Genomic DNA, 57,671 nt, shown 5'->3' on the forward strand with positions numbered 1-57,671 from the left:
AGTTTTGGAAGAAGATTCGCATAATATTCGTCCTCTGGATGTCTGATCACAACCACATCCGCGCCGATGGATTCAAGCGTTTTAATGGTGTCATACAACGATTCGCCTTTTTTGACACTTGACGTTTCTCCGTCGAATTGCAAGAGCTCCAGACCTAATTTCTTTTGCGCAACCTCGAAACTGAAACGAGTTCTTGTACTTGGTTCAAAAAACAGATTAGCAACGAACTTTGGTGAGTCAGGCGTCCACGTTTTCCCGTCTGCAAATGCTTGTGCCTCATTCAGCAGAACTTGAACCTCAGCTGTTGTTAAATCTGAGACAGAAACAAGATTTTTTCGTTCGTTGATATGAATGCTCATAACCATCTTAACTCCTCCTCTAATCATCCGATTAAAACAAAAATGCCTGGAAAGTGACACTTTCCAGGCAGGGTCAAACAGACGTGTGGCCTGCTTGTTTGTCCATACCTTGAAAGTCTCTCTGTACTTTTCTTAAAGATACGCTTGTCGTTTATTTAGTTTGTGAAGACTCTTCTTTCGTATCACCAAACATGTCTGATTGTCCGTAGCTAATCTCCTTATTTGGAAGAACCAAGTGAAGGAAAATCCCCACGATTGCTGCAACTGCCATTCCCGGAATTTGAACCGATTCATTTACTTGAATGAACGCACCGCCAATTCCGAGTACCAAAATGACAGAAGAGATTATCAGATTACGCTTTTCCCCGATGTTAATTTGGTTATCAATTAACATGCGCAGACCAGATGATGCGATAATTCCGAACAGGAGAATGGATACTCCCCCCATTACTGGGGACGGGATAGATGAGATTACAGCAGAGACCTTACCGATAAAGGAGAAGATAATCGCGAGCACTGCTGCACCTCCGATCACAAAGACACTAAACACTCGAGTAATCGTCATAACACCAATGTTTTCACCGTACGTCGTGTTTGGTGGTCCTCCAAGACCAGCAGCAATCACAGTTGCTACTCCGTCTCCAAGGATCGAACGGTGTAAGCCTGGCTTTTTAATAAAATTACGACCTGCTACCTTACTAATCACCATTTGTTGACCGATGTGTTCTGATAATGTAACAACAGCTACTGGAACCATGATAAAGGCGATACTCCATGAAAAGCTTGGCGTATAGGTAACAAACGGTACGATCATCTCAGGGACTGAGAACCAAGCAGCTTCTTTAATCCCTGTAGTATCAACTAGTCCTAGGAAGTAAGCGAAGCTATAACCACCTACCAGTCCGAACAAAATCGGCACAAGTCCGAAAAATCCTTTAAAGAACATTGTTGCAATGATTGTAATACCTAGTGTGACTAGTGCTGTCATTAAGTAGTTCATACTATATTCAGAAGCTGTGTTATACATTGCTTGATTAACCGCGCTTCCTGCTAAGCTTAAACCGATAACCATGATGACCGGTCCAACAACAATTGGAGGTAAGATCTTCATGAGCCAGTTTACACCGATTGATTTAATGATGAGTGCTACCACTCCGTACACAAGTCCAGCAAGGAAGGCTCCAACCATCGCTCCCTCCATGCCCCCGATCAGCGTTGCTGATTGAATCGGGATGATGAAGGCAAAAGATGAGCCTAGGTATGCTGGTATTTGACCTTTTGTAACGAGTAGGTACGCAAGTGTTCCAAGTCCACTTGTTAGTAATGCTGTTGCCGGACTTAAATCAACTAAAAACGGAACCAATACGGTTGCGCCAAACATGGCGAATAAATGCTGTAAACTGAATAATAACCACTTATCGGCTCTCGGTATTTCGCGAATGCCTACTTCTTTTCCTTGAATCAATGAAATCTCTCCTACTCCTATTTCTCTAACAAAAAACCCCCATGCGCCAGGCAAGGGGGCGTAAGAAATAGACGGGGGCCAATGGTGGCCACGCTATTCCTTAACCCTCTTGCCAGCCTCTCTGGACTGTTTTTAAAGAGGTTTAATGTATACTTGTTTCTGATCGTTGATCGATGACCACTTCATCGGATCCATCTGCTTCAGTGACTCTTGCAGAGATGATTTCCGTTTTAGAAGTTGGTACATTTTTTCCTACAAAATCTGGTCGAATCGGAAGCTCTCTATGGCCTCGATCTACTAAGACAGCAAGTTGAATTTGTTCTGGTCGTCCTAAGTCAATTAATGCATCTAATGCCGCTCTTACTGTGCGTCCGGTGAATAATACATCATCGACTAAAATCACTTTTAACCCAGAAATATCAACTGGAATGTCTGTTCCTTGAAGGATCGGTTCCTCGTCTTGATGTTCATGACTTAAATCATCACGGTACAAGGTGATATCTACTTCGCCAACCGGAATATCGTCACCTTCAATTTGTTCGATCTTCCGAGCCAGACGAGCAGCAAGATGTACACCGCGTGTTTTAATTCCCACGAGTACGCATTGCTCTACACCTTTATTGCGCTCAATAATCTCATGCGCAATACGAGTAATGGCGCGATTAATGGCTGCTTCATCAAGAATGATACGTGGCATACACTCATCTCCTTTATGATGATAAAAAAAGACCTCTTCCGGATACTGGGAGAGGTCTCGTTTTGCACAGAGGACATAGTTCACCCTTCGAACTGATCTTGTGCGTTCCGTTTTCCTTCCCAGTCTCACAGGACTGATCTTAAAGGATCATTTGATTACATATAGTATCGCAAACTTGTCGATGCATGTCAACGACTAACTTGTAATTTCTTAAGTAAAACGCTCATATCCTCTGGCATTGGTGCTTCAAACACCATTTCTTCACCTGTACGAGGATGAGTGAACCCAAGCACAGATGCATGTAGCGCCTGTCCTTTAATATCCAGCGTTTTCTTAGGGCCGTACTTTGGATCACCTGCAACAGGGTGTCCAATATACTTCATATGAACACGAATTTGATGCGTACGTCCTGTTTCAAGCTGACACGTGATATATGAGTACTTTTCAAAGGTTTCGATCACTGTAAAATGAGTGACTGCTTCACGACCGTTACTATCAGTCACTGCCATGCTTTGACGGTCTCTTTTGTCACGGCCAATTGGCGCATCCACTGTTCCATGCTCATGTGGAATAATCCCGTGGACGATGGTTTGATACAAACGTTTAGTTGTTTTTGCTTTTAATTGATCCACTAATGACTCGTGAGCCATGTCATTTTTAGCGACCATTAATAAACCAGACGTATCCTTATCAATTCGATGAACAATGCCAGGACGAATGACGCCATTAATTCCTGGAAGATCGGAACAATGATGAAGTAAGGCATTAACAAGTGTGCCATTTGGGTGTCCTGGTGCTGGATGTACTACCATCCCACGAGGTTTGTTAATAACAATGACATCCTCGTCCTCGTACACAACATCCAAAGGAATATCTTCAGCCACTGCTTCTAGCTCAACCGCCTCAGGAACTGTCACAGTTAATTGATCAGCCACTTCCACCTTGTAATTGCTTTTGACTGGCTCGTTATTTAATGTAACATGTCCATCTTTAATCCAAATTTGGATTTGGCTTCTTGAAACATCGTCCATTAAGTCTGTTAATAATTTATCGACTCTCGTTTGTGCTTGTTCTTCATTTACTGTAAATTCAAATTGATTCATGCTTGCTTCTCCTTTTTTGCTTTCATTTCATCACGGATAAATTTCAGCAATAGAAGAGCTACCCCAATACATAATGCCGAATCTGCCACATTAAAAATGGCAAAATCATATCCAAAAATATACGTGTCTGCGAAATCTACTACTTCGCCTCTAAAAACGCGATCAATAAAGTTACCGATGGCTCCACCGAGGATCAAGCCAAGTGGAATACCTAGGGACGGTTGACCCTTTGCTTCCTTTTGAATGTAATAAATAAGTCCAATGACTACAATCACTGTGATAATGTAGAAAAACCACATTTGACCTTGTAAAATTCCAAAAGCAGCTCCCATATTACGGTGAGATGTAATGTAAGCAACACCTGGAATTAATTCAATGGACTCTCCACGCTCCATGTTTACAACGACTAACCACTTTGTTAATTGATCGATGGCAATCATAATTAATGCAAGAATATATGGCACTTGTGTTCCCCCACTCATAACACTTCACAATCTTACTACGTTAAGATTGTAGCATAAAAAAATGGCGATGACACGCCCCATCGCCACAATTCCTTATTCTTGCTCATCTAATTGATCTGAATACTCCTCGTACGATTGATTATGCTGAACATTGACGCTCTCATCACCTTGATACCCGTAAATATCAGTGCTTGCAAATTGTTCATATTGTTCAACCGTCCCACGATTTTCATCTTCCTCTTCTGACACCGTATCCTCATATGTCATATCACGTTCATTAAATCGTTCGACTGATTGATACGAGTCTTCACTATCAAATTCCGTTTCCCGATCAGAGTCATCGTAGTTATACTGATCAAACCCACCTAACACTTCTTCTTCTACAGGCCGGTAGTCAGGCTTCATTGGATTTAGTTTTGTATCCGCAACTCTAGCTAATGGATTCGCCTCAAGTCTTTCATAAGGAATTTCTTTTCCAGTTACTTCACAAATTCCGTAGGTTCCTTTTTCAACTTTCTCAATCGCATGTAAGACCTCTTCATACTCTTCCCTTAGATGAGCATGTAGCGCCATATCCTTTTCTCTTTCATACAAATCAGTTCCTGCATCTGCTGGGTGGTTATCGTATTGCGAGAGCTCTCCCGTATTGTCTGAGAGTGCCTCCATCTTTTCACCATTAGTGCGCCCGTCAAGACGTTGCTTTAGATGTTGCTGTTGACTGATAAGCTGTGCTTTAATTGCCGAATAGTCCTTCATGCATATCCCTCCTATATCATTCGTCTTCTTAGAATGACCAGAAGGCGAGTGTTTCATGACAGGCAAACGGGAAAAATATATAGAGTAAATATGGATTTCACTCCTCTATGGAGATTCTATCCTTTTTATGTTGATTTCAGCTCCTCTTTGTTGATTCCATCCTCTCTTTGTTGATTCAATTTCCTTCACTCCAATCAAAAAAAGCCCCCATCTTTTATAGACAGGGGACCTCAAATTCTTATTTTGCATAATATTTACGAACAATTTCAGCGTTGTAAGGAGTTAGATCTGGGTATTCAGGATCTTTCCCTACATCTGGTGAAACAACCCAAGAGCGGGCACACACTTCTCCTTCTGCTTTTTCAACAAGAACCGCTAAGTTCTCGAATCTTGCTACTTCTTCAGGTGCAGCGGCTAAGTCACCAGCGATGGTTACCTTGGAGACGATGAATAACTTCTCTAGGTTTCCCGCAGATTCAAGACATTCGCGTGTTGCATCATTTGCATAAAGCGTGAGGGCGGATTGCAATGATTTTCCGATTACTTTTGCGTTACGTGCTTCCTCTAACGCTTTTAGAACATCATCGCGTAAAGCCATAAATGTTGTCCATTTTTCAACTAAAGCTTCACTTTCTGCAAAGCTTTCTGAATCAGGCATATCCGTTAACTGAACACTTTCCTCCGTTACACCAGGGATATGCTCCCACACTTCGTCTGCTGTATGCGCCAAGATTGGTGCAGATAGCTTCACAAGTGCTACAAGTACATCATACATAACGGTTTGGAATGCGCGACGTTCTGGATGATCTGCATGCTCGATGTACAAGGTATCTTTTGAGATGTCCATGTAGAACGAACTTAATTCCACTGTACAGAAATTGTGGATGAGGTTATAAACAGTTGAGAATTGGTAATTTTCATACGCATTTTTCACATCATCAATTAATGTGTTTAGCTTCACCACCATAAAGCGGTGAACTTCACTCATCTCGTTGTATGCCACACGATTTGAAGCTGGGTCAAAGTCATGTAGGTTTCCAAGTAGGAAACGGAACGTGTTACGGATTTTACGATACACTTCAGATACTTGTTTTAAAATTTTATCGGATACACGGTGATCTGCTTGATAATCAACAGATGATACCCAAAGACGTAGGATATCTGCTCCAAGCTGATTCATTACTTTGATTGGTGCAATGACGTTTCCGATTGACTTACTCATCTTACGCCCTTCGCCGTCCATTGTGAATCCATGGCTTAACACACCTTTGTAAGGTGCTTTACCTGTAACAGCAACAGCTGTAGATAAAGAAGAGTTAAACCAACCACGATATTGGTCAGAACCTTCCATGTACAAGTCTGCTGGACGATCAAGCTCACTTCTTGCATGTAATACAGCTTGATGAGAAGAACCTGAATCAAACCAAACATCCATGATATCTGTTTCTTTAGTAAACTCACCATTCGGACTATGCTCAGATGTAAATCCTTCAGGAAGTAGATCTTTGGCATCCCATTCAAACCAGATGTTTGAACCATGCTCTGAAAATAGTTTAGAGATGTGAGCAATCGTTTCATCCGTTAAGATCACTTCACCGTTCTCTGCATAAAGCACTGGAATTGGAACACCCCATACACGTTGTCTAGAGATACACCAATCTCCTCGATCACGCACCATATTGTGAAGACGATTCTCCCCCCACGCAGGCGTCCACGTTGTATCTTTGATTGCTTGAAGTAAATCATCACGGATCTGGTCAATTGAAGCAAACCATTGTGCTGTCGCACGGAAAATAACTGGTTTCTTTGTTCTCCAATCATGTGGATACGAATGCGTAAAGAAAGTTAGTTTTAGAAGAGCTCCAACACTTTCAAGCTTCTCAGTGATTGGTTTGTTGGCTGCATCATAGAACAACCCTTCAAACCCAGGTGCTTCGTCTGTCATAACTCCTTTATCATCCACTGGGCATAAAACGTCTAAACCGTATTTACGTGAAACGATAAAGTCATCTTCCCCGTGTCCTGGTGCTGTATGAACACATCCAGTTCCCGCATCAACGGTTACATGCTCTCCGCACATTACTAATGATTCACGATCATAGAATGGGTGCTGCGCAATTACGTATTCAAGCTCTGAACCTTTGATTGTTTTCACAACAGAATGATTTTCCCAGCCAAGTTCTTCAACAAGCGTATCAAGCAATCCACTTGCAACGATAAATTTGTCTTCTCCTGTTTGAACAACACTGTATTCAAGATCTGGGTGTACGCTAATTCCAAGGTTAGCCGGAAGCGTCCAAGGAGTCGTTGTCCAAATAACAAACTTTTCATCCCCAGCTAAAACATCTTTACCATCCTTTACAGAAAACGCAACGTAAATAGACGCAGAACGCTTATCATGATATTCAATTTCAGCTTCGGCAAGCGCAGACTCAGATGTCGGAGACCAGTACACAGGCTTTTTCCCTTTATAGATCAAGCCTTTTTTCGCCATTTCGCCGAACACTTTAATTTGCTCTGCTTCGTATTCACGATCAAGCGTAATATACGGGTTCCACCAGTCACCACGTACGCCTAGACGCATAAACTGCTCACGCTGCGTGTCTACTTGTTCTCTTGCATATTTCTCACAAAGAGCACGGAATTCAGCAGTCGTCATTTCCTTACGTTTAATCTTTTTATTTTTTGTAAGAGCTGTTTCGATTGGCAAACCGTGTGTGTCCCAACCAGGAACGTACGGTGCTTGAAATCCTGTCATTGATTTATATCGAACGATAAAGTCCTTGATGATTTTATTTAACGCGTGCCCAATATGAATGTCACCATTTGCGTATGGAGGTCCATCGTGTAAAACAAAAAGTGGTTTGCCTTCCCCTCTTTTTTGAACCTTCTCATAAATGTTCATATCATCCCAAATTTGCTGTTGCTTTGGTTCGCGATTTGGCAGGTTACCTCGCATCGGAAATTCCGTTTTTGGCATGAGTAATGTGTCTTTGTAATCCATTCATATCCTCCTTCTTCTTCTAAAAAACAGAAAAAACCTCTCATCCCAGTAAGGGACGAGAGGTTTTCCCGCGGTACCACCCTAATTTAGAGACATTCGCCTCTACTTTAGTATTCGTAACGCGAATAACACGTTGTAGCCTACTACCTATCGGGTTCGGTACAAAACGAACGGGTGATACATACATGAATTTCAACTCGGGCTCCCACCGTCCCCGATTCGCTTGTGTTGAATGGCTTCATGTAACGGTTCCATTCTTTGTTTTAACATCATATAGTTTTAGTATGCATTATTATAAGCGAAGCACTGTTCAAACGCAAGCTTCCTTGCTTATATTAGGCTTTTTCCTCAAACACATGCTCGTCCGCTGATTGCTCTTCATCAAATGAATCCCAATCATCGGTTTGTAGCATTTCAAGCTGAGCTTCAATTAACATTTTAAATCGCATTTTGTAGACAGAGGCTTGTTTCTTAAGCTCTTCCATCTCCATCATCACTTTACGAGACTTTGTTAACGCATCGTTTACAATACGGTTGGCATTCTTCTCAGCTTCCTTCACAATTAATTGTGATTCCTTCTGAGCATTACGTCGAAGTTCTTCTGCTGCCTCTTGAGCAACAAGAATCGATTTGTTTAGTGTCTCTTCAATATTATTGAAGTGATCAAGCTTCTCTTCTAAATTTGCCACCTGTTCAAAAAGATCTTTCTTTTCTCTTAGAACAGCCTCGTAATCCTTAATGACCTGATCAAGAAACTCATTGACTTCATCTTCATCGTAGCCACGAAAGGCACGAGTAAATTCTTTGTTATGAATGTCTAATGGGGTTAAAGGCATATCATTGCCACCTCCGTCAATTTGCGTTTTGTTTGGCAGATCCATGCCTACCTGTTCCAAGTATACGATACCTCTTACATTCTACCTTATGTATGTTGGGCCTGTCAGCCTTTTTTCGCCCAACGAACTCGAATTTTTTCTTTTTTTGTCGTACCTTCGATTTCAACAAGCTTACTGCGACCTAAACCACGCACAGATAAATGATCCCCCTGCGCTAACAGGAAGGAGGTTTGCTCTGTTTTTTTCCAGTTCACTTTCACGAGTCCCTTATCAATCGCCTCCGATGCTTTTGATCTCGCAATTCGGTAGATTTGTGAGAGCATGGCATCAAGACGAAGTGAACTAACTGTTCCGCTGGATTCAATCCACTTATCCTCTGGCACATGAAAAGTGGAGATAGGCTCTTCTTGAAATTCAACGGATGCTCTGCCAATTTGGGTGACATTCATGCGAATGAAATCAGCAGACTCACGGGCGACAATCAGTTGGATCTGACCATCTTCTACAGTCATATCTCCAAACTTTTCACGCTTCAGGCCGGAATTCATAAGTGCTCCAAGCAGATCTCGATGAGTTAACTGAATAAACTTTGCTGGGTATGTGGTAGTAAGTAGAGTGACTGGCCAATCAGCTTGTTCCATATGTAAGTAAACTGGATGAATGTACGCTCTGGCTCGTTCTAAGCCTTCAGCACCTCCCCAAATTCTAACCTGAACATCGTCCTGCCCCCCGATTAAGGAGCGCACGATGTCCTGCTGGCGTGGATCAAGAAAATCAGTCATTTTGTCCTGATGACGAATTTCAGCGTTTTCCTTCCATGTTAGAACCTGGTCAATAAAAGGTCGTTCCTCCGGTCTAAAATGATCGTAAAGACTCATAGAAGCAAGCTAGTCAGCAAATAAATTAATCCGTTCCCAGCGAAACGAATAACAAGTAAGGCGACAAGCGGTGATAAATCAATCATTCCAATTTGTGGTACAAACTGCCTGAAAATATCAATGTACGGTTCAACAAGGCGACCAATGATTTGTCCAATGCTAGACTCTCTGGCATTTGGGAACCAAGACATTAAAACCCAAGCAAAAATTAATAGTATATAAAGGGTTATCGCTTTTTCAACAAAGTCAATTAATATGAGCATTCTGTGATGTATCCTCCATTCTGTCTATCGATCAAACTCTCGTAATTGCATTTCAGAGATATTCCCTGAAATCTCTACATTATCTGGTGTACATAAAAAGATATTCGGTCCAAGCTTATGAATATCGCCACCAATAGCATATACTGTTCCACTTAAAAAGTGTACCATATGCCTTGCCTGTCCCTCAGGTAAACGTTGCATATTAATAATGACAGCTTTACGATTTTTTAGATGGTCGGCAATTTGTTGTGCCTCATCATCTGTTCGTGGCTCCATTAGTACCATTTTTGAACTCTTTTGAGCACTTTGTAAACTAACAACATTTTGCTGCTTCTCAACAGCCTGAGGAGCTTTCTGTTGCTGCGTTTGACGAGATTGTTGAAATGGCGTCTGCTGGTTTTGACGAGTCTGCTCTCTATCTTCACCAGTATTGTCCTCAACAACCTGTTCGTATTCCTCCACATGCTCGTCCAAACTGAAATAGTCTCTAAACTTTGATTTAAAGCTCAAGCTAACCCCTCCTTACTTATTTGAAGTTGCTTCATTTCCAACTAGAGCCGTACCAATACGAACGAAGGTTGCTCCTTCTTCAATCGCTACAACATAATCGTTTGACATGCCCATCGATAACTCCGTACAAGGCGCATAAGGCAATTGAAGTGCTTTTACTTCATCTCTCAGTTTTCGTAACCCACTAAATACAGGTCTTGTCTCCTCTGGACGTTCTGTAAAAGGAGCCATCGTCATGAGTCCAACAATACAAACTGCTGGAAATGCTTCCAATTGTCTTATAAAGGAGAGAAGCTCATCAGGCTGAACACCTGCCTTCGATTCCTCCCCTGATACGTTTACTTGTACAAAACATTGAATTGTTTCTCCATCTACTGATTGCTTTTGAAATTCCTTAGCTAGAGACACCCGATCAAGGGAATGAAAATAATCAAATTCATGAATCACTTGCTTTACTTTACGAGATTGTAGCGACCCAATAAAGTGCCAAGTTGCTTGTTCTTTAATCGCTTCCTTCTTCGCTAATCCGGCTTCCGCTCGGTTTTCACCGATATGTTCCACCCCTGCTTCGATCGCTTTTCTTGTTGTCTCGTCACTTACATATTTTGTGACCGCAATCACATGGACGTGATCTGCCTGACGATTCGTGCGAGAGCAGGCTTCTTTTATATGCTGTCCGATCGTACCTAGGTTTTCTTTAATGTTCATGCTCTCACCTCTATTTACGCTGTCCAATCACACTCATCATTCGACCTGTTTGGCCGTTGTCTGCTCGGTGTGAAAACATTCGATCATCACTCGCTGTACATATAGAAGAAACATAGATTTGCTCCTCTGGAACACCGGAACGAAAGAGCAATTGTTTATTAAGCTTTTTTAAATCAAGCAGAAACCTGCCATTTGCTTGTGTGATATATGGCTGTTCATCATGTTGATCTAAACATTGATTCACAGCATCAATGACAACATCGTTCACTTCATACGCTTCGCCACTTATAGCTGGCCCAATCAAGACATGAATGTCACGTGCATCTATTCCTTCATCGTTTTTCCACCGATTAATCATCGCCGGGCCGATTTGTCCAACCGTTCCCTTCCAGCCTGCATGTGCAAGGCCAATCGTATGATGGTTCGGTGCAATAAAGTAAAGTGGGACACAATCTGCATACAAACTTGTTAATAAAAGATCAGTCTCCGTTGTATAGAGACCATCTGTAGCATCAATGGCTGTTTGTAAGGATTGAGTACCCGAGCCTTTATTCTCTTTCGTTACTTTCTTAATAACAGAATCATGAACTTGATCACCTACCACCCAAGACGTAAGCGGGTAAGCTAATTCATCAGCGAGCTTTTGTCGATTGGCTATCACATCTTCATCAGAATCCTTTACATGAAGTCCTAAATTAAATGAAGAATACGGCGCATGACTAAAACCGCCATCTCGTGTTGTAAATCCAGCCGTCAGTCCTGTGTACCGCTGCGTCAAACAGATCGCCTCGAGGAACGACTGTGACCTTTGCTTAAACGTAGTTTCTGTTTCCAATGTGAATTCATCCCTTCATCCTTCACATGAGTAGCTTTATGCGTCTAGTGTACCACATGTGACCTGGTCAATAAACGACTTTATTCCCTCTTATCGGTTCGTATAAACGGCTTTGGGGCGAATGATGACGAAGGAAGGTCAGGAGCAAATGGTTTTGGTGTTTTCACTAAGATCACATCAGAACCGATTTTAATAATATTAGTCCAAGGAATGATAACCTCTTCATCTTTTCCAAAAAAGCCCATCATCTTACCAGAACTACTTATAATCATGGCTTCTATTTGTCCAGTTTCTAGATTTAAGTCAAGATCAGTTAAATGGCCAAGCCGTTTCCCTGTTTCAAGATTCACAATATCCTTTGCCTGCAAGTCCGAAATTTTCATCATAATGAATCACTCCTTCATTCAAGTATATGAATGACACAGGGCGTTCATGAAAAAAAGGACCCAAGAGAGAAAATTAATTATCTCTTGGATCCACACGTTTAACTTTGTACATATTTGTTCATTTGATTAATGGCTGCTTTTTCTAATCTGGACACTTGCGCTTGGGAAATGCCTATTTCATCCGCCACTTCCATTTGCGTTTTCCCTTGGAAGAACCGCATATTTAAAATTAATTTTTCGCGATCGTTTAATCGAATCATTGCTTCTTTTAAGGCGATATCTTCTACCCATTTTACATCTTTATTTCGCTCATCACTGATTTGATCCATCACAAAGATTGGATCTCCTCCATCATTGTAAATCGGTTCAAATAATGAAACCGGATCTTGGATGGCATCTAGTGCGAACACTACATCTTCTTTCGGAACATCAAGTACCTTTGCAATTTCCTGTACGGTTGGCTCGTGCTCTCGCTTTTTTTCCGCCATCAAATGATCACGGACCTGTAAGGCTTTATAAGCGATGTCACGTAAGGAACGAGATACACGAATCGGATTGTTATCTCTAAGATAACGACGAATCTCGCCTATAATCATTGGAACCGCATAAGTTGAGAATTTTACATTTTGACCAAGATCGAAATTATCGATCGATTTCATTAGTCCGATACAGCCTACTTGAAATAGGTCATCAACGAACTCACCACGATTGTTAAAGCGCTGAATGACACTTAATACAAGTCTTAGATTTCCGTTTACTAGTTCCTCGCGAGCCGGCAAATAGCCATCTTGAAGCTGTCTAAACAACTCTCTCATTTCGTTATTCTTAAGTACCGGTAGTGTAGAAGTATCTACACCGCATATTTCAACTTTATGTCGTGTCAAATTCTTACCCTCCATTGCTTTTGGGAGATGATGTCTAGGTAAAGTATCTCCTTGGAAGGTAAAAATATGCACTTACTCACGAGGGCTGCAGTTGTTAGATCGTCTGACTCTTACTCGCCCTAGTTTAAATTTATTTGAATTTTTTTCTAAGCCAAATTAGACCATTTTGTTAAATTCTTTTTGCAATCTCTTAATGATGCGTTTTTCAAGTCTTGAGATGTATGACTGAGAAATTCCAAGCATATCTGCAACTTCCTTTTGCGTCTTTTCTTCAAACCCAGCAAGACCAAAGCGAAGCTCCATGATTTGTTTCTCTCGCGCATTTAGCGTATGAAGTGCTTTTTTTAATAGCTTTCGATCAACCTTTTCTTCGATGCCTTTTGTAATAATGTCTTCTTCAGTACCTAGCACATCCGAAAGTAATAACTCATTGCCATCCCAATCAATGTTTAATGGTTCATCAAACGAAACCTCTGAGCGTGTTTTATTGTTTCGTCGTAAGTACATGAGGATTTCATTTTCAATACAACGAGAAGCATAAGTGGCTAGCTTTATTTTCTTTTCTGGATTAAATGTATTCACTGCTTTAATGAGACCAATCGTTCCTATACTAATCAGATCCTCAATGTTAATTCCAGTATTCTCAAACTTTCGAGCAATATAAACAACTAAACGCAGATTACGCTCAATTAAGACGGCTCTTACAGCCTCGTCTCCACTCGGAAGCTTCATTAGCAAGTCTGCTTCCTCTTCTTTTGAGAGTGGCGGGGGTAACGCCTCACTTCCCCCTATGTAATAAATTTCATCAGCCTTCATACCCAACCGTTGCAACACACGATACCAAACTAGCGTAAGCTTGAGTTTTATCATAGTGACCTCCTTAGACTTTTTAAAATCGAGCACTAGGCTAATTGTTCATTCGGAGCACCTAACACTTGCTTCGGATGAAGAATGGCTTGATACGCACCTTCTGGAGAAAGGTCGATTGCTTGCACACCTATTAAGACCTGAGACGTTTTGAATACCTGATTTTGGTGAATAACGGTGACTTGGTCTGGTTTGATGGCTGGTAGATAAGGGTTCGCCTGACCCACTGCACGGAAAGGAACAATCCGTAATCGATCGAATAACCAATGCTTGTTTGTACCTGACGACTCATTTGTATCTAGTTGTATAATGGCTTTTACTACATCTTGTCCAAAAACCTCTTCTAGCTGTTTTGCCTCCATGATCATAACTGGTGCCCTTGTAATCGGATCACTTAACTGATTCCCACTATCGATTAACCCCTTTAGATGAAAGATGTGTTCACCTAAAACAACCTCAACCTCAGCTAATTGATGTAAATTGAATGATTTGGTTTCAATGGTTTCAAATCGATGTTTAGAAAAATACCAGACAAGCGGGAAACCAAACACAACCAGCATCCAGCTTATTGGACTTCCAACAGACGCATGGGGAAGCAGTCCTTCTGAAGTGATTGGTAGCTCTGATTGCCAGAAAAAATGAAGAGCAAACAATGCACCACCCGTCATAAAAGTGACAAAATAAAACATAAGCAGGCCTTGGATATAATACGTAAAACGTTTATATCCAAATGCGACAAATACAATGAGTGCAGAATACACGAGTTTTGTCACTGGGTGGTAAAACCACTCTCCAATTGGCGTAAACATCAGAAACACAATGAAGGACGCAACAAATGCACCGAGTGTGAACCTGATCTTTGAATGGCGTCGTTTCAGGACAAGTGCAGTTAATAGAAGTAGTAAATAGTCAATCAGATAGTTTAGTACCCAAATTACATCCAAATACAACGTCATGGGCTTCAAACTCCTTCTGAATGTCTCTCAGTATATCTTTTCAAACATTTAATGTCTGTCAGTTCGTGGCGAGAAAAGTGTGGTTATTTTAGGAGGTTTTAAAGGATTGTGTCACGCGGAAAATACGTAGGGAAATCATTTGAGTGAGTACTCGGAGAAAGGCGTTATTTGCTTTAGAAGCATAAAAAAACCGGATGAATCTAAGAATCGATTCATCCGGTTCATTCGTATTTTAAGAGGTGCCTTAGTTATTGCGGTTGCGACGGTTACGCAAGAACGTTGGAATATCCAATGTATCTGAGTGATCCGTTGCTGGCGCTTCCTGCTGAGGCTGTGAACGCTGTTGATATCTTTGTTCGTTCTGCTGTTTAGCAGGCTCCTCTTTTTGTAGAGATGGTTTTGATGGACGAGCTGATGACTGCTGTTGCTGTTTTGCATTTTCGTTATCATCAAAGCCCGTTGCAATGATCGTAATAACAATCTCATCTTTTAAGTTCTCATTAATAACAGAACCAAAGATCATGTTTACTTCAGCATCTGAAGCGGCAGAAACAATTTCAGCTGCTTCATGTACTTCATAAAGACTTAGATTGTTACCACCAGTAATGTTCATTAGAACACCCTGAGCTCCATCAACAGATGTTTCAAGTAATGGAGATGAGATCGCCTTTTTAGCGGCTTCTGTTGCACGGTTTTCACCTGTTGCAATACCGATACCCATTAGTGCAGAACCTTTATCACTCATAATCGTTTTCACATCAGCGAAGTCAAGGTTAATTAAACCTGGAGTCGCAATCAAGTCAGAGATACCTTGTACACCTTGACGTAATACGTTATCCGCTTCACGGAATGCTTCAAGCATAGGTGTATTTTTATCGACCATCTCAAGTAAACGATCATTAGGAATAACGATCAATGTATCTACTTTTTCTTTTAATGCAGCAATCCCATTTGCAGCTTGATTGGAACGTTTACGTCCTTCAAATGTGAACGGACGAGTAACAACACCAACTGTTAGGGCACCGATTTCTTTTGCCACCTCAGCAATAACTGGTGCAGCACCGGTTCCAGTTCCGCCACCCATGCCTGCAGTAATGAAGACCATGTCTGCGCCTTGAAGAACCTCTTCAATTTGCTCGCGGCTTTCCTCAGCTGCTTTTTTTCCGATTTCCGGATTTGCTCCTGCGCCAAGTCCACGAGTGAGCTTGCCTCCAAGCTGATATTTTGATTCAGCTTTTGAAAGATGTAGTGCTTGAGCATCGGTGTTCACTGCAATAAACTCTACACCTTGCAGTCCATTTTCAATCATTCGGTTTACAGCGTTGCTTCCGCCTCCGCCAACTCCGATAACTTTAATCTGTGCCAGTTGTTCCATATCCGTTTCGAATTCCAACATGTTAAAATCCCCCTAATCGCCTGTCTGCCTGCTTGTATTAGTTACTCAAAAAATGACTTGAATAAGTCTTTCATTTTCGATTTTTTGTTTTGACTCTTTTCTTCGTATTCTTGCTCAATTGGTTCATGAGGTTGTTGTTGACTCCGAGTTTGTCTTGGGTTGTCCTCAAGATCTGTAACAGAAGCTGCAATCTCGCGTCCCTGTAGCTTTACATTTCTGCTAGCAAATTGGATAAGTCCCACACTTGTTGTAAAACGTGGCTCTCTTACTCCAATATAATCTGGAATCGCGATTCGTACATTTCCTCTAAGCAGGTCTTTTGCTAATTCTAACACACCTGGTAGCATCACAGTACCACCAGTTAAGACAAAGCCACCAGGGAAATCACGGAATCCTAAACGAACAAGCTCTTTAAAGAGAAGCTCAAAGATTTCTTCCATTCGTGGTTCGATAATATGAGCTAATTCTTCTTGGGACATTGTTTGTTTTTCATTAGAGCCGATGGTTGTGAAACTAAATTGTTCTTCAACGTTAGCTTCATCAACAAACGCCATACCGTGCTTTTTCTTAATTTTTTCTGCATCCTCTGTTGAAACTCTTAATCCAACAGCTATATCGTTGGTAATGTGATCTCCACCGATTGGAAGAACTGAAACGGCCTGAAGCGCGCCTTGCTCAAACACAGAAACGGTAGAAGATCCTCCTCCGATATCAATAATGCATACGCCTAGACTTTTTTCGTCTTTTGAAACAGCAATTGAACCTGAAGCTAGTGACTGTAGGCATATGTCTGCTATATCAAGTCCAGCGCGTTCTACACAGCGCAATAAGTTATGTAATACCGTTTTTGACCCTGTAATGATTGTACCTTCCATTTCAAGGCGTACACCAATCATCCCTCTTGGATCTGTAATTTCATCTAATCCATCAACAATAAATTGCTTTGGAATGACATCAATAATTTCTCGTTCAGGAGGAATTGAAACGACTTGAGCTGCATCAATCACTCTATTAATATCCTCTGTACCGATTTCACGATCAGGACTGGAGACCGCAACAACCCCGTGACAAGGTTGAAGTTGTACATGGTTTCCATTTATTCCAACTACCACTTGCTTAATTTGCAAACCTACCATTCGCTCGGCTTGATCAACGGCTCGTTGGATGGATTGAACCGTTTCGTCTATATCAACGATTGCCCCTTTTTTAATCCCTTCCGATTCCGCTGTTCCAACACCAAGAACGTTAATCGCTTTGTTTGTTACTTCTCCAATTATCACTCGTACACTTGATGTACCGATGTCTAAACTGACATATGTTTCTGTGGTGTTCATTCTGCGGCACCTCCTTATCATTTAATCACAAGCTAGTTTCATATAGAATGAGAAGGTTATTGCCAGTTTATCAATTTAAAAGCGTTTAAACAGTTAGTTGTCTTCCCTTTACTAAGATGAATATGTATACATTCAACACATAATAGGTGAGTTCCTGTTTATTCATTTTAAATAATTGATATCCAAACCTCTAATCCCATTTGCTTCTTCATTTCAATTTCTAATTTACTATGGAAACGATCATGTTGACCTTAGTAGACTGATCATCTTAAACGTCAGTCCGTCTAGTACAAGTCTACACCAAGTTTGTTTACTAGAAAAGCGTAACCTACCGTCAATTCGCGGAAATCTTGCATTATTTTTCAGATATGAAGGTTTCAAAAGAAATAGACCTCATCTCAAGACCCGTATGAAGCCAATTGAGGTATACCCTGTCCACTTTTTGAGCGTTTGGCATTTATTACATAAGTTAAAAATGCTTCAGATTGCCCAGAGGACTCCATATACAGTAAGGATGTTCTCCCTACGGTCGTTATCAGATAACCGTGAATCTCCCTACCTTAGTCGTGGTTAGCAATCCCCTATTCCTCAAGCTCCTCTTCTTCTTCATAGTTTAAGTCTTCAAAATAAGGACTCATTTTCATATGAAGGATTCCATGCTTAGTCCGATCTACTTCTTTTGCAACAGAAGGATACGGAGACATCCATTCCGAGAAGTTATTAACTGATGTTTGAACGGTCAACCCATCGTTCATATACAACCTAAGAGCTAAGGGGTCACCCTCAGTCGGAACAAACAGAATTTCGGATATCCGTTCTTTAATTTGATCAGACGTTTTACCGAGCTCTTCTGCTAGTCTTTCGAGCTTTACGTTACCATCTTCAGAAACAATGACCGGAGCATCTGATGGTATCTCTTCTTCCGGAAGAGCATTAAGTAATGATCCACTCTCAAGCATAGGTCGGTATCCATCCTCTTGTTTCACATATCCTACTCTTGGATACTCCGTAATTGTAATTTCTACGGAATTCGGAAGTTTCCTTGAAAGATCTGCGGTTGCTACTTCTTTAAGATCTTCAATTCTCTCGACACTTTCTGTTTTATGTAAATTCCAGATGCTATCACCAGGAGAAAGCTCACTCGCTTCAATGATTTCATCACGATCTGCCACTACATTCCCGTTAACTTGAATCGTTTTAACTTGACTTAGTGGTGATTGAAAATAGACCATTAATACTAAGAGAATAAAAAAGATCCCTAAAAATAACAGGAGTCTACGGTTTGCCCGCTGTTTTCGTTGTTCCTTTAACGAAGGGATGCGGTCATTAACTGAAATCACTTTCTTGTCGCTCATGTTAACTCCCTTCTTAACATGTCCAAAATCATGTTATTTTTAATACCAGTAAAAAGTAGACGAGTGCATACAATTCTTCTTATATCGGTTATGTACACTATACATTTTAGAGATCAAGCAGAATTTCTATGATTGCGCCCCTCTATTTTAGCATGAACACAGGTCTCAATACACTCGAAACCTGTGTGAGATTCTGTGATAAATTGGGCTTTTATGCTGAAATCCGTCTATTTACACTCAAAAAAGAGCGGCAACTTTTGCCACTCTCTCTTTTTACCATTTTGCATGTCTACTAATATTTAAAAGTATACCAATTGAAACGAGCATTAATGTGAGAGATGATCCCCCATAGCTTAAAAGTGGAAGTGTAATTCCTGTTACTGGCATGAGGCCTGACACAACACCAATGTTTATCATTACTTGAATTGCAATCATCGTTACAATTCCCGCTGCAAGTAAACTCCCGTATAAGTCAGGAGCAGCTAGGGCTGCTCGCACGCCACGCCATAGTAAAAGTCCAAAGAGAAATAAAATGACGCACCCACCAATAAAGCCAAGCTCTTCACTTAAGATCGCAAAGATAAAATCGGTTTGCGGTTCAGGTAAGTAGAAGTACTTTTGACGACTGTCACCAAAACCTAGTCCCATTAAACCTCCTGGACCAATTGCATAAAGAGATTGGATGATCTGAAACCCACTTCCAAGCGGATCGCTCCACGGATCCAAAAATGATGTAATACGCTGGATACGATATGGAGCAGAAGCGATTAAGCCAACAAACCCAACCAAGCCTGCAACGCCTAACCAGACAAAGTGACTAATTCGTGCACCTGACACAAAAATCATGACTACACAAGTACCAACCATGACCGCCCCTGTACCCAAGTCAGGTTGAAGCATAATTAATGCAAAAGCACTCATGACAAGAGCCAGATTTGGTACAAGACCTTTTTTGAAAGAGACAATTTTCTTTTGATTTTCAGATAAATACCTAGCCAAAAAGATGGCCATCCCCATCTTCATAAACTCAGAGGGTTGAATGGAGAATGCCCCCACTCCGAGCCAGCTTCTTGCTCCTCCGCGCACAAGACCTACACCTGGAACTAACACGAGAACTAAAAGAAAAAAACAGACAAGTAAAATAAGTTTTGCGTACGTTCTCCATGTCCAATACTCTACTCTCATAATAAAAATCATTAGCGTGACTCCAACGACAGCAAAAAAGAGCTGTCTCTTTAAAAAGAAGAAGGAGTCTTCAAACCGATATTCTGCCCATGCCGCACTTGCACTGTATACCATAATGACACCAATGGACAGCAATGTAAGTGTCGTAAGCAACAGGATATAATCTGGAGCAGATCTAGATTGTTTCATAGGACACCTCGATTACTTACTTAAGTCTATTCTTTACTCAACTTATGCTTGTACGAGTAGAAACATGTCCATTTTGTATAGAGAAATGCCTCTTGAGAGAGTTCCCAAGAGGCATTGATTAATTCGATAGTTCATTGATGGCTTGTATAAAGGCATGTCCACGTTCTTCAAACGTTTTAAACTGATCCCAGCTGGCACATGCAGGGGAAAGAAGTATAACATCCCCTTCGCTTGATTCACGATAAGCTACCTTAACTGCTTCGGCAAGTGTTGTAACCATCTCAAGAGTTGAGATATCCGTTTTTCTTACCGTTTCGGCAATCCGATCTTTTGTCTCACCATATGTGATAACAGCTTTAACTCCTTGTAACGAAGGAATGAGCGAATCAAACGAATTCCCTCGATCAAGTCCACCTGCAAGCAAAACAACAGGCTTATCAAATGCTTCTAAGGCTTTTGATGTCGCCAAAATATTTGTGGCTTTTGAATCGTTATAAATCAATCGTCCATTTAATTCTTTAACAAATTGAAGACGGTGTTCTACCCCTCCAAATGTTTTTAAAACGAATTGGATTTGAGTTAATGTTGCACCAGCAAGAATAGCTGCTCCAATGGCCGCTAGTATGTTTTCGATATTATGCTTGCCTGGTAGCATAATGTCTGATGTCGCAATGATCGGCTTTGAACGATAACGCACAAATCCATCAATCACATCAAGACCATGAGGTAGTTCCTCCGTTGTAGAGAAACCTATTTTTGTTGCAGCGCTTTGCTCAGCAATTTCTTTAACAAGCTCATCTGAGGCATTATACACCAGGTAATCTGATTCCTCTTGCTTTTCCTGAATTCGTGCTTTTGCAGCTACATAGTTATGTTTCGAACCATGATAATCAAGATGTGCATCAAACAAATTCAGTAGGACTGAGATGGTTGGACGGAACTCATCTGTCCCCATTAGTTGGAAGCTAGATAACTCCATCACAATGATGTCATCCATTGTTGCTTGTTCAGCTACCTCACAGGCAACAACGCCGATATTTCCAGCAATCTGAGGTGTCCGACCACTGTTTTTTAGCATTTCAGTAATAAGTGTCGTTGTTGTTGTTTTCCCGTTTGAACCAGTAATTGCAACAATGTCTGCCTCACTAATCTGATAAGCCAGCTCGATTTCAGTTTGGATTGGTATATTCTTTTTCTCTGCTTCCACAAGCAGTTCATTTGAATAAGGAATCCCTGGATTCTTAATAATAAAATCCAATGGACGATCGAGTAACGAAAGGGGGTGCGAGCCACAAATGACCTCAATACCTTGTTCCATTAACTCCTGTGCCTGAGGATTATCATCAACTGATTTACCATCGTTTACAATGACAGTGGCACCGAGCTTATGCAATAGTCTCGCTGCCGCGTAACCACTTTTAGCAAGACCGACAACGAGCACCTGTTTTCCTTGATATTGATCTGTATGAACCATCTATAACCACACTCCTGTATAGATAGCTGCGATGGCAAAGACCATGCCCACTAACCAAAACGTTACAACAACACGCCATTCTGACCAACCTGATAATTCATAATGGTGGTGTAATGGACTCATTTTAAACACGCGCTTTCCTCTCGTTTTAAAGGAAATCACTTGAATGATCACAGATAGCGTTTCAATTACAAAGACGCCACCTACCAAGATGAGCATTAGTTCCATTTTACTAAGGATAGCAATCCCAGTAATGGCTCCCCCTAGAGCTAGTGAACCTGTATCTCCCATAAAGACTTTTGCAGGATGTGCGTTAAACACTAAGAAACCAAGTACAGCACCAACTACTGCTGCGCTGAATAGCGATACATCGAGGAAACCTGCACTCCAAGCTAAAATAGCAAAAGCACCAAAGGCAATCGCCCCTGTTCCAGCTAGCAACCCGTCTAAACCATCCGTTAAATTAACGGCGTTTGACGCTCCAACAAGCATAACAATGATTAAAGGCAAGTAGAAAAAGCCAATATCAAACGAAATCGATGTAGCTGGTATCGCAATCTCAGTTGAGAACCCAATCTGAATCAGACCGAGGTAAAAAACAACAGCGATAATGAGCTGACCAACCAGCTTTTGTTTTGAGGTCAAACCAAGGTTATGCTTTTTCACTACCTTGATATAGTCATCAACAAATCCAACTAGCCCGTAACCTACTGTTACAATAAGTAATAAAATAATTTCTGGTGTTAAGAGATTTGTACTAATGGTCACTCCGAGAACAGTAGCTAAAATCGCTAAAACAACAACGATTCCCCCCATAGTAGGTGTACCGCTTTTCTTTTGGTGAGACTCTGGTCCCTCCTCACGGATACTTTGACCAAACTTTAATCGTTTTAAAAATGGGATGAATATCGGTGAAAAGATCACCGCTACTCCAAATGAAATAATCAGCGTTAGAAGCAGAAGTTGTTCATTCATTTGTTCATCTCCCCCTTCCCGCTTTCTTTTAAATAGTTAAGAATTGTTTCAAGTTTCAGCCCTCTTGAAGCTTTTAATAAAACGACTGTTTGTTCATTTAAATACGGCTTAATTAACATCGCTGCCTCTTGTACGGTCGGGGCGTGATCCATTGTAATTCCCTCGGCCTTTTGTTGTTTCGTTGCATCATACAACCATTTCCCTTTGTCACCTACTGTGACGAGATGAGTAATCGGCGCTTCAATGGAATCAGCGATTTGTTCATGAAGTGCTTTTTCATTTGCACCTAATTCATACATATCACCTAGAACCGCAATATAATGTGTAAATCCGTCTAATTCCTTTAATGCGTCAATAGACGCTCTCATTGAAGTAGGACTTGCATTATAGGCATCATTAATAATTAATTCGCCCTGTTCACCAACCAGGCGCTCAAGTCTCATTCCACTTATCTTAACCTGCTCTAATCCCGATTGAATGTGCGCAACAGATACGCCTAATCCTTTAGCAAGGCTGGCAGCTAATGCTGCATTTTTCACATTGTGCTTCCCAAGCATCGGTAAAGTTAAATCTCCCACCGATTGCAAGGTAAACTGAAAACCTGTTCTTTGCGCCAAAATGTTTGTCACTTGGTTGTGATTATGCTCCTTGAAACCTACCGTACACACATCTTCTCCTTGGAGCGTTTCTAGTAATGGTTCATCTCCATCTATGTAGAGGGTGCCTCCAGCTACTAGGCCGTCTCGAATCTCCGCTTTCGCCTTGGCAATGCCATCGCGTGAACCCAGCTGTTCCATGTGAGATTCACCGATATTCGTTATAATTGCTGCATCAGGCTCAGATAACGTGCTTAGCAAGTGGATCTCACCAAACCCACTCATCCCCATCTCTAAAATTAAAAATTGGCAATCAGCAGGCATTCCAAGAATCGTTAAAGGTAAACCGATATGATTATTATAATTCCCCTGTGTTTTATATGTGGTACCAGCAAAGGATAGAATCGAAGCAAGCATATCTTTTACAGTTGTTTTTCCATTGCTTCCAGTTACACCGATAACCTTTGGTTTCACCTCATGTCGATAAAGCTTTGCAAGCTTCTGCAAGGCAAGAAGTGTATCCTCTACAAAATAAAGCTGAAAATCAGCTGGAAGGCCCTCAGGAACGGGCACATCCTTCTGCCAAATAGACGCCTTAGCTCCTTGTTCAATTGCACGCTCAATAAATTGATGACCGTCAAAGCGTTCACCACTTATCGGTACATATAAAGCATTCTGTTGCAACGTACGCGTATCTATGGACACACTGGTATACACAGCATTTACATTGTCAGTTACTCGCAGTGACGAGCTAACAGCTTTAACTAAACTGTGTGAGATACTCATAGTGATAACCCTCTAATCGCTTCTTCGGCTACTTCTCGATCATCAAAGTGATGCTTAACTCCTGCAATGTCCTGGTACGTCTCATGCCCTTTTCCGGCAATAAGAATGACATCTCCAGGTTCGGCTTGCTCAATTGCACGCGTAATCGCCTGTTTACGATCGAGAATGGTTTCGAAATGATCTGATACTAACCCTTCTGTCATATCCTTTAAAATTAGCTCAGGATCCTCTGAGCGCGGATTATCGGAAGTGAAAATGGCACGGTCTGCTTGCTTCACAGCAATTTCAGCCATTACTGGACGTTTGCTTGCATCCCGATCTCCACCGCATCCTACAACAACCGTTACTTGTCCGTTCGTTAAGTCGGCTACTGTATCCAATACATTCTTTAAGCTATCAGCCGTATGTGCATAATCCACTATGACCGAAAATGGCTGACCACATTGAACAGGTTCAAAGCGCCCGGCAATTCCTTTTACACGTTCAAGACTCTGTTTAATTTGAGCTAAAGTTAAACCAGAAGCGAGTGCCGCCGCTGCCGCTGCTAGTGCATTGTACACACTAAACAACCCAATTAACTTAAAACGAACTTCTGTTTCTTCTCCAAATGCTTCAAGTATAAAACTTGTGCCTTCTGGTGTGGATTTAATCTCTTTTCCTCTGACGTCACACGCTTTGCGGATTCCATATGTAATAACATCTGCAGTTGTTAACTGTGCTAAGCGGGCACCAGAAAGGTCATCAATGTTAATGACAGCGGTTTTGCCTTCGTACGTGTTACCTAACTGAGAGAATAACAAACTTTTAGCAAAAAAGTATTTTTCCATCGTTTCGTGATAATCAAGATGATCGGGCGTTAAGTTTGTGAACACAGCAATATCAAAGTCACACCCTCTGACTCTTCCATGATGAAGGGCATGAGAAGACACTTCCATTACAGCTGTATCAACATTTGCTTGGACCATGTTATGAAACGTTTTTTGCAAAACAAGAGATTCTGGTGTTGTATTAGCCGTATCAAACGTTGCATCACCAATCTTTGTGTACATTGTCCCAATCAAACCTGTTTGCTGCTTGGCATCTCGAAACATTTGATCAAGTATATGTGTCGTTGATGTTTTACCATTCGTTCCTGTCACACCGATCAGACGAAGATTCTTTGTTGGCTCATCAAAAAAGTGACTGGCAATCCGTGCCATCGCCCGCTTGGCGTCATCTACTAGAATTAATGGGACCGAGACGTCAAGAGACCGCTCAGCAATGATTGCGGCGGCTCCTTGATCGATTGCTTTTTGGGCAAAATCATGTCCATCAACTGTGTATCCTTTTATACAAATAAAAAGCGATCCCGGGATTACATTTCTTGAATCCATTTCTACTTGCTTTATTTGAACTTGTTTCTGCTCAGGCGTTAGTTCGCTTGTTGTACGCAGCGGTCTAAGCAGTTCGTCTAATGTCATCATATTAAGTCCCTCTCATTCACTGCAATAAGCTGTTTTCTATTCAGTCAAACATTCATGTTTACCCTATCTGAAAACATACAAACTATATTTTAGTCGTTTGCGACCGATTTGTCACCCATGTAAATCCGAACCGTTGATCCTGCTGCGACTTTACTCCCAGGCAGAGGAGATTGCGTGACAACAACTTCTCCTTCTCCTGACGCATCCAGCCTTAGATCCATGTACCCTTCATGAATTTCACGTTTTGTCCGTCCGACTAAATCAGGAACTTCCATAATCGGTTCATCATTCCATGATACTTTTTTCTCAATTTGTTCCGTTCGCTTTTCGACCCCCATTGCGGCCAAGCTATCTCCAATAATATTCCCTACGATTGGTGCTGCAACAATGCCTCCAAATTGCAGGGTGTCTTTTGGATTGTCGACTGCAACGTAGACAACAATTTCAGGATCATCTGCGGGTGCAAATCCAATAAATGAGACAATGTGATTATTTTCAAGATATTTTCCGTCTTTAGCTTTTTGAGCGGTTCCTGTTTTTCCACCAACACGGTATCCATCCACGAAGGCTCCTTTACCAGTTCCAAGTGCTACGACGGTTTCTAGAGCATGTCGGACTTCTTTGGATGTTTCTTCTGAAATCACTTGTCGTTTCATATAAGGCGATTGCTGCTTCACAACTTCTCCTGAAAGAGGATCCACCCACTCCTTACCAATAAACGGTTTATATAAATACCCACCATTTACCGCCGCAGATACAGCTGTTACTTGTTGTAGTGGTGTAACGGCAACACCTTGACCAAAGGCGGTAGTCGCTTGTTCGAGTGGTCCTACCCGGTCCCGGTTAAAGAGGATTCCAGTTCCTTCTCCCTGCAAGTCAATCCCTGTCTTTGATCCGAATCCAAAGTCCTCGATGTAATCAAACAATCTGTCCTTACCTAGTCTCTCACCTAGTGTAACGAAACCAGGGTTACAAGAATTCTGGACGACTTCTAAGAACGTTTGTTGTCCGTGACCACCTTTTTTCCAGCAACGGAGTCGGTGTCCTGACACTTCAATATAACCCGGATCATAAAATTGATCATGCTCAAGATCAACTTCCCCTTCTTCTAATGCGGCTGCAAGTGTAATGATTTTAAAGGTTGATCCAGGCTCATATTGCATCCAGACTGGTTTATTTTGATTATAAATTTCAGGCGATACTTCTTGGAAGTTCTCTGGATTGTAGTCTGGACGACTGCTCATTCCAAGGACCTCACCAGTTTTAGGATTCATCGCAATGGCCATGGCTCCATCCGGATTATAGGTGGCCTCAGCAATATCAAGTTCTCGCTCCATAATTGTTTGCACTCGACTATCAATCGTTAAACGCATATCTAATCCATTTACCGGAGCCTCGTACTCATCTGCAAGATTTGGCATCCGACTATTTTTAGCTGTTGAGAAAAAGGATACATGACCTTGCTGGCCCTTAAGTTCCTCATCATAGTATAATTCGAGCCCTGTTAAACCTTGGTTATCAATGCCAGCAAATCCTAGTACATGTGATAGGTAGTTTCCATGAGGGTAATGTCTTTTACTATCTTCGGCAATAAATACACCAGGTAATCTCAGGTTCCGTATTTCACTTGCTTTTTCTTTGCTTATTTTTTGTCCTTCAGGTCTAATCCATACTCTCGATTCAGATTTAGTTAGCTGTTCAAGTAGACGGCTTTTATCCATATCAAGAATGGCCGCAAGACTTTCTGCACTCTGTTCAGGATTTTCAATTTGTCTTGGTACGACAAGAACAGAAGGAGCACTTACATTCGTCGCGAGCACCTCGTCATTTCGATCACGGATTTCTCCTCTTTTTGGTTCGAAAGGGATCACACGACTCCATGAATCCATCGCTAACTGAGTGAGCTCTTCCCCTTTTACAAATTGAACGTATCCTAATCGACCAGCAATGATTAGAAAGACTGCTAGTCCTACAATTAATATCGCTATAAGTCTTTTTCTCACCGTTGTCTGAGATACTCTCATACTTACTCCCTCCGATTCTAAACATCTAACAAGCCCATGCTTGTATCAGCTTATGAAAAGGAGGGAGCTAAAAGAACTTACCAACTAAAACTATTGATCACTTTCTTCTTCGACCTCAGGTTCGAGATCAATCTGTTCTTCCTCTGAAACCTCATCTTCATCAGATATTTCCTGATCAGTTGAGAATTCAGCTTGAATTTGATCACCTGATTGAACCGTTTCACCAGGGGCAGGCGTCTGATTGATTAAAAATCCATTGCCTTCCTGATTAAGCTTCATATCTAGTGCTGCCGTAACTTTTAATACATCTCGTGTAGACCATCCTGAAAGATCTGGAAGTGTATATGGACCTTCGTCTGCCACAAGAATGACTTTTTCATCTTCAAGTAACCCCACTTCCTTCTGTGGCTGTTGCGCGAGCACGTTTGAACCTGAGCCAAGAACGGTTACCTGCATATTTTGTTCTTCTAGTGTGGCCCTTGCTTCTTCAATAGACATTCCTTCAAATTCATCCATTTGATATCCTGCTTCAGTTTCTTTTTTCACTTCATCCACAGTTGGAGCAATGTTTAAATAATCTAAGCTCCGTTGCATAATGGTATTAAAGATTAACGCAACGGGCTCACTTCCAATTTCTAATTCATCAAGCTGTGGGCGTTCCACAGCTACATATACCATCACTTTTGGATCATCCTCTGGAGCCATGCCCATAAATGAGAAGAGATTGTTCCCATGACCACGCATATATCCTGGGCCGTCTTCGTTTAATATTTGAGCCGTCCCCGTTTTACCAGCAATGTCAAAACCAGCAATCTGATAGGCGTTCCCTGTGCCTTCAGGTTCACTAACCACTTCACCTAACAGCTTACGGACTTCTTTTGCCGTTTCGGCACTGATTGGCTGACCTACCTCTGTTGGTTTGTTTTCCTGAATGATCGTATTCGAATCATGCTCCGTGATGGAATCAATCACGTATGGCTTCATCATTTTGCCGTCATTTGCAATCGCAGTTGCTGCTTGGATAATTTGAATAGGCGTAACCGCTGAGCCTTGACCAAATGAAGTTGTCGCAGCGTCAGAGCGTCCATTTTGAGCAATTAAGCTATCTGTCTCGTTTGGAAGGTCAATTCCTGTTTTATCATAGAAGCCAAACTTGTTCCAGTAATCATATAATTTATCTGGCCCTAGCTTGTCTAATGCTAATATCATCATGGCAACATTCGATGAGCGAAGGAATCCTTCTCGAAAGGAGATTGTCCCCCAACCACCTGGTTTATGGTCATTAATCTTTGATTCTGAATCTACTTGATAGCTTCCAGACTTATATTTTTCTTCGCTGTTCCAGACTCCCTCTTCAATGCCTGCCGCAACAGTAAACATTTTCATCGTTGAGCCCGGTTCAAATCGATCGGAAACTGCATAATTTGTGTAATTTTCTACTGACTCATATTCGTTAGGGTTAAAGCTTGGACGATTACTCATTGCAAGAATCTTACCTGTTTTAGGATCAGCGACGATGGCCGTCATTTTTTTCGGTGAATAGTCTTCTTCTACTTTAGTCATCACTTGTTCAAGTGCTATTTGAATATTTGAATCAAGGGTAAGATGAATGTCATTTCCATCCTTCGCAGGCGTAATCGTATCATTAGGGTTAGGCAAAGGATTTCCCTTATGATCACTGTCATATTGGATGGAACCATTCTCCGGGCTCAAGTATTCATCTAAGCTTCGTTCAAGCCCCATGCGCGCTTCGGCCATATCTCTTTCCGTATAGCCAATGACATGTGATGCGTATACTTGTTTAGGATAATATCTCCTAGGTTGCTTCGTAAAATGAATGCCGTCTAATTGTAAATCCTTGATTTCCGTCATCTTTTCATAGGAGAGATTTCTTGCTCCGGATCCCAATTCAACTTGGAACTTGTCATCTTGTTCTAGCATTCGTTTTAGATCATTCGTTTCTAGACCGATAAGAGGCGCTAATTCTTTTGCCGTCTCTTCTGGATCTCTTACATGGCTAAGCTGATCTTTAGCTAGAACAGCATATACACTATACGATTGCAATTGTTCCGCTACCGCGTCACCACTTCGGTCATAGATGGTTCCTCGTTTTCCTTCAATCACTTGGCTCTTCTGCCACCGCTCTTCGGCTATCGCGGTCAGGTCCTGACCTTTCACCTCTTTTGCTGCTTGTATGTAAGCAATCCGACCGCAGAGGACTAGAAAAATCACTAAAAAGCATGCGAGCAGCATTAAAGCTCGTTTGTTTGTAACAGCTCGTTTAATATCCATTATTGGGCTCCTCCCCCTCTTAACTAGTGGAGATTGTTCTATAAAAAAACTAGTTCATGAAATGAACTAGTTTTTGTTTACAACCTCTACGTTTTCAGCATTTAATTCAAAACCATTCTCTTTTGCGATACTGAATAAACGTTCAGGGTCACGAGCTTCCACTACTTGTAAATTCAAACCTTCATTCACTTGTGTTTGCTGAGTGATCGCCTGCTCAATTTCATGATTTTGTTTATTTAAGCTATAGATAGACACGTAATTATGTACAACAAATCCTGATAGTGCGAGCACGAGCCCGGCAATCATGAGCGCTATCATTTTTTCTCCCAGCGTAATTCTCGCTCTGGAAGTGCGAATAACCTTTTTCGTTTGTGGTGTTTGTTTCGGTTGTTGATTTGGTTGATAATTCGGTTGAATTTGTCGTGCATGCATGGTGTGTCCCCCTTATATGTTCTTTTGTGCAATACGCAGTTTGGCTGATCTAGATCGATTGTTTTCGTCCAATTCTTCTTCACTAGCTACAATTGGTTTTCGTGTAATGATCTTCATTTTCGGTTCGAATCCTTCTGGAATAACCGGGAGGCCCTTAGGCAGGTCTGGCATTTTAGACCATTCTTTAAACATTTGCTTGCATAAGCGATCTTCTAATGAATGAAACGTAATGACACAAAGTCTTCCGTCTTCATTTAAGAGATCATATGAATCCTGCAAAGCCGTTTCAAATGCGCCTAATTCATCATTTACAGCAATTCGAATTGCTTGAAACGTTCGTTTAGCAGGATGACCGCCTGTTCTTCTTGCAGGAGCGGGAATGGCGTCTTTTATGATTTCAACCAATTGACTTGTTGTTTCAATCGGTTCAGTCTCACGAAACGCCTCAATCTTTCTAGCTATTTGTTTGGAGAATTTTTCCTCTCCATAACGTGAAATGATTGAGAAAAGCTTGGCAAATGGCCACTCATTTACAACATGGTAGGCAGAAAGTTCTGCATCTTGATTCATTCTCATATCAAGTGGTGCGTCTTGATGATAACTAAACCCTCTTTCAGCTTGATCGAGCTGAGGAGAAGAGACACCTAGATCAAATAAAATGCCATCAACTTTTGTCACACCACGTTCATGTAACTCTTCGCGAATATGACGGAAGTTTGATTGAATCAATGTGTAACGACCTTCATAGCTGCTTAATCTTTCATTTGCAGCATTAATGGCTGTTACATCTTGGTCAAATGCATATAAATGCCCGCCCTCAGTTAATTGCTGGACAATTCGTTCACTATGTCCTGCGCCACCTAGCGTACAATCTACATAAATGCCATCTGGTTTAATATGTAAGCCTTTAATTGATTCTTCTTTTAAAACGGTAAAATGATTAAACAAGGGTTCACCTTCTCTTCTTAAGCTTAGCCTAAAGATCAAAGTCTGTTAGATTCTCTGAGATCTCAGCTAAAGACTCCTCGGATTCACCCACATAGTGTTCCCACATCGATTGACTCCATACCTCTACTCGATTTGAGACGCCAATGACTACGCACTCTTTCTCAATCTGAGCATATTGACGTAGCGGAGCAGCTAAATTAACCCGGCCTTGCTTATCTAATTCACATTCTGATGCTCCAGAAAAGAAAAATCGGGTAAATGCACGAGCATCTTTTTTGGTGAAAGGGAGCGTTTTAAGCTGTTCTTCAAGCTTGGTCCATTCTTCGTAAGGGTAGACGAACAAACATTTATCGAGTCCACGGGTTACAACAAATGATTGACCTAATTCCTCGCGAAACTTCGCAGGAATGATCATACGGCCTTTTTCATCTACATTGTGTCGATATTCGCCCATGAACATGTTTTTCAGTCCCCCCACTAACTATCAATAACTTACCACAACCCCCCACTTTTCACCACTATCTTTTCGTAAGTTTCTCCACAAAACAAAAAAAATCCTGCCTAAGGCAGAATTTTTTTTAGATTTTATTAATAATGTGAGAAAAATACGTTAGATAAAGAGTAGCTTGTGCTCCCCATTTACAGCAATCGGCTGATTAAGAAGTTGCTTTAAACCACTTTGTCCCACAATGTTAACTAAAATGATGGGATGCATGATGCGCTCCTGTGGAGAGCCAAGTGGTTTTAGCCAGAAGATTGCTTCTTCAAACTGAGCAATTGCATGCTTGTGGGTTTCTTCTATATGACGGTGCAACCTTGATTCTAAAAACTGGATTTGATCCAATAGAAACGTTGCATTCTTTTCACTCATTGCATGCAAGGTAGGATCCATAGTACGTGCTAGTTCACGAATTGGAGCATGCACTTGATTCACATTCTCTTTCACTTGATCTACAATCTCATCGATTGGAAATGAGTGCTGAGACTTAATCCACTCTTGTTTCAGTTGCTCACTGTCTTCTCCCAGAAGCGTCTCATAAGAGTAATCTACTCCTTCCACCCACTTTTGAATCGATCTAGGAACAATCGTCATTTGTATCCGTGGAATTAAGGGTGGCATCTTCCAACCAAATTGATTAAACACAGGTTTAAGCGTTCCCCAATAGGCAAGCTCACCAGGTCCAGGTATAAAAGCTAGAACTGGCAGGACCCATTCCTGCATTAGTGGCCTAGTCACGACGTTATTACTAAATCGCTCTGGTTCTGCTTCAAGAATGGTTAAGAGTTCTTCTTTTGAAAAGGACTGATCATCATTTCTACATGTAAAGTATCCATCCTCATAATCGAGGCGTACTCTTTTTTGATCAACGTTTAAGAAAAGATGTGCATTCTCTTCATCTGTAATGATAGGTGCTTGGTATCCTTTTTCAACAAACTGGGAAAGTCCCTTTTGTTGATTCGATTGGAGAGTATCTATCCTCTCAATTAATTCTTTAAAAAAGCCGGTTTCAAGGCGTCTTAAATCAGGGTGATGTGCATCAACAAACACAAGTCCTTCTTCTTGGAAAAAATGATTCATCAATTTTATGAAAAAGTCCGTATACGTACGACATGTTGTCGCAGCCTGTTGAATCCATTTAATCAGATCACAGGTATGATCTGTTTCAGGTAAGCTTTCAAATACGCCTTCAAGCCATTTAAATAACTCTTCTTTAGGTAGTTCCTTTTCTGAAGCGGAACACTGAACATCTTCATCTTCAATTGGATGCTTACGCCACTTACCCGCTTTTTCTTTAAATACAAAGCGAATCTCCTCAAAATCATGATCTTCACCAGCCACCCAAAACACCGGGACAACTGGAATCTTTAAATCTTTTTCTTGTTGTTTCGCACTCAATACAACCGTTAGTGCTTTATATATGGTGAACAATGGTCCTGTTAAAAGACCTGCCTGTTGCCCACCAACAATCACAACCGCATCATCATTATATAGTTTTTTAATATTACCTAATGCTGCATCAGGATACTCAAGATCTTTGTGCGTTTCAATAAGGTGAGCAACCAAAGCTTCACGGTTTAATCTATTATCCGTTCGTTTACCCAGTTCTTCCGCACGTTTTTTCAGCCAATCCGTCGATTCATATGTATAATCAAACAGCTCATTTAGCTCTGTTCGTTGATTAAGATAATCACGATAAAATCCTGCAGGAGGGTTTAGATGTATTTCTTTTGTTTCCATATATGACGAATCCCTTCCTTTGTTAGTCACTTCACGATGTTATTCTTCACTCTTATGCTTAGACTTTATTATCATAGCAAAAGTAGATGGCAATACCAAACAGAATGAACTTAAACAAAAGAAAAGATGCTCCAAATGAGTCCATATCCGCTAAGTAAAATATAAATAGTCACAAATATAAGGAAATTCAGTCTCCAGATTCCTTTAAAAAGCTTCATAGCATAGAAATCATCCATCACATTCCAATAAATAATAGTAAATGTAATGGCTACAGTAAAAAATAAAGCGAGGACTAGCCAAACAGATGTGGGTTCCCACAGCTGACTCATAATATAGTAGACGGCCGCCATAAACAGGATGGCTGACCCATCACTCGCCCATATGACCGCTTTACGTTTTTGTTTTATCAGCTTTACGGTTGAAATATAAATTAAATACCAACCTAGTGCTGGGATTGTGACAACGGTGGCTACCAAAGCTGCTACTGTACTTGTTACCATAAATGCTTCACCTCTAATCGATCTCTTATTTTAGGAATGATTGTTCGCGGTTGTTGAGTGCCTGATACAAAAAAGATATCGTAGGTAGAGACAGTCCATATGCTTTGGCTCTCCGGAGTAAATATCCTAAAATGGCATCAACCTCTGTTTGTCTCTCTTGTTTTATATCGACTAACATGGACGAAGTGTTTTCCGCTGTCCGTTTACAAACTGAGACTACGTGAGACCAGTACTTCTCTTTATCAGGCTGAAGAGGGTGAAGAGAAAAGGCTTCATCAAATACAGACCTCATAAGTCGCTTCAGCTCAATTGATTGAATTAGCTCTCCATTTTTTAACCCAGTAAGTGCTGTAATTGGATTAATACAAGCATTCACCAATAGCTTGGACCAAAGAAGATCCTCCCAGTTCCCCTGTTCAGAGACAGGGAAATGGAGTGATTGAATTGAATGTAGCCACTGCGTTAGCATGGTCGTCCGTTCCTGGTATATCGCCCAGTTTAACTCCCCTACTCCTGTGTGTTGAACGGTTGTATGGTCTAAGCGAACCGCGCCATGACTAATGGTGGCAAAAGCAATGGTTGGTTCTTCAAGCTCAGAAGCAGTCTCAACATGTGCCATCCCATTTTGTAGGAATAGGTAGCTTTGATGCTTGCCTCTTCTCTTAAAGTAATTCGTTAAGATTGGATCTAAGTCGTAGGATTTGACCGCAAACAGACATACATCTGCTGCTTCTACGTTTGCTTGATCGAGTTGAATGCTATGTAATTGAATCGTTTCTGAATGATCGCCACGAACGAGTGTTAGCCCCTTTTGATTCAATTGATCGGCCTGAGCTTTCGTTCTCGTACAAAGAGTGACCGCATCATTATTCTTTTTTAGATAAGCTGATACTAAGAGACCAATTGCGCCTCCGCCTATTATATAAATCTTCAATATAATCCCATCCTATCCTAACAATAGTTGAATTGTACCATATCCTTCAAAATAAATAAGTCTTTTTTAGTGGATTTCATGACGTATATGGAATCGTTATTAATGCGTTTTCAGCTTGTTTATGTTAAGATAATGAAAACGCATTCTTATACTTTTAGGAGGATTTACTATGAGCAAACCAGTTGTTGAACGTCTTCTTGTAAACTATAAAACATTAGATGAATTTAAGAATTTTAGAGAGTTTGGGGCTGCAGAGCTCTCAATGAAAGATGATCTGAATGCTAATATTATAGAAAATGATAGTGAATCTCCGTTTTACGGAATATATTTTGGTAAAAAACTTGTAGCGAGAATGAGTCTGTACCGGATTGATAGCAGATTTGACCAATACTTTGATCCACCTCAGGACTACTTTGAGCTATGGAAGCTTGAAGTGCTGGAGCCTTACCGTAATCAAGGGTATGGGCAAGCACTAGTAGAATTTGCAAAGAGCTTTGGTTTACCTGTTAAAACAAATGCTAGACAAGCTTCAAGTGAATTCTGGGAAAAGTCCGGTTTTAACTCTCTTACGTACGATCCAGCTCGAGATCGCGGAGAAAGTCCATTTGTTTGGTTCCCAGAAGGTGTAATTGAACAGGAGCAACAATCAGCTGCAACAACTGATCAAGACTAAACCTTCTATACACAGCTAAAAAGGCAAATGTTCCTTAACCGGACATTTGCCTTTACTTATTTATGCTACGTTTACATCGTTCGTTCAATGGGATGATCTCTTGTAAACTTCCTCGCTCGATCCATTATTGTGAGCAACGCTTTATAATCTTGAGTAATAAGGTCTTTATCTCGGGCAAGCTGCTCCAGCTTTTCTCTTAATTGCTCGTTTTCTTGTCTCAACTCCTCTAGTTCTAGAGAATCTTTTGTTTCCTGCCTTTGTTCATATGTTGATAAAAATGTAATGACATCTTGTAAATTAAAACCATGCACAGGCTCGGTTGGTAAAGACTCCCGAGTGACTTGTACATCCTCTATGTCTTGAACAGCAGGAGCTGATGTTGTGACTGGGCTTGGGCTTGGTTTTTGTTTAGCTTCTTGAGAGACGGACTTTTTGCCTTTTTGCTTCTTAGCCAACGCAACAGCAGATTCATATTTTTTTCGGATGGTCGAATTCCAGCGGAACCCACATGCTGCACTTGATCTTGATAATTTTTTGCCGACTTCTTCAAAAGCAGCTAGCTGAGTACTTGATTCGCGAATGTGTCGTAACACGACTTCGGCGAGTAACAGATCCTCATCTTCTGACCAGGCATCTTGTCGAGTGACTACCATTTTTCATCTCTCCTTTTATATCATATGCTTTCTTATGTCTATGCAAATCAGGTGTTAGATAGACTAGGAACTAGTAATCAGTTATATCCTTTTTCTCTCTAATCTATTCACCCTGATTGAAGGAGGATAAAAACGATAAAAAAACCTCCAGGGTAGGATACCCAAGAGGTTTCTTTCAAACATTATTTTGTAACTTTTTCACCTTTGTAAGAACCACATTCTTTACAAACGCGGTGGCTAAGTTTCATCTCGCCACATTCTGCACATTTCACCATGCCAGGGACAGCTAGTTTCAAGTGCGTACGACGTTTTCTTTTAGCGGTTTTAGACGTTCTTCTAAATGGTACTGCCAATATTCCCACCTCCTTAAAAAAATCAAACACTCAATCATCGACTCGTTACGACTTATCAAAAAACTTGGCTAAATCAGCCATACGCGGGTCAATTCGATCCTTTTGTGACTCTTCAGTCACAAGCTCCCAGTCTTTACCTGAAGGCGGAGCTAACGGCTCTGCACCCTCTTCAGCATAGACCTGTAATGGAATTTCCAAAAGGATTCGCTCTTCCAGAATAGGAGTTAGATCAATCTCATCATCAAGAACCAAATGAACTTCATCCTTATCTGAGATATCCGGCATAACGGATCCCTCAGGTAGAAAATGCTCATCAAAGCTAATTGATAGTGGCCACTTCACATCTGCAAGGGTTCTTGCACATGGCAGAGTCAACTCTCCCTCAAGCTTTAAAGAAAATGTAATGAGATTTGTCGGATATGTCACTTCTCCAGTTACCCGGATGTTTGTCATATCACGAATATCATTACTTTCTTTTAGTAACTGATCAAAGCGAACCGACTCATCAATAGGAAAGGTCTTATGCTTAGCTGCTTTTAGTTCACGCAGCGTCCATTTCATGATAAACCACCTCTAAGGCACAAAAGTAATTATAGATCTGACACTAATGAATGTCAACCTTTTTTCTTTACAGTTTAATGCGTATACTAAGATTAGTTCCTTCATTAGAACTACATCTATTCTAGCATGTCAGATTATCCGAGTAAAGGAGGCCGTCCATGCAAAACGTAACAAACCAAGTAAAAGCCGTTGGAATGGTTGTGGAATACAATCCTTTTCACAACGGACATCTATATCAGCTTCAGCAAGCAAAACAAGATACAGGCGCTGATGTGGTTGTAGCTGTTATGAGCAGCTCCTTCCTGCAGCGAGGTGAACCAGCACTTGTCTCTAAATGGTCTCGCACAAAAATGGCTCTGGCGAATGGTGTGGATCTTGTACTTGAACTTCCTTATGCCTATGCTAGTCAAAAAGCAGAGATTTTTGCAAAAGGTGCGATCTCTATCTTAGCTGCAGCGGGCGTTGATTTTCTTCATTTTGGCAGTGAGTCAGGGTCTATTGAAGAATTTCATGAGTTATTATATACAATGCAACAGAATGAAGGCGAATGGGATCTGTTAGTAAAGGAATATATGAGTCAGGGTCACAGCTATCCTCGAGCCGCATCTCTCGCCTTTACTCAATTAGGAGTAGATACGACTCTTTCATTGGAACAACCTAATAACATCCTAGGCTATCATTATATAAAGGCCATTCGCGACCAAAACTCAGCGATCATTCCTTACACAACAAAGCGAATAGCTGCGGGGTATCATGACCGCACGATTTCATCACCATCCATAGCCAGTGCAACAAGTATAAGAGAAGCTATTTTCTCAAGTGAGGATCAGACAAGCCTAGTAAAACAGGTGATGCCCCCATCCTCTTATACTGAACTGACAAATTATTCACAGACTACGCGTCAACTTCATAATTGGGAACGGTATTTTCCATTTCTACAGTATAGAATCTTAAGTTCAACGGCAGATGAACTTTCTTCCATCTATGAATGCGTGGAAGGATTAGAATTTCGAGTACTTGATACAATAGGCAAGGCTACTTCATTTCAAGAATGGATGAGCTCACTAAAAACAAAACGGTATACATGGACCAGATTACAGCGTTTAGCCACTCATATTCTGACCCACACAACAAAAGCTGAGCTAAACCGCATTCACACTTCTCCCCTACCTTATATAAGGCCTCTCGGGATGAACAAAACTGGTCAATTATACCTTCGCACACTTAAAAAGAAAGCTACTGTTTCCATTCTCAGTCGATTTGCTTCATCCGAAGATCTGCTTGCCACACTTGAACTAAGAGCCTCCAGAGCTTATCTAGCACCTCTTTCCCAAGAAGTGAGGTCTGCACGCATGGATGAGGAATTTAAAGCCCCCATACGACTCTAGAATCCTAGTGGTATGGGGGATGTTTTGTTATGATTTTTCATTGCCTGGAAGTTCCTCAAGAAAACGTAGGGCATCCTCTATATTCTGAACAGGGATCACCTGCATATCTGTTCCGATATCTTCTGCCGCGTGTTTCGCTTCTTCATAATTCGTTCCATTTTGTCCATTTGCATCAGGTGCAAAGAAGTACTTCGCCCCCGCTTTATCTGCCGCAACAACCTTTTGTGAGGCTCCACCTATTGGTCCAACAGTCCCCTCGTCATTAATCGTGCCGGTACCTGCGATAAGGTAGCCATGTGTAATGTCTTCATCTACAAGTTGATTATAGATCTCAAGTGAGTACATGAGTCCAGCGGATGGTCCACCGATATCTGTTTCATTAATGGTAACAGCGGGCGAGAACGTTACATCTCGGTCGGTCACAGGTGAAAGAATCCCTAGTCCAACTCGTCCTTCCTCTACTTCATACTCGTCTGGAAAAGGTTGAAAAGCTAATTCAACTGTGCGTGGTTCTGCATCACGTGTCACGGACAATGTGACAACATCATCCTTTGAATATCCTTCTAAAAGCTCCAGTAACTCCTCAGCCGTGTGAGTAGGTGTTCCATTCACTTCAGTAATTAAATCTCCTGTTTTTAATTCCTTTGCCGCTGGCATCCCTTCAATGAGATTGGTTACAAGTACGCCGCGATACTCATAAGAAACCTCTGCGCCTGCTTGTTCGTACGCTGCAATTTTTGCATTCTCCTGAGAGCCCGACATTAACAGTCTTTGCCGTTCATGATAATCTGAATCACTTTCCTCAGATCCTCGCACTTGTTCTTCCGGGAGGATCTGTCTGTAGGAGCTTAGGAGTGACCATACGTAGTACAAAGGTGTGGCTCTTGCCATCTCAACCGTTGTCAGCATAAATGCTCCCTCTTCGACCCCGTTTGTACCTTCTACAGTAATCATCTCGTTAAGCTCTTGAGCAATTCCAGGCTGTGAATAGTAATAAGGCAGCTTAATCAGATTCAACAGTAGGACAAGGGCTAAAACAATGATATATCGTTTTCTAATCAATGGTTTTCTTGGTTCATTCATATGGATCTCCTCCTTGCAGGACGTTTATTGCTCACTGATTCATTGGTCTATTTCAATTGTTCATACGTATAGTAGAGAATACGTAAGAGACAAGCTCGAGGGGGAGTAGATGTGCCGGTTTTAAAAACATGGTTATTTAGCGGGACAGCAATATTAATGGCTTTTGCCTTAATCATGTTCCCCAAGGAAGCACTTGAGGCATCACTTAATGGTATGGGAATGTGGTGGGATGTTGTCTTTCCTTCCTTGTTACCTTTTTTTATCCTATCTGAACTATTAATTGGTTTTGGTGTGGTAGCCTTTCTCGGAACCATTCTAGAACCATTTATGCGTCCCATCTTCAGAGTGCCTGGAGCCGGAAGCTTTGTTTGGGCTATGGGACTGGCTTCGGGAAACCCGACCGGTGCCAAGCTTGCAGCTAGGCTTCGCCAACAGAAAAAAGTCACTCGTGTAGAAGGAGAACGATTAGCAGCCTTTACAAATTCCTCTAATCCACTCTTTCTTTTTGGTGCGATTGCTGTAGGTTTTTTTCATAATCCTGCTCTTGGTTTACTCCTTGCTGCCGCCCATTATTTAGGGAATATCCTTGTTGGCTTATCGATGAGATATTATGGCAGAAAGGAAGAAACCTACGAGCGTACTGCGGAAACACGAAGCAGATTCTCTTTGAAAGAGGCGTTCTCCCGAATGCACACGGAGCGAATTCAGGATGGGCGACCAATTGGACAGCTATTAGGAGATGCCGTTCAATCCTCTGTCCGTACTCTTCTACTTGTGGGCGGCTTCATCATCTTATTTTCAGTGGTTAATAAGATGCTTTCCATTAGTGGGTTTACGGACCTATTCGCACAAGGAATTTCTTGGGTGTTTTCACTTTTTCAGCTTTCCCCCCATTTAAGTATGCCTTTCATATCCGGGTTGTTTGAAATTACATCTGGTGCACACTTACTATCAACGGCAGATGCACATCTTTTGGAGAAAGTCATTGTTGCCAGCTTCTTTATTGCGTTTGGTGGATTTTCCATTCAGGCTCAAGTAGCGAGTATTCTTTCAGAAACAGATCTACGCTTTAAGCCGTTTTTTATCGGTCGCTTGCTCCATGGTTGTTTTAGTGCCGTTCTTATCCTACTTCTTTGGAAGCCACTTTATGTAAATCGAACAACTCATGAAACCTTTTTTCCAATTACAAATCAATGGCAACCTCATGTAAATGTACTTGTCACCGGCTGGAATCAATGGCTGCAATTTTCGCCCTTCATCACTTTATGTGGACTTGTTCTCTACATTGTTATTAAAGCCCGTAATCAATTGGTTCTTACACATAAGTAGCGATTAGTGCTCTTTCAACCGCTTCTGGTACGAGTTTACTTAGAGACTGTTTGTATTTTGCTGCTTCCTTCACGATCGTTGAACTGATAAAAGCAAGCTCTGCACTAGTCGCTAAAAAATACGTTTCCACTTCAGGTGCAAATTGACGATTAATAGAAGCGACCTGCATTTCATATTCAAAGTCACTTGATCCTCGTAATCCACGGATCATCGCACGTCCACCTTGTTCCTTGACGTATTGTACCGTTAAGCCCTCATATGAATCGACAGTGACACGAGGGAGATGGCGTGTTGAATCTTTTATTAACTGCAACCGCTCTTCTACTGTGAATAGCGTCTGTTTCTTTGAATTATGTACGAGTAGCACGCGAATCTCATCAAAGGAATGTGTTGCCCTCTCAATTAAATCAATATGTCCTCGTGTGATTGGATCAAATGAACCTGGGAATACAGCTAACGTCATAACGCTCCACCTTCACTTTCTGAACGATTTGCCCAGATTGTAACCGTTGTATCACCATACTGTTCGTTTCTTTGCACAACTAAACGTCCACATTGTAATGGGAGTTTAACAGACGTTGCATGCTCTACTACAATCACACCAGTTGATGTTAATAATTCATGTTCATCAATAAATTCAAGCTGTCCTTTAAGTGTTTGTTTCGCATAGGGAGGATCCAAAAAGATCATATCGAACGATAGTCCTCTTTTTAAGATTGCTTTTAACGCCCTGTCTGCCTCCGTTCGATAGACTTCAGCCATGCCATCTAACTTTGTGAATGTGAGATTGTCATGTATCGTTTGAATCGCTTTTTTATCTTGATCAACAAAGATAACAGAATCTAACCCACGGCTTAAGCCTTCAATCCCTAGTCCTCCACTTCCTGCATACAGATCAAGTCCACTACCACCATCAAAGTAAGGACCAATCATATTGAAAATCGACTCTTTTACTTTGTCTGTAGTTGGTCTCGTCCCTTTTCCAGGCACGGCCTTTAAAGGGAGCCCTTTTTTATCTCCAGAAATAACACGCATGTAAATCACCTAGCCTTTATTGTTCGTGTGAAGCCTTTCATTTATCCTATTATATCATGAAAATGATTTCTGTTATTCCATGTATAGTTTAGTCATAGTTAGCCCATACTACCAATTAACAGCATGTTTTCATGTTGTGACAACCACGGAGAAGACTTACTTTCCCCATAAGCTCTCTCCGGTTTCTCCTCTCCCATAGCCTGTCTCATCTTATATGAGTATAGGCACCCGCAGTCAATTAGACTGCGGCTTTTTTTATCTCGACTAATCGATGTATTCGTGCTATATTGTCTCGTGATTACGAGATGCTAGAGGAGTGTGCTAACAATGATTCAGCGTTTTATTGAGCTTGGCGAAGGATATGGGGATTTTTACGAATTACTTGAACTGGCTACAACCAATAAAGAACGATTGGCTGAATTCGTTCAATTTGAGACAAACATTAATGATCAAAAGCGCGCATCGGTAGGCGTTATTCTACGTCCTGCTACAAAAGCAGGATTTATGCCCATTTATTATTGTCGCGAAGGCATTAGTATTAAAGAAGGGATTGAAAGTAAGCGCGTTCGTGAATTTCGAGATCTTGCTCATTCATTACACAAACGGGTTCGTCAACTGGAAGTGAGACCCTCAAAGGATTTTGCTGAAAAAGAGTTATACGAGCAATACTTAACAGGTGTGTTCCGTGTAAATCATTGTCTGCCCCCATTAAATTGGTAGGTTGAATACATATAAGTAGATACGTAAAAAGACGGCGGGACATAACTTGAATGTAGCGAGTAAAACACGAATATAGCAATTAATCCGCTACAGGAGCATCCCTCGCTTGTTCAAATAAATCACGAAAGGCGAATGATTCTACAATCGAATCATTCGCCTTTTCAAATTGATTTTAAGTTATGCCTCAGCCTCTTTTTTACGTAGATGACCGTTTTAAACGTTGGTTTTTGTCGCGTTGAAAGGTATGTTCAGCAGGCTCCATGATTTTAAGCCTTACTAATACAACTGCACCTATGAGAATAATAGAAGTTGTTAGTAATAAGCCTCTGACCCCATACAAACTAACTAACCAGCCCCCTATGATCGGACCAATCATCGAACCTAAATACATGGCACTGTTTGAGAACCCATACGTGCGACTCTCCATTCCTTTTGGTGCATGCATACGAATTAATGTGTTAGCAGCAGGGAGAAGTCCTCCAAGACAAAGACCCACAAAAAACCGGAGAATGATCAGCTGCCAGATACTTGTCACAAACACTTGAGGGATCGTGAACAATGCGACGCCCATTAAACAATAGACAAGCGTCCGATGAGCACCTTTTCGATCACTCATTCGCCCGAGCCATGCAGCCGTCGTAAAGTTCGCAAATCCGGTGACTGACACAACAATTCCTGCATAAAGAGACACATTAGCAGCTGGTGTTAGCTCTTCGACATATAGAGATAAAAGTGGGTTAACACCCATAATCGCTAACTGAATCATTAAAATAACAACATAGATCGATAAAACAGGACGATTTGCAGTGATCTTTTTAAATTCACTAATGGTACTCGTTTTTGTTTTTTCCTCGTTAACTGGAGGTGCGAAGTTTTCTTTTACAAAAATCGAAACAACGATAGCTGCGATAAGAATAAACGCTCCTGTTATAAAGAAAACCATTCGATAACCGAAAGCCTGTGACATTACACCACCAAACAATGGCCCGCCGATCGCACCTGCGACTGTTCCTGATTGAAGAATACCGAGCGCATATCCAGTATGTTTTTTAGGCGTGTTTGTACTGACCAAACCAATTGCCGCTGGAATAAACCCAGATATGACGCCATTTAGTAGCCTTAAAAATAATAAACTAATTGGACCCGCTGCAAGTCCTGTCAAACTAATGACGATCGCCATTCCGAATCCAGAGCGTAAGATCATTAGTTTACGTCCACGACGGTCCGCAAGTCTTCCCCAAAAAGGAGAAAAGATAAAGGCGGTTAAGAAATTCGCACCAAAAATGACACCTGCCCATAAACTGATCTCTTTTGGATCAGTGAGGCCTAATTCTTTAAGATATAAAGGTAGGAAGGGCATAATCATCGACATGGCACTCATCACTAAAAAAGTGCATCCAGCTAGGATCCACACATTTCTTTTCCATGATTCCAAACGATCACTTCCTCGTACGTCTATTATATATTTCGCCGGACGAAACAATCAAGTGATCTACTCGCCTATTCTGCCTTTGTAACCTTTACTTACGTCTTTCTTTCAAACGCACTCTCTGTTTTACGTATGTTTGCACAAAAAAACCAAGCGGAACACCACTTGGTCTAGATACCCATCTTATAGTCATACTCTTTTGCTTTATCAGGTTTTGCATTTTGATAATCGGTTTTTATAAACGGTCTCATCGAAGGCTTCACTTCACGCACAAAATGAAAACTACGAAGCTTTTCCATTGTGTCTTCAATTTGGTCCTGGTTACAATAGAAAATAACATACTTCATTTTTTTTGAGACGTAATGAACATTTCCAAACCGTCTAAGCTGTCTAGCAAATTTGAGTGAGGTTAACCATACGACAATTCCTTGACGTTGTCCATCCACCATCATCTTACTCTCCTTACTCGTTATGTCATCCGTAAAAGCCTTGCGTACTTTATTATGTATAATCAAGGGAGTGACCTACTTGTTTAAGATGTACTATACTAGTTTAATTCATGAGTTGTCACCGATTCAAGTAGAAAAACGGTTTATAGGTGGATTTTGTTTTCTTTATATTCACACAGAATTACCAGCTGATCAACTTGAGCGTTTACTTAACAAATCTGCAACAAGCATTTGTCTTAATAAGAAAATCACATATGAATGCTCACCAGTCCGACCAATTAAAGAAGGCCACATCTTTCGTATCCGGTTTTTACCACCTATTGAGAAAATGTTCTGCTGTGGCAATGAATGCACGGATTGTGTTAGAGAGAGACTAAAAAAATAAATGGCGAACCATACGCTTTGACGTACCATTCGCCATTCATTCGTTGCACAGAGGCTTTTATCCGCAGCTACAGCCGCCTCCTGATCCACAGCCACCGCTACATGACATACTGTCGAAAAACGGATTCCCAGATGGAACCTTTATCGTTGTTGAAACAGCATGAGCAACAATGCCGCTTATTTCATTTAATAAGCCTTCCAGCTCTTTTTCTGCTTGCTTAAACGCGATCACACGTTCATGTTTATCCATACTTCGCTTGGCTTGGCGTATCTCCTTTGACACTCGGTCATAGTCTGGATGATACTTACCAAAGCGCTGTACTTCTTCATTCAGTTCCTTCAGATCATTAAATGCTTTAATCAATGACTGAGCAGAAGGATCTGCATGAAGCTGACTTCTAGCTTCTATATATTCTGCAACGGGTTCAGACTGTAAAATCACTTCACTTAACGCATCTGTTTCCGTTAATAGCTCCATTTCATTTATGGTAGCGAGCATCATAGCACCCCCTACGAAGAAGTATAGCACGTCTTAAGCAGTGTTCATACCTATATAAGAACATTTATAGAACCTTCGCCCATGCCATTGACAACGTACGCATGCAGAACTATAATTCATTGAATTTAGTTGAACATAGAAAGGCGTTGGATCCATACATGAACGTAATTTCGTTTAATCCTTTTCGAACGATCGGCATCCTAAATCAGCATTATATTAAGCCGGAAAATATGTTTTTGGAGAAAGAGCGAATTGAAGAAGCAGATCTTTGTCTCTTCCCTGAAAACTGGCAGGTTAATTCTCTTGTGTACGGTATGAAGAAGCGTATCTTTCCTAGTATACAGTCCATTCAGTTAGGGTTTAATAAAATTGAAATGACCAGGGCGCTTTGGAGTGTTGTACCAGAGCATGTCCCAAAAACGATGATTCTTGGTCGTAATAGAGATACCTTTCAAAAAGTACTTGATGAGTTCCCATTTCCATTTGTTGCAAAAGAAATTCGAAGCTCAATGGGTCGCGGTGTGTTCTTAATTGAAAATGAACAACAATTTCGTGAGTATAGCGACCAAAACCCTACCTATTATATTCAGGAGTTTCTTCCGATTGAACGTGATTTGCGTGTGTGTATTGTAGGTGAAAAAGCGATTGCTTCTTATTGGCGCGAAAACAAGGATACGTTCAAAAACAACGTAGCTCAAGGTGGACGCATTTATTTTGATGATATCCCCCAAGAAGCTGTAGAGGTTGCTGTACGTACAGCAAAAGCTCTCGGTATAGACCATGCCGGATTTGACTTAATCGTTGTAGAGAACCAGTACTACATCTTAGAATTTAACACGTTATTCGGAAACCAGGGCTTCCAAGAATTAAATGTATCCGTTGAACAAGAAATTGCGAATTATCTTGGATTAAAACGATAAATGATGACAAACAGGAAACCGTCACGAACTGAAGGTTTCCTGTGTTTGTGCAACCGTATCCTGGCCCATCTTTAGCATTTCCATCATCATCATGGCGAGACCCAAATTTGATTGCATCTTCTCTACACGTTGGGGAAATGTTCGTCCGTAAAAACGATTCGCTTCTTTTTCAAGTGTTTGAACGGCCGATGGATCTCGCGATAAGGTGCGATACCATTGTGGATGTTGACGAACAAATAAGCGAAACTCCTGATTCTCGTTAAACATGCGTATGATCTCAGGTCTCATGAAGGTCCTCCCTTATGTTAATCCCGTCTAAAAGAAAACGGTTGGTCTGAATTTGACCGTTGCTCTTGACCTTCCGTCCGTTGAAAGCCTTGAATCAGGGACTGAACATTTCCGAGTACTGAACTAAACTGAGCTAAGTGGTTTTGCAGGTCCTGGACATTCATTTTTTTGACCATACCTATAATTTGACCCATAAACTCTGTAGCTGTATTAGGATCTGTTTGTTGGCCCGTTTCATTTGTTTGTTGTGTTTGTTGTTGCGTTTGGTCTTGTGTATGGTCCTGATGAGCCTCTGGTGACTTATAAGGCTGCCATTGACTGTGGTCAGCCCCCAACACACTCCACTCTTCATAAAAGGCTTGAAGTGACTTTTGACCGAGTCGTACATCGTTCATGATCATTGGATGCTCCCTGACAAATGCTTTAAAATCTTGAACACTTTGATGTAGTTCATGTGAGGACGCCATGTCTACCTCACCACCTTTTCGTTTATAGTACTATTCTAGAAGAATGCCTAGTCCATGGTTCGTCTTTTTCTGAAAAAAAGTATGTTTTTTTGTTACAATAAACAAGGTTATTATTTTCTCAGGAGGTTTTAGCATGGAACACCTTACAAATCAATCGATCCAGACTCAGTTTGAACAATATTTACTATCTGCATCTGAAGAAGATAAACACATTCTTTCGTCCATATTGACAAATTTACAACAAAAAAAGGACACCAGTGGGTCCTATTTGTCAGCTCTTATTAAGATGGAAGCAAAATCATTTGCGAACAAACAGCTTGAAATGACCATTCCGATTAGTCCAATCATACATAACTCTCTTGATATTGTGCATGGAGGCATTACTGCTACACTTGCTGATTCAGCGATGGGTACATTGGTACATAGATTGTTGCCAGAGCACCAAACAGCTGTTACAACAAACCTTTCCGTTCAATACATCCGTCCCGGCAAAGGAACACACTTATCGTGTACAGCTTCTGTTACCCATCAAGGTAAGCAATTATGTGTAACAGAAGCACGTGTTGTAGATGATCGAGGAAAGCTCGTAGCAACAGCAAATGGTACATTTATGGTTATTGCAAAATCAAAGTAAATTACTCAACCGGGGTCAAAAAATTCTGAGTGAAACTTCTCTGATAGACCCCTACCCCGAGTTCTGTAAATCCTTCGTGAAGAAGATTCACCCGATGCCCTTCACTGTTTAACCATCCCTCAACTGCAGCTGCACCATCAACATAGTTAAGTGCGATGTTTTCACCTGCTGTTCTAAATGGGACTTCCCCAGCGATAAAACGTGCATCAAGCTTCCCGTAGGTTGGTGAAATGTGGTCAAAATAATCGTTCTCTACCATATCAAGACTATGCTTATACGCGATATTTCGCACATCTTCGTTCCATGTGAATGATTCAAGTCCATGTTTATTTCTAATTCGGTTTGTTAAATCAAAAATTTGCTTTTCTTCTCCTGCTTCAACTGCTTCCCATTCATCCTTTGTAAGCTCATTGGTTTCCGGCAACGATCCACGATACGTCATATCATACGGCTTTTGCCTAAGAAGAATATCGGTCGTTAGTAATCTAACGGTAGAAAGTTCGCCTGTATGTATATCAAAATACAATTGTAGCCAATCTTCACCATAAGGGATAACTGGTCTAGCCTGAATGTCTGCCTCTGTTAAGATAAACTTAAATGTACCGTCATCTGATTTAACTTCAATCGATGATTCAAATTCTAACTCTTGAGACAGCCTTTCATACGTGAGCGGTCCGTTAAAAATGGTATCAGCAAGTTCATCCCCCATATAATAACAAGTGACAACTTGATTATCCTCAATTCCCGCCTGTAAATAAGACGTGTTATCAATCGGATAAATCCACCAATCATATCCATACGATGAAGGGTCTTTTCTCTCTGGTTCACCGTATGTTTGTGTCAGCTCATCTGTAGACATGTCGATGATGTTCTCAAGTACGACCCCGGATTGACCTGTCCGGCTTCCCAAGATTTCATCAGAGGGTACTTGCTTCTCGAGAAGCTGATCCTGTTTAAAAGGCGATGCCGCGTACCAACGCTGAACCTCATCTCTCTCTGTAACCTTGACTAACATTAAAGCAAGTATCAGTACCAAGGCGGCCAACAACCCTAGCCGTTTACGCAATCTCATCACTCCTTTGTCATAACCCTAACAAAAAAGTTCGTAATTCTTCTCTACTTCCCTTTATCTACTTATGTAAACTATTGTCTTTAAACGTAGAATAGGAGTTTGATACGCCTTTGTTCTGTTTGGTTAAAAGAAAAACAATTCATTTATTGCAAGCTGATGCATTTCATACTATCATAATTATAGAAAACATGCAGGACTAAAAGGGGTGTAATAATTATGAAATTTGATGAAACCGGTTTCGAAGGACAAGAAGTTAAGTTTGAGCATATCCAACACGCTGCAAATGCGTGTGGCTTTGTACATGGAGAACAGTGGGATTATGAACGCGCGATGTTTGATTACAAGATTGTTAATCAGGGCGATACATACTATGTTCGAGTACCGATCTATTCCATTAAAGGAGATATCCCGAGAAAAGAAACAATCTGTAGGTTAATGTCACCACTACTTGGTAAGCATTACTATCCACACGGTGTAGAATATGCAGGCGAAACCTTCCCAGATTCTGTCGTAACAAAAGCCAAATCTAAACTGGATTTACTTAAACATACGCTTGAGCAAGAGGTTTAGTTTCACTTTTTTTAATATGAATATAAAAAAGCACGACCCTGCTCTAGGGTCGTGCTTTTCATTGGTCCTCTTAATAGTAAGGAGAAATCATCAAATACACTAATACACCAGTAAAGCTAACATATAACCATAAAGGCATAGTCCAGCGAGCAATCTTTTTGTGTCGCTCGTTCTCCATATTCCATGCTCTAGTCACAGTAGTAAGTGCAAGCGGTACGATTACAGCTGCTAGCACGATATGCGTAATCAAGATAAAGTAATAGAAATAACGTAGAAACCCTTCTCCACCATAAGCTGTGGATGAAGATAAAAAGTGGTGGGCGACATACGTAATTAAAAAGAATGTGGTTGTTGTAAACGCCGCATAGATAAATCGTTTATGCCATGTGACCTTACGTTTAATAATTGAAATTAAGGCAGCAAGTAAAAATAAAAAAGTAAAACTGTTAAAGATCGCATTAAACATCGGTAACAACTGTACATCAAATGCATCAAAGTTTTCGTAGCCAGGCATGCCTGAGAGTACTGCCACTAATCCATTAACAATAATAGTTACGATAATAATAAGTGGTTTATAATTTCTCTTCTTATGTGTTGATACTGTTTCTGACAACTTGACCTCTCCTTTTCAAATAAAACCTGTCCAATCTATTTAGAAGTATACACTGATCTGCTTCGCAGAAACAAACGAAGGCGTCACAATCTGATGAACTTTCTCGAATGATCTTTTTTAGTAAAACGAAAAGAGGCTAGAACATAACTTTAATGTCAATAGGAACTCACGTATTTAGCACAATATCCGCTACAGGAGAATCCCTCTGCATGTCTTACGCCTTACTAAAAATAGAAATGGCGAATGATTCAATAATCGAATCATTCGCCATTTTCAAGTTGATTTTTAGATTTGTCCAGCCTCTTGCCCTGTTACCATTCATTTACTTCCTATCGTTTTGCACAGATTAATACTTTGTTACACCGATTAATAGCATAAGTGCAACGATGGTTGGAAGTGTGATAAAAATTCCTGTGATCATAAAGACGTTTGCCCACGCATGATCCTTATCCTTCATATGCATAAAGAACAGAAGCTGAAGAGCAAGCTGCACAATCGCCAGAATTAAGATAAACGGGATGGCAAGCGTTCGTGGAACAAAATCTGTTGCCACAGCAGCAAAGGCCATAAAGGTTAAAGCGATCATTAATGCAAATGCAACAATTTGCTTTCTAATCTCGGCTTTATGAGATCGTTTCTCCTCATTTGTCATGGCACTTGTTTCAAAGCGCTCACTTAAATGATTAGCCATGCGATCCACCTCCTACACCCATAAGATAGACAACTGTAAAGATAAATACCCATACTACGTCAATAAAGTGCCAGTAAAGACTAGCTACGTAGAACTTTGGAGCGTTTGTTAGCGTGATACCTGAACGAGCGTAACGGACGATTAACAACGTAATCCAGCACAATCCAAACGTTACGTGTGCCCCGTGAAGTCCTACTAAAGAATAGAAGGCACTAGCAAAGGCACTGGTTGTAAATCCAAATTCATACTCATTCACATACTGGTAAAACTCATAGATTTCCATTCCAAGAAACCCAAGACCAAGTACAACAGTAATTACAAGCCAGATCATCATTGAGCGGAAGTTATTCTTCTTCATTGCGGACATAGCTAGCACACTTGTTAAACTACTTGTTAAAAGAAGCATAGTCATAATAAATACTAGCTCAAGGTGGAAGATGTCAGCTGATGTTGGACCATCAGCCGTACCATTCCTTAACCCAAGATACGTACCAAAGAATGTGGCAAACAAAATTGTTTCTCCACCAAGGAAAAACCAAAAGCCCAAGAACTTATTTTTCCCTTCAAGGGTAGCTCGTTCCGGATGCGACGGGAGACCATTAGATAAATCAACTGATCCTGACATTCTACTTTTCCCCCTTTCTAGGTAATTCACGCTTAATTTGATCAATTGGTACATGATAGCCATGATCTTCTTTTATAGATCTAACAGCCATACAGCCAAATGTAATAGCAAACCCACCAACAACCACAATCCATGGATTAATCAGTGCATTCTCCATTTCAAGCATGATTAGTCCAAAGCCTACAAAATAAAGACCTATTGAGATGAGAAGTGGTAAAATTGAACCATTTGGCATATGGATCTCATCAATCGGTTCAGCAGGCTTCATCGTCCCGTCTCCATGAATCTTTTCATAGAATAATGGATCGAGTGAACGAATTTGAGGTGTTTGTGCAAAGTTATACTCTGGCACAGGTGTCGGAACAGCCCACTCAAGCGTTCTAGCATCCCAAGGATCAGCTACTGTTACTCGTTCTCCTTTAAACGCTGAGTAAATAATATTCACAACTAGAAGTAATACGCCAGCTGTCATAAAGAAAGTCCCAATTGTACTGACCATATTATACGCATCCAGACCCTGACCTTCTAGATATGTATAGACTCGTCTTGGCATACCCATTAATCCTAAAATATGCTGAATAAAGAACGTCAGATGGAACCCGATGTAAAACAATACGAAGAACCATTTTCCAAGTGTTTCATTTAACTTATGATTAAACATCTTTGGATACCAGTAAAATAACCCGGCAAATAAAGCGAGTACAATTCCACCTACAATAATGTAATGGAAGTGAGCAACTACAAAGTACGTATCATGGTACAAGTAGTCAACTGGTGCCATCGCAAGCATAACCCCAGTTACCCCACCTAATACAAAGGTTGGTACAAAGGATGATGCAAAAAGCATTGCTGTATTAAATGTGATTTTCCCGCCCCACATTGTAAATAGCCAGTTAAAGATTTTAATACCTGTAGGAACAGCAATGGTCATCGTTGCTACCGCAAATACGGAGTTAGCTACAGGTCCCATTCCAACTGTGAACATGTGGTGAGCCCATACCATAAATCCTAGGAAGGCAATAATCATTGTTGCAAAGACCATGGCCGTATAACCAAACAGTCGTTTTCTAGAAAAGGCTGGAATAACCTCAGAGATAATTCCAAATGCCGGAAGAACAAGAATGTATACTTCCGGGTGACCAAAGATCCAGAATATGTGTTGCCAAATGACCACATTTCCTCCCGCACTTGGTACAAAGAACTGCGCATCAAAAATTCTCTCAAGCATTAAAAGCGCAAGACCTGCCGCAAGTGGAGTGAAGGCAAATAAGATCAGTGTTGAGGAAATGAAAGAAGTCCACACGAATAATGGAAGTCTCATCATCGTCATACCAGGTGCACGCATGTTTACAATCGTTACTAGGAAGTTAATCGCAGAGATTAACGTACCAATCCCCGATACTTGCAACCCTAGTACGTAAAAGTCAATTCCTAAACGGTCTTGTGTGGAAAGTGGAACGTACGCTGTCCAACCAGCATCCGGCCCGCCCCCAAAAAACCAACTTGTACTTAATAATAGTCCTCCGGATAAGAATATCCAGAATCCTAGTGCATTCACAAATGGAAAGGCAACATCACGTGCCCCAATTTGCAAAGGAATGAAATAGTTCATAAAAGCAAACAACAAAGGAGTTGCCGCTAAGAATAGCATGATCGTTCCATGCATCGTAATAAATTCATTAAACGTTTGTCCACTTAAGAACGTATTCTCGGGAAACATTAATTGAATCCGCATGAAAACAGCCATCAACCCGGCTTTACAGAAAAATAATGTTCCAGCAATTAAATACATGATTCCAAGCTTTTTATGGTCAACGGTTGTTAACCAGTCCATAATGACACTTTTCTCTTGTTTTACAGCTGCCAATGTTTCATACCTCCTTTTCCGTTATTACTCTGCATTCTCTCCGTCACGAACATTTAATGAGCGTAAGTATGCAACAAGTGAATCCATTTCGTCTTCTGAGATTTCAGACTCAGGGAATGGAACCATGTTGTTTCCTTGTTTAAATTCATCAGGATTTCGAATCCATGCCTTTAATTGTTCATCTGTATTCTCAAGATATCCAGCAATGGTGTTTCGATCACCAAAGTTTGTTAATGTCGGGCCTGACGCTGAACCAGGACCACTAACGGCATGACAGCTAATACAGTTCTCTTGGAATACTTCATACCCTTGTTGCACAGAAGAGTCTTCCGGCTGCTCTACATCTGCTTTCGCTGCCATATCCTCTACCCATTGGTCATAATCTTCACGTTCAAGTGCAATTAGTTTAAAATCCATTAAAGCATGAGATGGACCACATAACTCTGCACATTTACCCATATACGTACCTGGCTCACTAGCTTCAAGCCATAAGGTATTCTCAATACCAGGGACGGTATCAATCTTACCTCCAAGTGCCGGTACCCAGAATGAGTGAATAACATCGGTTGCATTTAACGTAAAATACACTCGCTCATTTGTTGGAATATATACCTCTTGTCCTGCTGTGAACCCTTCCTCGTAATCAAACTGCCACCAGTACTGATGACCGGTTACATCTATGTATACGGCGTCCTCTACATCTTCAGGCGCTTGACTTTCTGCGAAATCAAACGTTCCGATAATGGTTGGAACAAACAGAACTAAAAGTAGTAGAATTGGGATGACCGTCCAGGTAATCTCCAACACTGTGCTTCCGTGTACTTGTTTCGGGTATTCGTTATCTCCTTCTTTACGACGGAATTTCGCTATAATATAGAAGAAAATCGCGAAAACCACTAATGTGACAAATGCCATTATGTATAATGACAGAATCATATTGTCATAGATCCATTTTGCTTGAGGTCCTTTTGGATCTAAAGCCGTCAAGTTCTCGTTCCCAAAACAGCCTGATAAAAGAAAAATGACTGCTAGAAATCCAAACCGTCCACTCCAAGCCTTTACTTGTTTCATCAGCATTCCCTCACTTTCTTTCAATGTTTGTCCTTTCTTTTCTCTGTAGCATTCTTGCAAACTCAAAACAACGGTAAAATAAAGTCCATCTGATAAGGCTTTCAATAATCTATAAGTAATCATAAGCAGTAAACTGAAATTCCCCAGAATCCGCTTGTTTTACGCCATTCACCTCCTGATGTGCTTATAGATCGCCAATTATAACCAGTATACGTTTACATTATAGCTTATTATGAGATTAGTTTCATCATAAACCTCATTTTCACATGATATTCACATTTAAAAAACCGTCATAAAATGTTCCTCGCTGTAAAATTGACTTTTCCTTGCTGCATACCTATCATCAATAGAGAGCAACCTATTACGAATTTATTTTTAATTAGAAGGTGAAGAACGTGCATAAGCGATTTAAAGTTTTTGGTGTCATTACAGCCTTATTTGTGCTACTAGTCCTGATCCAGGGAGCACTTGTTTCAAAAACGGGTTCTGGTGAAGGGTGTGGGAATACGTGGCCCCTATGCTTTGGTGAGGTTGTTCCATTAAACCCTGCCATTGAGACCGTCATTGAGTATACACATCGTATCGTGTCAGGCTTAGCTGGTTTTCTTGTTATTATCCTGGCTTTTTGGGCCTGGAAGCAATTAAAGCATGTTCGTGAAGCTAGATTTTTGGCGATTCTCTCTGTGTTTATGATTATCTTGCAAGGATTAATGGGTGCAGGAGCTGTTGTTTTCGGACAACAACCTTTAGTTATGGCTCTGCATTTTGGTTTTTCAGCCTTATCTCTTTCATCCGTTGTGTTATTAATCATTTTAAGCTTCGAGGATTCGAAGAAAGGTTCTCGCCCTGCTGCACCTGAGAACAGTAGAGGTTTGCGCAAATACGTTTTAGCTGTCTTATTGTATTGTTACGCGGTTATTTATACAGGTGCTTTCGTAAAGCATACAGATTCAACGCTCGCATGTGCTGGTTTCCCTACATGTAACGGAAAATGGATCCCGGATGCTTTCTGGACAGTTGCTCCACAATATTTCCATCGTATCTTTGGGACCATCATGCTTATACTCTTAATCATCTTACTCATATGGGTCTTTAGAAAGTTTAGTCAAAGTCGAACCATTAAATGGTTAAGTGTCATTTCAATCCTATTAGTAATCGGGCAATTCTCAAGTGGAATTACCATCGTTTTAAGTCTGAACCAGTACCTTGAGGTTGGTATGACTCATGCAGTCTTAGTGTCTTTATTATTTACGTGCTTAGCCTACATGACCATGATTTTATTCAGAAAACGTTCAGCTTAATAAAAAAGAGGATCAAAGCGAGTGCTTTGATCCTCTTTTTTTGTTTGTTTAAACGAATTCGATAAGTAAATCACCTGTTGCAATTGGTTCATTGTCGGATACAAAGACATCCTTAATTTCACCATCAAAAGCAGCCTGTACCGTTGTTTCCATTTTCATCGCTTCTGTAATAAGTAAGTGGTCACCTTTTTTCACTTGATCACCTTTAGCTACAAGAGCTTTAATGACTGTTCCTGGCATAGTCGCACCGATTTGTTTTTCGTTATTCTTATCAACCTTCGGACGGGATTTTACTTTTGTCTGAACAGATTGATCTTGAATTAATACTTCCCTTGGCTGACCATTTAATTCAAAGTACACAATGCGTTTCGCATCATCTCTTGGAGCTGAAACAGAAACAAGCTTAACAATTAATGTTTTCCCTTGTTCGATTTCAACTTCAATTTCTTCGCCTGGTTTTAGACCATAGAAGAAGGTTGGCGTATCAAGTACAGATACATCTCCAAAACTGTCACGGAACTGCTCGAATTCAGTAAATACTTTTGGATACATCACATATGACAACACATCGTGACTTGTTACTTGACGATTCAGTTGTTTAAAGAGCTTATTTTGGATCTCTTCAAAATCAACTGGCTCAAGAAGGGCTCCTGGACGTCCTTCAATTGGCTTGCGAGACTTAAGAATGATGTCTTGAAGCTCTTTAGGGAATCCTTGATACGGTTGTCCAAGCTGTCCTTGGAAGAACTCAACAACAGAATCAGGGAAATCAAGAGAGTGACCTTTAGCGTATACATCTTCTCTAGATAAATCGTTTTGAACCATGTATAAAGCCATGTCCCCTACAACTTTAGAAGAAGGTGTTACTTTTACAACATCACCAAACATATCGTTAACTACACGATACATTTTCTTAACCTCGTTCCAGCGCTCTCCAAGATCAACTGCTTTTGCTTGTTGCTGAAGATTGCTGTATTGCCCACCAGGCATTTCGTGCTGATACACCTCTGTATGAGGAGCATTCATGCCACTTTCAAAGCCTTGATAGTATTTTCTTGTTGCACCCCAGAACTCGTCAAGCTGTTCAAGAGCATGAATATTTACATCAGGTTGCTTCTCTGATCCACCGAGTGCGTAATAAAGAGTGTTTGCACTTGGTTGAGACGTTAAACCTGCCATAGAGCTAATCGCAACATCGACGATATCTACTCCCGCTTCCACTGCTTTTGCATACATATACACACCATTTCCGCTTGTATCATGTGTATGGAGATGAACCGGGATGTCGATTGTTTCTTTTAATGCAGATACAAGAGTGTAAGCTGCTTCTGGCTTAAGTAACCCTGCCATATCTTTAATGGCAAGAATATGTGCTCCGGCTGACTCAAGCTCACGAGCGAGGTTTACGTAATAATTCAGATCATACTTTGTCCGAGATGAATCTGTAATGTCTCCTGTATAGCACATTGCGGCTTCTGCAATCTTTCCAGTCTTGCGAACAGACTCAATGGCCGGACGCATTCCTTCCACCCAGTTTAAGCTATCGAAAATACGGAATACATCGATCCCTGCAGAGGCAGATTTTGAGACAAATTCATCTACAGCATTATCTGGATAGTTTGTATACCCTACTGCATTTGACGCACGTAATAGCATTTGGAATAATACATTTGGTGCTTGTTTTCTTAGTACCAGCAGTCTTTCCCAAGGATCTTCATGTAAGAAGCGCATGGCCACATCAAATGTTGCTCCACCCCACATCTCCATAGAGAATAGGTTTGGTAACAATCGTGCTGTAGGCTCAGCTATCTTCTTCAAATCATGTGTCCTTACACGAGTCGCAAGAAGTGATTGATGCGCATCACGAAACGTCGTATCTGTTAGTAACACATCTTTTTGTTCT

At 40.9% G+C, this 57,671-nt stretch carries 60 protein-coding genes (2 of these 60 running past the window's edge); 9 read left to right on the forward strand and 51 right to left on the reverse strand.

Features of this window, described 5'->3' with window-relative positions; translation table 11 throughout:
* The 33 genes from NSQ54_11960 to NSQ54_12120 form a co-directional block, all read right to left on the reverse strand.
* Positions 1-365, reverse strand: partial view of an aspartate carbamoyltransferase catalytic subunit gene (locus NSQ54_11960; protein ID WYP25042.1) — the 5' end (the start) only. Its footprint begins 547 nt before the window's first position; 365 of the gene's 912 nt are visible here — the first part of the coding sequence; it begins with the start codon at positions 363-365; the stop codon falls past the left edge of the window.
* A gap of 145 nt (positions 366-510) precedes the next feature.
* Positions 511-1,824 (reverse strand): solute carrier family 23 protein, encoded by a 1,314-nt coding sequence (locus tag NSQ54_11965; protein WYP25043.1) that lies wholly within the window; start codon positions 1,822-1,824, stop codon positions 511-513.
* A gap of 142 nt (positions 1,825-1,966) precedes the next feature.
* Positions 1,967-2,521: a bifunctional pyr operon transcriptional regulator/uracil phosphoribosyltransferase PyrR gene (gene pyrR, locus NSQ54_11970; GenBank protein WYP25044.1), complete on the reverse strand. Its 555-nt coding sequence runs from the start codon at positions 2,519-2,521 to the stop codon at positions 1,967-1,969.
* Positions 2,522-2,709: 188 nt separating this feature from the next.
* Positions 2,710-3,624, reverse strand: coding sequence for an RluA family pseudouridine synthase (locus tag NSQ54_11975; GenBank protein WYP25045.1), 915 nt, complete (start codon positions 3,622-3,624; stop codon positions 2,710-2,712).
* Complete coding sequence (lspA, locus tag NSQ54_11980) at positions 3,621-4,064, reverse strand: signal peptidase II (protein WYP28553.1); 444 nt, start codon at positions 4,062-4,064, stop codon at positions 3,621-3,623. The genes NSQ54_11975 and lspA overlap by 4 nt, the downstream gene beginning before the upstream one ends.
* 117 nt (positions 4,065-4,181) lie before the next feature.
* Positions 4,182-4,844, reverse strand: a complete 663-nt coding sequence (locus NSQ54_11985; protein WYP25046.1) for a TraR/DksA C4-type zinc finger protein — start codon at positions 4,842-4,844, stop codon at positions 4,182-4,184.
* A 238-nt stretch (positions 4,845-5,082) separates the two neighbouring features.
* Complete coding sequence (ileS, locus tag NSQ54_11990; GenBank protein ID WYP25047.1) at positions 5,083-7,848, reverse strand: isoleucine--tRNA ligase; 2,766 nt, start codon at positions 7,846-7,848, stop codon at positions 5,083-5,085.
* A gap of 335 nt (positions 7,849-8,183) precedes the next feature.
* A complete protein-coding gene (locus tag NSQ54_11995; GenBank protein ID WYP28554.1) occupies positions 8,184-8,684 on the reverse strand; it encodes a DivIVA domain-containing protein in 501 nt (166 codons plus the stop codon).
* Positions 8,685-8,788: 104 nt separating this feature from the next.
* Positions 8,789-9,562: an RNA-binding protein gene (locus NSQ54_12000; protein ID WYP25048.1), complete on the reverse strand. Its 774-nt coding sequence runs from the start codon at positions 9,560-9,562 to the stop codon at positions 8,789-8,791.
* Complete coding sequence (locus NSQ54_12005; protein ID WYP25049.1) at positions 9,559-9,825, reverse strand: YggT family protein; 267 nt, start codon at positions 9,823-9,825, stop codon at positions 9,559-9,561. The genes NSQ54_12000 and NSQ54_12005 overlap by 4 nt, the downstream gene beginning before the upstream one ends.
* A 24-nt stretch (positions 9,826-9,849) precedes the next feature.
* The gene (locus tag NSQ54_12010) at positions 9,850-10,335 is read right to left on the reverse strand and encodes a cell division protein SepF (protein ID WYP25050.1); all 486 of its coding nucleotides are present in this window, start codon (positions 10,333-10,335) and stop codon (positions 9,850-9,852) included.
* Between the two features lie 12 nt (positions 10,336-10,347).
* Positions 10,348-11,043: a YggS family pyridoxal phosphate-dependent enzyme gene (locus NSQ54_12015; protein WYP25051.1), complete on the reverse strand. Its 696-nt coding sequence runs from the start codon at positions 11,041-11,043 to the stop codon at positions 10,348-10,350.
* Positions 11,044-11,053: 10 nt separating this feature from the next.
* Positions 11,054-11,878, reverse strand: a complete 825-nt coding sequence (pgeF, locus tag NSQ54_12020; GenBank protein WYP25052.1) for a peptidoglycan editing factor PgeF — start codon at positions 11,876-11,878, stop codon at positions 11,054-11,056.
* 80 nt (positions 11,879-11,958) lie between these two features.
* The gene (locus NSQ54_12025) at positions 11,959-12,264 is read right to left on the reverse strand and encodes a YlmC/YmxH family sporulation protein (protein ID WYP25053.1); all 306 of its coding nucleotides are present in this window, start codon (positions 12,262-12,264) and stop codon (positions 11,959-11,961) included.
* 98 nt (positions 12,265-12,362) lie between these two features.
* A complete protein-coding gene (sigG, locus tag NSQ54_12030) occupies positions 12,363-13,148 on the reverse strand; it encodes an RNA polymerase sporulation sigma factor SigG (GenBank protein ID WYP25054.1) in 786 nt (261 codons plus the stop codon).
* Between the two features lie 156 nt (positions 13,149-13,304).
* Positions 13,305-14,018, reverse strand: a complete 714-nt coding sequence (gene sigE, locus NSQ54_12035; protein ID WYP25055.1) for an RNA polymerase sporulation sigma factor SigE — start codon at positions 14,016-14,018, stop codon at positions 13,305-13,307.
* A gap of 32 nt (positions 14,019-14,050) precedes the next feature.
* Positions 14,051-14,971: a sigma-E processing peptidase SpoIIGA gene (spoIIGA, locus tag NSQ54_12040; GenBank protein ID WYP25056.1), complete on the reverse strand. Its 921-nt coding sequence runs from the start codon at positions 14,969-14,971 to the stop codon at positions 14,051-14,053.
* Positions 14,972-15,215: 244 nt separating this feature from the next.
* Positions 15,216-16,367, reverse strand: a complete 1,152-nt coding sequence (gene ftsZ, locus NSQ54_12045; protein ID WYP25057.1) for a cell division protein FtsZ — start codon at positions 16,365-16,367, stop codon at positions 15,216-15,218.
* Between the two features lie 41 nt (positions 16,368-16,408).
* Positions 16,409-17,701, reverse strand: coding sequence for a cell division protein FtsA (gene ftsA / locus NSQ54_12050; protein WYP25058.1), 1,293 nt, complete (start codon positions 17,699-17,701; stop codon positions 16,409-16,411).
* 581 nt (positions 17,702-18,282) lie between these two features.
* On the reverse strand, positions 18,283-19,056 hold the full coding sequence (locus NSQ54_12055) for an FtsQ-type POTRA domain-containing protein (protein WYP25059.1): 774 nt from the start codon (positions 19,054-19,056) through the stop codon (positions 18,283-18,285).
* 273 nt (positions 19,057-19,329) lie between these two features.
* Positions 19,330-20,430, reverse strand: coding sequence for a stage V sporulation protein E (spoVE, locus tag NSQ54_12060; GenBank protein ID WYP25060.1), 1,101 nt, complete (start codon positions 20,428-20,430; stop codon positions 19,330-19,332).
* A gap of 118 nt (positions 20,431-20,548) precedes the next feature.
* Complete coding sequence (gene murD, locus NSQ54_12065) at positions 20,549-21,904, reverse strand: UDP-N-acetylmuramoyl-L-alanine--D-glutamate ligase (protein ID WYP25061.1); 1,356 nt, start codon at positions 21,902-21,904, stop codon at positions 20,549-20,551.
* Positions 21,905-22,879: a phospho-N-acetylmuramoyl-pentapeptide-transferase gene (gene mraY, locus NSQ54_12070; protein WYP25062.1), complete on the reverse strand. Its 975-nt coding sequence runs from the start codon at positions 22,877-22,879 to the stop codon at positions 21,905-21,907. It abuts the gene before it with no gap.
* Complete coding sequence (gene murF, locus NSQ54_12075; GenBank protein ID WYP25063.1) at positions 22,876-24,261, reverse strand: UDP-N-acetylmuramoyl-tripeptide--D-alanyl-D-alanine ligase; 1,386 nt, start codon at positions 24,259-24,261, stop codon at positions 22,876-22,878. Before murF ends, mraY begins: the two co-directional genes overlap by 4 nt.
* Positions 24,258-25,721, reverse strand: a complete 1,464-nt coding sequence (locus NSQ54_12080) for a UDP-N-acetylmuramoyl-L-alanyl-D-glutamate--2,6-diaminopimelate ligase (protein WYP28555.1) — start codon at positions 25,719-25,721, stop codon at positions 24,258-24,260. The genes murF and NSQ54_12080 overlap by 4 nt, the downstream gene beginning before the upstream one ends.
* Positions 25,722-25,813: 92 nt before the next feature.
* Positions 25,814-27,748, reverse strand: a complete 1,935-nt coding sequence (locus tag NSQ54_12085; GenBank protein WYP25064.1) for a stage V sporulation protein D — start codon at positions 27,746-27,748, stop codon at positions 25,814-25,816.
* Positions 27,749-27,838: 90 nt separating this feature from the next.
* Positions 27,839-30,040: a penicillin-binding protein gene (locus NSQ54_12090; protein WYP25065.1), complete on the reverse strand. Its 2,202-nt coding sequence runs from the start codon at positions 30,038-30,040 to the stop codon at positions 27,839-27,841.
* Between the two features lie 66 nt (positions 30,041-30,106).
* On the reverse strand, positions 30,107-30,472 hold the full coding sequence (gene ftsL, locus NSQ54_12095; protein WYP25066.1) for a cell division protein FtsL: 366 nt from the start codon (positions 30,470-30,472) through the stop codon (positions 30,107-30,109).
* Between the two features lie 12 nt (positions 30,473-30,484).
* A complete protein-coding gene (rsmH, locus tag NSQ54_12100) occupies positions 30,485-31,420 on the reverse strand; it encodes a 16S rRNA (cytosine(1402)-N(4))-methyltransferase RsmH (protein ID WYP25067.1) in 936 nt (311 codons plus the stop codon).
* A gap of 28 nt (positions 31,421-31,448) precedes the next feature.
* Positions 31,449-31,880, reverse strand: a complete 432-nt coding sequence (mraZ, locus tag NSQ54_12105; protein WYP25068.1) for a division/cell wall cluster transcriptional repressor MraZ — start codon at positions 31,878-31,880, stop codon at positions 31,449-31,451.
* Positions 31,881-32,030: 150 nt separating this feature from the next.
* The gene (gene bshC / locus NSQ54_12110; GenBank protein ID WYP25069.1) at positions 32,031-33,659 is read right to left on the reverse strand and encodes a bacillithiol biosynthesis cysteine-adding enzyme BshC; all 1,629 of its coding nucleotides are present in this window, start codon (positions 33,657-33,659) and stop codon (positions 32,031-32,033) included.
* Between the two features lie 110 nt (positions 33,660-33,769).
* The gene (locus NSQ54_12115) at positions 33,770-34,159 is read right to left on the reverse strand and encodes a DUF3397 domain-containing protein (protein WYP25070.1); all 390 of its coding nucleotides are present in this window, start codon (positions 34,157-34,159) and stop codon (positions 33,770-33,772) included.
* A gap of 25 nt (positions 34,160-34,184) precedes the next feature.
* A complete protein-coding gene (locus NSQ54_12120; protein ID WYP25071.1) occupies positions 34,185-35,093 on the reverse strand; it encodes a 2-dehydropantoate 2-reductase in 909 nt (302 codons plus the stop codon).
* Positions 35,094-35,262: 169 nt separating this feature from the next.
* On the opposite strand from NSQ54_12120, the gene NSQ54_12125 reads away from it, so the two are divergent.
* The gene (locus NSQ54_12125; GenBank protein WYP25072.1) at positions 35,263-35,766 is read left to right on the forward strand and encodes an N-acetyltransferase; all 504 of its coding nucleotides are present in this window, start codon (positions 35,263-35,265) and stop codon (positions 35,764-35,766) included.
* Positions 35,767-35,837: 71 nt separating this feature from the next.
* On the opposite strand, the gene NSQ54_12130 is transcribed toward NSQ54_12125, so the two are convergent.
* The 3 genes from NSQ54_12130 to NSQ54_12140 all read right to left on the reverse strand — a co-directional run bounded on the left by NSQ54_12130 (position 35,838) and on the right by NSQ54_12140 (position 37,333).
* The gene (locus NSQ54_12130) at positions 35,838-36,419 is read right to left on the reverse strand and encodes an RsfA family transcriptional regulator (protein WYP25073.1); all 582 of its coding nucleotides are present in this window, start codon (positions 36,417-36,419) and stop codon (positions 35,838-35,840) included.
* Positions 36,420-36,601: 182 nt separating this feature from the next.
* Positions 36,602-36,772, reverse strand: a complete 171-nt coding sequence (gene rpmF / locus NSQ54_12135) for a 50S ribosomal protein L32 (protein WYP25074.1) — start codon at positions 36,770-36,772, stop codon at positions 36,602-36,604.
* A gap of 45 nt (positions 36,773-36,817) precedes the next feature.
* Entirely contained in the window at positions 36,818-37,333 is a 516-nt protein-coding gene (locus tag NSQ54_12140; GenBank protein ID WYP25075.1) for a YceD family protein, read from the reverse strand.
* Positions 37,334-37,491: 158 nt separating this feature from the next.
* Here NSQ54_12140 and NSQ54_12145 point away from each other — a divergent pair, with 158 nt between their 5' ends.
* Entirely contained in the window at positions 37,492-38,721 is a 1,230-nt protein-coding gene (locus NSQ54_12145; GenBank protein ID WYP25076.1) for a nucleotidyltransferase, read from the forward strand.
* Positions 38,722-38,748: 27 nt separating this feature from the next.
* Here the strand turns inward: NSQ54_12145 and NSQ54_12150 are convergent, their stop codons facing one another.
* The gene (locus NSQ54_12150) at positions 38,749-39,804 is read right to left on the reverse strand and encodes a SepM family pheromone-processing serine protease (GenBank protein WYP25077.1); all 1,056 of its coding nucleotides are present in this window, start codon (positions 39,802-39,804) and stop codon (positions 38,749-38,751) included.
* Between the two features lie 111 nt (positions 39,805-39,915).
* On the opposite strand from NSQ54_12150, the gene ylbJ reads away from it, so the two are divergent.
* A complete protein-coding gene (gene ylbJ, locus NSQ54_12155) occupies positions 39,916-41,133 on the forward strand; it encodes a sporulation integral membrane protein YlbJ (GenBank protein WYP25078.1) in 1,218 nt (405 codons plus the stop codon).
* On the opposite strand, the gene coaD is transcribed toward ylbJ, so the two are convergent.
* Both coaD and rsmD read right to left on the reverse strand, forming a co-directional pair.
* Positions 41,120-41,596, reverse strand: coding sequence for a pantetheine-phosphate adenylyltransferase (gene coaD, locus NSQ54_12160; protein WYP25079.1), 477 nt, complete (start codon positions 41,594-41,596; stop codon positions 41,120-41,122). The genes ylbJ and coaD overlap by 14 nt on opposite strands.
* Entirely contained in the window at positions 41,593-42,168 is a 576-nt protein-coding gene (gene rsmD, locus NSQ54_12165) for a 16S rRNA (guanine(966)-N(2))-methyltransferase RsmD (protein ID WYP25080.1), read from the reverse strand. Before rsmD ends, coaD begins: the two co-directional genes overlap by 4 nt.
* Before the next feature lie 327 nt (positions 42,169-42,495).
* Between rsmD and NSQ54_12170 the strand changes: the two genes are divergently transcribed.
* Positions 42,496-42,888 carry a methylthioribose kinase gene (locus NSQ54_12170; GenBank protein ID WYP25081.1) on the forward strand — a complete coding sequence of 131 codons (393 nt, stop codon included), beginning with the start codon at positions 42,496-42,498 and terminating at the stop codon, positions 42,886-42,888.
* Between the two features lie 196 nt (positions 42,889-43,084).
* On the opposite strand, the gene NSQ54_12175 is transcribed toward NSQ54_12170, so the two are convergent.
* Positions 43,085-44,323: an MFS transporter gene (locus NSQ54_12175; GenBank protein ID WYP25082.1), complete on the reverse strand. Its 1,239-nt coding sequence runs from the start codon at positions 44,321-44,323 to the stop codon at positions 43,085-43,087.
* 164 nt (positions 44,324-44,487) lie between these two features.
* Positions 44,488-44,766 (reverse strand): YlbG family protein, encoded by a 279-nt coding sequence (locus NSQ54_12180; protein WYP25083.1) that lies wholly within the window; start codon positions 44,764-44,766, stop codon positions 44,488-44,490.
* 79 nt (positions 44,767-44,845) lie between these two features.
* Between NSQ54_12180 and NSQ54_12185 the strand changes: the two genes are divergently transcribed.
* Positions 44,846-45,151 carry a hypothetical protein gene (locus NSQ54_12185; protein ID WYP25084.1) on the forward strand — a complete coding sequence of 102 codons (306 nt, stop codon included), beginning with the start codon at positions 44,846-44,848 and terminating at the stop codon, positions 45,149-45,151.
* A 57-nt stretch (positions 45,152-45,208) separates the two neighbouring features.
* On the opposite strand, the gene NSQ54_12190 is transcribed toward NSQ54_12185, so the two are convergent.
* Complete coding sequence (locus tag NSQ54_12190; GenBank protein WYP25085.1) at positions 45,209-45,649, reverse strand: YlbF family regulator; 441 nt, start codon at positions 45,647-45,649, stop codon at positions 45,209-45,211.
* 158 nt (positions 45,650-45,807) lie between these two features.
* Between NSQ54_12190 and NSQ54_12195 the strand changes: the two genes are divergently transcribed.
* Positions 45,808-46,569, forward strand: coding sequence for a RimK family alpha-L-glutamate ligase (locus tag NSQ54_12195; protein ID WYP25086.1), 762 nt, complete (start codon positions 45,808-45,810; stop codon positions 46,567-46,569).
* A gap of 21 nt (positions 46,570-46,590) precedes the next feature.
* Here the strand turns inward: NSQ54_12195 and NSQ54_12200 are convergent, their stop codons facing one another.
* On the reverse strand, positions 46,591-46,857 hold the full coding sequence (locus NSQ54_12200) for a YlbE-like family protein (GenBank protein ID WYP25087.1): 267 nt from the start codon (positions 46,855-46,857) through the stop codon (positions 46,591-46,593).
* Positions 46,858-46,874: 17 nt separating this feature from the next.
* Positions 46,875-47,324, reverse strand: coding sequence for a YlbD family protein (locus NSQ54_12205; protein WYP25088.1), 450 nt, complete (start codon positions 47,322-47,324; stop codon positions 46,875-46,877).
* A 133-nt stretch (positions 47,325-47,457) separates the two neighbouring features.
* On the opposite strand from NSQ54_12205, the gene NSQ54_12210 reads away from it, so the two are divergent.
* Entirely contained in the window at positions 47,458-47,958 is a 501-nt protein-coding gene (locus tag NSQ54_12210) for a PaaI family thioesterase (GenBank protein ID WYP25089.1), read from the forward strand.
* 1 nt (position 47,959) lies between these two features.
* Here the strand turns inward: NSQ54_12210 and NSQ54_12215 are convergent, their stop codons facing one another.
* Positions 47,960-49,024 carry a CAP domain-containing protein gene (locus NSQ54_12215; GenBank protein WYP25090.1) on the reverse strand — a complete coding sequence of 355 codons (1,065 nt, stop codon included), beginning with the start codon at positions 49,022-49,024 and terminating at the stop codon, positions 47,960-47,962.
* A gap of 222 nt (positions 49,025-49,246) precedes the next feature.
* Between NSQ54_12215 and NSQ54_12220 the strand changes: the two genes are divergently transcribed.
* Positions 49,247-49,600, forward strand: coding sequence for a YugN family protein (locus tag NSQ54_12220; GenBank protein ID WYP25091.1), 354 nt, complete (start codon positions 49,247-49,249; stop codon positions 49,598-49,600).
* Positions 49,601-49,670: 70 nt separating this feature from the next.
* Here NSQ54_12220 and NSQ54_12225 read toward each other — a convergent pair whose 3' ends face one another.
* From NSQ54_12225 to coxB, 5 genes are all read right to left on the reverse strand, one after another.
* Complete coding sequence (locus tag NSQ54_12225) at positions 49,671-50,213, reverse strand: DUF420 domain-containing protein (protein ID WYP25092.1); 543 nt, start codon at positions 50,211-50,213, stop codon at positions 49,671-49,673.
* A 346-nt stretch (positions 50,214-50,559) separates the two neighbouring features.
* Positions 50,560-50,904 carry a cytochrome C oxidase subunit IV family protein gene (locus tag NSQ54_12230; protein WYP25093.1) on the reverse strand — a complete coding sequence of 115 codons (345 nt, stop codon included), beginning with the start codon at positions 50,902-50,904 and terminating at the stop codon, positions 50,560-50,562.
* Positions 50,897-51,529 carry a cytochrome (ubi)quinol oxidase subunit III gene (locus NSQ54_12235; GenBank protein WYP25094.1) on the reverse strand — a complete coding sequence of 211 codons (633 nt, stop codon included), beginning with the start codon at positions 51,527-51,529 and terminating at the stop codon, positions 50,897-50,899. The genes NSQ54_12230 and NSQ54_12235 overlap by 8 nt, the downstream gene beginning before the upstream one ends.
* A 1-nt stretch (position 51,530) precedes the next feature.
* The gene (gene ctaD / locus NSQ54_12240; protein ID WYP25095.1) at positions 51,531-53,396 is read right to left on the reverse strand and encodes a cytochrome c oxidase subunit I; all 1,866 of its coding nucleotides are present in this window, start codon (positions 53,394-53,396) and stop codon (positions 51,531-51,533) included.
* A gap of 24 nt (positions 53,397-53,420) precedes the next feature.
* The gene (gene coxB, locus NSQ54_12245; GenBank protein WYP25096.1) at positions 53,421-54,467 is read right to left on the reverse strand and encodes a cytochrome c oxidase subunit II; all 1,047 of its coding nucleotides are present in this window, start codon (positions 54,465-54,467) and stop codon (positions 53,421-53,423) included.
* A 395-nt stretch (positions 54,468-54,862) separates the two neighbouring features.
* On the opposite strand from coxB, the gene NSQ54_12250 reads away from it, so the two are divergent.
* Positions 54,863-55,768 carry a heme A synthase gene (locus NSQ54_12250; GenBank protein ID WYP25097.1) on the forward strand — a complete coding sequence of 302 codons (906 nt, stop codon included), beginning with the start codon at positions 54,863-54,865 and terminating at the stop codon, positions 55,766-55,768.
* Between the two features lie 48 nt (positions 55,769-55,816).
* Here the strand turns inward: NSQ54_12250 and pyc are convergent, their stop codons facing one another.
* Positions 55,817-57,671 carry the 3' portion of a pyruvate carboxylase gene (pyc, locus tag NSQ54_12255; protein WYP25098.1) on the reverse strand. The gene runs 1,592 nt beyond the window's last position, so the window shows 1,855 of its 3,447 coding nt (coding positions 1,593-3,447); its start codon lies off the right edge, out of view — the gene reads right to left on this strand; the stop codon is at positions 55,817-55,819.

The organism is Alkalihalobacillus sp. FSL W8-0930, assembly GCA_037965595.1.
Taxonomy (GTDB): domain Bacteria; phylum Bacillota; class Bacilli; order Bacillales; family Bacillaceae_D; genus Alkalicoccobacillus.

What these genes read in the sequence shown, in the direction of transcription:
- NSQ54_12180 (WYP25083.1), bottom strand. Translation starts at nt 44,766, where the DNA reads ATGGTGGATGGACAACGTCAAGGAATTGTCGTATGGTTAACCTCACTC.
- NSQ54_12055 (WYP25059.1), bottom strand. Translation starts at nt 19,056, where the DNA reads ATGAGCGACAAGAAAGTGATTTCAGTTAATGACCGCATCCCTTCGTTA.
- NSQ54_12115 (WYP25070.1), bottom strand. Translation starts at nt 34,159, where the DNA reads ATGGTAACAAGTACAGTAGCAGCTTTGGTAGCCACCGTTGTCACAATC.
- lspA (WYP28553.1), bottom strand. Translation starts at nt 4,064, where the DNA reads ATGATTGCCATCGATCAATTAACAAAGTGGTTAGTCGTTGTAAACATG.
- NSQ54_12085 (WYP25064.1), bottom strand. Translation starts at nt 27,748, where the DNA reads ATGAGAGTATCTCAGACAACGGTGAGAAAAAGACTTATAGCGATATTA.
- murD (WYP25061.1), bottom strand. Translation starts at nt 21,904, where the DNA reads ATGGTTCATACAGATCAATATCAAGGAAAACAGGTGCTCGTTGTCGGT.
- sigE (WYP25055.1), bottom strand. Translation starts at nt 14,018, where the DNA reads ATGATAAAACTCAAGCTTACGCTAGTTTGGTATCGTGTGTTGCAACGG.
- NSQ54_12190 (WYP25085.1), bottom strand. Translation starts at nt 45,649, where the DNA reads ATGCTCGCTACCATAAATGAAATGGAGCTATTAACGGAAACAGATGCG.
- NSQ54_12080 (WYP28555.1), bottom strand. Translation starts at nt 25,721, where the DNA reads ATGACATTAGACGAACTGCTTAGACCGCTGCGTACAACAAGCGAACTA.
- NSQ54_12130 (WYP25073.1), bottom strand. Translation starts at nt 36,419, where the DNA reads ATGGTAGTCACTCGACAAGATGCCTGGTCAGAAGATGAGGATCTGTTA.
- pyrR (WYP25044.1), bottom strand. Translation starts at nt 2,521, where the DNA reads ATGCCACGTATCATTCTTGATGAAGCAGCCATTAATCGCGCCATTACT.
- NSQ54_11985 (WYP25046.1), bottom strand. Translation starts at nt 4,844, where the DNA reads ATGAAGGACTATTCGGCAATTAAAGCACAGCTTATCAGTCAACAGCAA.
- NSQ54_12150 (WYP25077.1), bottom strand. Translation starts at nt 39,804, where the DNA reads ATGAATGAACCAAGAAAACCATTGATTAGAAAACGATATATCATTGTT.
- NSQ54_12005 (WYP25049.1), bottom strand. Translation starts at nt 9,825, where the DNA reads ATGCTCATATTAATTGACTTTGTTGAAAAAGCGATAACCCTTTATATA.
- NSQ54_12210 (WYP25089.1), top strand. Translation starts at nt 47,458, where the DNA reads ATGGAACACCTTACAAATCAATCGATCCAGACTCAGTTTGAACAATAT.
- ftsA (WYP25058.1), bottom strand. Translation starts at nt 17,701, where the DNA reads ATGAACACCACAGAAACATATGTCAGTTTAGACATCGGTACATCAAGT.
- NSQ54_12090 (WYP25065.1), bottom strand. Translation starts at nt 30,040, where the DNA reads ATGGATATTAAACGAGCTGTTACAAACAAACGAGCTTTAATGCTGCTC.
- rsmD (WYP25080.1), bottom strand. Translation starts at nt 42,168, where the DNA reads ATGCGTGTTATTTCTGGAGATAAAAAAGGGCTCCCTTTAAAGGCCGTG.
- NSQ54_12170 (WYP25081.1), top strand. Translation starts at nt 42,496, where the DNA reads ATGATTCAGCGTTTTATTGAGCTTGGCGAAGGATATGGGGATTTTTAC.
- NSQ54_11975 (WYP25045.1), bottom strand. Translation starts at nt 3,624, where the DNA reads ATGAATCAATTTGAATTTACAGTAAATGAAGAACAAGCACAAACGAGA.
- NSQ54_12015 (WYP25051.1), bottom strand. Translation starts at nt 11,043, where the DNA reads ATGAACATTAAAGAAAACCTAGGTACGATCGGACAGCATATAAAAGAA.
- NSQ54_12125 (WYP25072.1), top strand. Translation starts at nt 35,263, where the DNA reads ATGAGCAAACCAGTTGTTGAACGTCTTCTTGTAAACTATAAAACATTA.
- NSQ54_12230 (WYP25093.1), bottom strand. Translation starts at nt 50,904, where the DNA reads ATGGCTAATCATTTAAGTGAGCGCTTTGAAACAAGTGCCATGACAAAT.
- NSQ54_12205 (WYP25088.1), bottom strand. Translation starts at nt 47,324, where the DNA reads ATGGCGTCCTCACATGAACTACATCAAAGTGTTCAAGATTTTAAAGCA.
- murF (WYP25063.1), bottom strand. Translation starts at nt 24,261, where the DNA reads ATGAGTATCTCACACAGTTTAGTTAAAGCTGTTAGCTCGTCACTGCGA.
- NSQ54_12235 (WYP25094.1), bottom strand. Translation starts at nt 51,529, where the DNA reads ATGTCAGGATCAGTTGATTTATCTAATGGTCTCCCGTCGCATCCGGAA.
- ileS (WYP25047.1), bottom strand. Translation starts at nt 7,848, where the DNA reads ATGGATTACAAAGACACATTACTCATGCCAAAAACGGAATTTCCGATG.
- NSQ54_12220 (WYP25091.1), top strand. Translation starts at nt 49,247, where the DNA reads ATGAAATTTGATGAAACCGGTTTCGAAGGACAAGAAGTTAAGTTTGAG.
- NSQ54_12200 (WYP25087.1), bottom strand. Translation starts at nt 46,857, where the DNA reads ATGAGACCTGAGATCATACGCATGTTTAACGAGAATCAGGAGTTTCGC.
- spoVE (WYP25060.1), bottom strand. Translation starts at nt 20,430, where the DNA reads ATGAAACAATCTAGATCTGCTCCAGATTATATCCTGTTGCTTACGACA.
- mraY (WYP25062.1), bottom strand. Translation starts at nt 22,879, where the DNA reads ATGAATGAACAACTTCTGCTTCTAACGCTGATTATTTCATTTGGAGTA.
- NSQ54_12145 (WYP25076.1), top strand. Translation starts at nt 37,492, where the DNA reads ATGCAAAACGTAACAAACCAAGTAAAAGCCGTTGGAATGGTTGTGGAA.
- NSQ54_12025 (WYP25053.1), bottom strand. Translation starts at nt 12,264, where the DNA reads ATGATGAAAATTTCGGACTTGCAGGCAAAGGATATTGTGAATCTTGAA.
- NSQ54_12140 (WYP25075.1), bottom strand. Translation starts at nt 37,333, where the DNA reads ATGAAATGGACGCTGCGTGAACTAAAAGCAGCTAAGCATAAGACCTTT.
- ftsZ (WYP25057.1), bottom strand. Translation starts at nt 16,367, where the DNA reads ATGTTGGAATTCGAAACGGATATGGAACAACTGGCACAGATTAAAGTT.
- NSQ54_12195 (WYP25086.1), top strand. Translation starts at nt 45,808, where the DNA reads ATGAACGTAATTTCGTTTAATCCTTTTCGAACGATCGGCATCCTAAAT.
- NSQ54_12000 (WYP25048.1), bottom strand. Translation starts at nt 9,562, where the DNA reads ATGAGTCTTTACGATCATTTTAGACCGGAGGAACGACCTTTTATTGAC.
- spoIIGA (WYP25056.1), bottom strand. Translation starts at nt 14,971, where the DNA reads ATGACGTTGTATTTGGATGTAATTTGGGTACTAAACTATCTGATTGAC.
- mraZ (WYP25068.1), bottom strand. Translation starts at nt 31,880, where the DNA reads ATGTTCATGGGCGAATATCGACACAATGTAGATGAAAAAGGCCGTATG.
- NSQ54_11995 (WYP28554.1), bottom strand. Translation starts at nt 8,684, where the DNA reads ATGCCTTTAACCCCATTAGACATTCATAACAAAGAATTTACTCGTGCC.
- ftsL (WYP25066.1), bottom strand. Translation starts at nt 30,472, where the DNA reads ATGCATGCACGACAAATTCAACCGAATTATCAACCAAATCAACAACCG.
- bshC (WYP25069.1), bottom strand. Translation starts at nt 33,659, where the DNA reads ATGGAAACAAAAGAAATACATCTAAACCCTCCTGCAGGATTTTATCGT.
- coxB (WYP25096.1), bottom strand. Translation starts at nt 54,467, where the DNA reads ATGAAACAAGTAAAGGCTTGGAGTGGACGGTTTGGATTTCTAGCAGTC.
- coaD (WYP25079.1), bottom strand. Translation starts at nt 41,596, where the DNA reads ATGACGTTAGCTGTATTCCCAGGTTCATTTGATCCAATCACACGAGGA.